The organism is Oceanobacillus sp. AG, from assembly GCF_009746545.1.
GTDB classification, from domain to species: Bacteria; Bacillota; Bacilli; order Bacillales; family Amphibacillaceae; genus Oceanobacillus; species Oceanobacillus indicireducens.
The window spans coordinates 1-57,671 of record NZ_WOWT01000020.1 but is presented as its reverse complement, the minus strand read 5'-3'; the positions used below and the strand labels follow the sequence as shown (position 1 = coordinate 57,671).

General features: G+C 40.2%; 50 protein-coding genes and 2 riboswitches (1 of these 52 running past the window's edge). Of the genes, 44 read left to right on the top strand and 6 right to left on the bottom strand.

The genetic code is table 11. The features are described 5' to 3' along the window. A protein-coding gene (locus GN217_RS11830; protein WP_156856890.1) for a fumarylacetoacetate hydrolase family protein crosses the window boundary here: on the bottom strand, positions 1–588 show its 5' portion. It extends 297 nt beyond the left edge of the window; only the first 588 of its 885 coding nucleotides appear in the window; the start codon lies at positions 586–588; its stop codon lies off the left edge, out of view. 196 nt (positions 589–784) lie between these two features. Next, positions 785–1,507 (bottom strand): dihydrofolate reductase family protein, encoded by a 723-nt coding sequence (locus GN217_RS11825; protein ID WP_198042643.1) that lies wholly within the window; start codon positions 1,505–1,507, stop codon positions 785–787. 117 nt (positions 1,508–1,624) lie between these two features. Between GN217_RS11825 and GN217_RS11820 the strand changes: the two genes are divergently transcribed. From GN217_RS11820 to GN217_RS11800, 5 genes are all read left to right on the top strand, one after another. Next, entirely contained in the window at positions 1,625–2,515 is an 891-nt protein-coding gene (locus GN217_RS11820) for a LysR family transcriptional regulator (RefSeq protein WP_156856888.1), read from the top strand. Between the two features lie 229 nt (positions 2,516–2,744). Further along, positions 2,745–3,539, top strand: coding sequence for an ABC transporter ATP-binding protein (locus GN217_RS11815; protein WP_156856887.1), 795 nt, complete (start codon positions 2,745–2,747; stop codon positions 3,537–3,539). A gap of 203 nt (positions 3,540–3,742) precedes the next feature. Further along, entirely contained in the window at positions 3,743–4,681 is a 939-nt protein-coding gene (locus GN217_RS11810; protein WP_156856886.1) for a glycine betaine ABC transporter substrate-binding protein, read from the top strand. A gap of 150 nt (positions 4,682–4,831) precedes the next feature. After that, positions 4,832–4,932, top strand: a riboswitch (purine riboswitch). A gap of 175 nt (positions 4,933–5,107) precedes the next feature. Further along, positions 5,108–6,412 carry an NCS2 family permease gene (locus GN217_RS11805; RefSeq protein WP_156856885.1) on the top strand — a complete coding sequence of 435 codons (1,305 nt, stop codon included), beginning with the start codon at positions 5,108–5,110 and terminating at the stop codon, positions 6,410–6,412. A 150-nt stretch (positions 6,413–6,562) separates the two neighbouring features. Next, positions 6,563–7,300 carry a gamma-glutamyl-gamma-aminobutyrate hydrolase family protein gene (locus GN217_RS11800; protein ID WP_232334417.1) on the top strand — a complete coding sequence of 246 codons (738 nt, stop codon included), beginning with the start codon at positions 6,563–6,565 and terminating at the stop codon, positions 7,298–7,300. Between the two features lie 18 nt (positions 7,301–7,318). On the opposite strand, the gene msrA is transcribed toward GN217_RS11800, so the two are convergent. Continuing rightward, positions 7,319–7,855 (bottom strand): peptide-methionine (S)-S-oxide reductase MsrA, encoded by a 537-nt coding sequence (msrA, locus tag GN217_RS11795; protein WP_156856884.1) that lies wholly within the window; start codon positions 7,853–7,855, stop codon positions 7,319–7,321. 87 nt (positions 7,856–7,942) lie between these two features. Here msrA and GN217_RS11790 point away from each other — a divergent pair, with 87 nt between their 5' ends. The 11 genes from GN217_RS11790 (at position 7,943) to purD (ending at position 20,217) form a co-directional block, all read left to right on the top strand. Beyond that, positions 7,943–8,653 carry an MOSC domain-containing protein gene (locus tag GN217_RS11790; RefSeq protein ID WP_156856883.1) on the top strand — a complete coding sequence of 237 codons (711 nt, stop codon included), beginning with the start codon at positions 7,943–7,945 and terminating at the stop codon, positions 8,651–8,653. A gap of 18 nt (positions 8,654–8,671) precedes the next feature. Then, positions 8,672–8,956, top strand: a complete 285-nt coding sequence (locus tag GN217_RS11785; protein ID WP_156856882.1) for a DUF3219 family protein — start codon at positions 8,672–8,674, stop codon at positions 8,954–8,956. Between the two features lie 37 nt (positions 8,957–8,993). Then, positions 8,994–9,587 carry a DUF2179 domain-containing protein gene (locus GN217_RS11780; protein ID WP_156856881.1) on the top strand — a complete coding sequence of 198 codons (594 nt, stop codon included), beginning with the start codon at positions 8,994–8,996 and terminating at the stop codon, positions 9,585–9,587. Between the two features lie 761 nt (positions 9,588–10,348). Continuing rightward, positions 10,349–10,451: riboswitch (purine riboswitch) on the top strand. A 104-nt stretch (positions 10,452–10,555) separates the two neighbouring features. After that, complete coding sequence (gene purE / locus GN217_RS11775; RefSeq protein WP_156856880.1) at positions 10,556–11,047, top strand: 5-(carboxyamino)imidazole ribonucleotide mutase; 492 nt, start codon at positions 10,556–10,558, stop codon at positions 11,045–11,047. After that, positions 11,034–12,161, top strand: coding sequence for a 5-(carboxyamino)imidazole ribonucleotide synthase (gene purK, locus GN217_RS11770; protein WP_156856879.1), 1,128 nt, complete (start codon positions 11,034–11,036; stop codon positions 12,159–12,161). Before purE ends, purK begins: the two co-directional genes overlap by 14 nt. Positions 12,162–12,190: 29 nt before the next feature. After that, a complete protein-coding gene (purL, locus tag GN217_RS11765) occupies positions 12,191–14,407 on the top strand; it encodes a phosphoribosylformylglycinamidine synthase subunit PurL (protein ID WP_156856878.1) in 2,217 nt (738 codons plus the stop codon). A gap of 20 nt (positions 14,408–14,427) precedes the next feature. Further along, the gene (gene purF / locus GN217_RS11760; RefSeq protein ID WP_232334416.1) at positions 14,428–15,780 is read left to right on the top strand and encodes an amidophosphoribosyltransferase; all 1,353 of its coding nucleotides are present in this window, start codon (positions 14,428–14,430) and stop codon (positions 15,778–15,780) included. 37 nt (positions 15,781–15,817) lie between these two features. Continuing rightward, the gene (gene purM / locus GN217_RS11755) at positions 15,818–16,837 is read left to right on the top strand and encodes a phosphoribosylformylglycinamidine cyclo-ligase (RefSeq protein WP_156856876.1); all 1,020 of its coding nucleotides are present in this window, start codon (positions 15,818–15,820) and stop codon (positions 16,835–16,837) included. Further along, the gene (purN, locus tag GN217_RS11750; protein WP_156856875.1) at positions 16,834–17,397 is read left to right on the top strand and encodes a phosphoribosylglycinamide formyltransferase; all 564 of its coding nucleotides are present in this window, start codon (positions 16,834–16,836) and stop codon (positions 17,395–17,397) included. Before purM ends, purN begins: the two co-directional genes overlap by 4 nt. Before the next feature lie 10 nt (positions 17,398–17,407). Further along, positions 17,408–18,940 (top strand): bifunctional phosphoribosylaminoimidazolecarboxamide formyltransferase/IMP cyclohydrolase, encoded by a 1,533-nt coding sequence (gene purH / locus GN217_RS11745; protein ID WP_156856874.1) that lies wholly within the window; start codon positions 17,408–17,410, stop codon positions 18,938–18,940. A 29-nt stretch (positions 18,941–18,969) separates the two neighbouring features. Then, positions 18,970–20,217 (top strand): phosphoribosylamine--glycine ligase, encoded by a 1,248-nt coding sequence (gene purD, locus GN217_RS11740; RefSeq protein WP_156856873.1) that lies wholly within the window; start codon positions 18,970–18,972, stop codon positions 20,215–20,217. Positions 20,218–20,340: 123 nt separating this feature from the next. On the opposite strand, the gene GN217_RS11735 is transcribed toward purD, so the two are convergent. Further along, complete coding sequence (locus GN217_RS11735) at positions 20,341–20,526, bottom strand: hypothetical protein (protein WP_156856872.1); 186 nt, start codon at positions 20,524–20,526, stop codon at positions 20,341–20,343. A gap of 129 nt (positions 20,527–20,655) precedes the next feature. Beyond that, positions 20,656–21,723 carry an Rpn family recombination-promoting nuclease/putative transposase gene (locus GN217_RS11730; RefSeq protein ID WP_198042642.1) on the bottom strand — a complete coding sequence of 356 codons (1,068 nt, stop codon included), beginning with the start codon at positions 21,721–21,723 and terminating at the stop codon, positions 20,656–20,658. Positions 21,724–22,195: 472 nt separating this feature from the next. Here GN217_RS11730 and GN217_RS11725 point away from each other — a divergent pair, with 472 nt between their 5' ends. From GN217_RS11725 to GN217_RS11595, 27 genes are all read left to right on the top strand, one after another. After that, entirely contained in the window at positions 22,196–23,245 is a 1,050-nt protein-coding gene (locus GN217_RS11725) for a DUF3048 domain-containing protein (protein ID WP_156856912.1), read from the top strand. Positions 23,246–23,291: 46 nt separating this feature from the next. Then, complete coding sequence (locus tag GN217_RS11720) at positions 23,292–23,594, top strand: YerC/YecD family TrpR-related protein (RefSeq protein WP_156856870.1); 303 nt, start codon at positions 23,292–23,294, stop codon at positions 23,592–23,594. Between the two features lie 352 nt (positions 23,595–23,946). After that, positions 23,947–24,648: a heptaprenylglyceryl phosphate synthase gene (gene pcrB, locus GN217_RS11715; RefSeq protein ID WP_370459772.1), complete on the top strand. Its 702-nt coding sequence runs from the start codon at positions 23,947–23,949 to the stop codon at positions 24,646–24,648. Between the two features lie 14 nt (positions 24,649–24,662). Continuing rightward, positions 24,663–26,876 (top strand): DNA helicase PcrA, encoded by a 2,214-nt coding sequence (gene pcrA, locus GN217_RS11710; protein ID WP_156856868.1) that lies wholly within the window; start codon positions 24,663–24,665, stop codon positions 26,874–26,876. Between the two features lie 14 nt (positions 26,877–26,890). Next, positions 26,891–28,894 carry an NAD-dependent DNA ligase LigA gene (gene ligA / locus GN217_RS11705; protein WP_156856867.1) on the top strand — a complete coding sequence of 668 codons (2,004 nt, stop codon included), beginning with the start codon at positions 26,891–26,893 and terminating at the stop codon, positions 28,892–28,894. Between the two features lie 17 nt (positions 28,895–28,911). Continuing rightward, positions 28,912–30,042, top strand: a complete 1,131-nt coding sequence (locus GN217_RS11700) for a CamS family sex pheromone protein (protein ID WP_156856866.1) — start codon at positions 28,912–28,914, stop codon at positions 30,040–30,042. Positions 30,043–30,212: 170 nt separating this feature from the next. Continuing rightward, positions 30,213–31,760 carry an L-glutamate gamma-semialdehyde dehydrogenase gene (gene pruA, locus GN217_RS11695; protein ID WP_156856865.1) on the top strand — a complete coding sequence of 516 codons (1,548 nt, stop codon included), beginning with the start codon at positions 30,213–30,215 and terminating at the stop codon, positions 31,758–31,760. A gap of 210 nt (positions 31,761–31,970) precedes the next feature. Next, positions 31,971–33,239: a helix-turn-helix domain-containing protein gene (locus GN217_RS11690; RefSeq protein ID WP_156856864.1), complete on the top strand. Its 1,269-nt coding sequence runs from the start codon at positions 31,971–31,973 to the stop codon at positions 33,237–33,239. Between the two features lie 15 nt (positions 33,240–33,254). Next, positions 33,255–33,392 carry a hypothetical protein gene (locus GN217_RS11685; RefSeq protein ID WP_156856863.1) on the top strand — a complete coding sequence of 46 codons (138 nt, stop codon included), beginning with the start codon at positions 33,255–33,257 and terminating at the stop codon, positions 33,390–33,392. A gap of 221 nt (positions 33,393–33,613) precedes the next feature. Further along, a complete protein-coding gene (gatC, locus tag GN217_RS11680) occupies positions 33,614–33,913 on the top strand; it encodes an Asp-tRNA(Asn)/Glu-tRNA(Gln) amidotransferase subunit GatC (protein ID WP_156856862.1) in 300 nt (99 codons plus the stop codon). Between the two features lie 274 nt (positions 33,914–34,187). After that, the gene (gene gatA / locus GN217_RS11675; RefSeq protein ID WP_156856861.1) at positions 34,188–35,654 is read left to right on the top strand and encodes an Asp-tRNA(Asn)/Glu-tRNA(Gln) amidotransferase subunit GatA; all 1,467 of its coding nucleotides are present in this window, start codon (positions 34,188–34,190) and stop codon (positions 35,652–35,654) included. After that, on the top strand, positions 35,651–37,081 hold the full coding sequence (gene gatB, locus GN217_RS11670; protein ID WP_156856860.1) for an Asp-tRNA(Asn)/Glu-tRNA(Gln) amidotransferase subunit GatB: 1,431 nt from the start codon (positions 35,651–35,653) through the stop codon (positions 37,079–37,081). The genes gatA and gatB overlap by 4 nt, the downstream gene beginning before the upstream one ends. A gap of 653 nt (positions 37,082–37,734) precedes the next feature. Then, entirely contained in the window at positions 37,735–38,658 is a 924-nt protein-coding gene (locus GN217_RS11665; RefSeq protein WP_156856859.1) for a diacylglycerol kinase, read from the top strand. A gap of 1 nt (position 38,659) precedes the next feature. Then, entirely contained in the window at positions 38,660–40,036 is a 1,377-nt protein-coding gene (gene rlmD, locus GN217_RS11660) for a 23S rRNA (uracil(1939)-C(5))-methyltransferase RlmD (protein ID WP_156856858.1), read from the top strand. Between the two features lie 230 nt (positions 40,037–40,266). After that, entirely contained in the window at positions 40,267–41,328 is a 1,062-nt protein-coding gene (locus GN217_RS11655) for a DNA cytosine methyltransferase (protein ID WP_156856857.1), read from the top strand. An 86-nt stretch (positions 41,329–41,414) separates the two neighbouring features. Then, the gene (locus tag GN217_RS11650; RefSeq protein WP_156856856.1) at positions 41,415–41,615 is read left to right on the top strand and encodes a hypothetical protein; all 201 of its coding nucleotides are present in this window, start codon (positions 41,415–41,417) and stop codon (positions 41,613–41,615) included. Positions 41,616–41,713: 98 nt separating this feature from the next. After that, positions 41,714–42,028, top strand: coding sequence for a YdcP family protein (locus tag GN217_RS11645; protein WP_156856855.1), 315 nt, complete (start codon positions 41,714–41,716; stop codon positions 42,026–42,028). A 13-nt stretch (positions 42,029–42,041) separates the two neighbouring features. After that, the gene (locus GN217_RS11640) at positions 42,042–42,422 is read left to right on the top strand and encodes a YdcP family protein (RefSeq protein ID WP_156856854.1); all 381 of its coding nucleotides are present in this window, start codon (positions 42,042–42,044) and stop codon (positions 42,420–42,422) included. Continuing rightward, positions 42,422–43,762 carry an FtsK/SpoIIIE domain-containing protein gene (locus GN217_RS11635; protein ID WP_156856853.1) on the top strand — a complete coding sequence of 447 codons (1,341 nt, stop codon included), beginning with the start codon at positions 42,422–42,424 and terminating at the stop codon, positions 43,760–43,762. Before GN217_RS11640 ends, GN217_RS11635 begins: the two co-directional genes overlap by 1 nt. 212 nt (positions 43,763–43,974) lie before the next feature. Beyond that, positions 43,975–45,192, top strand: coding sequence for a MobT family relaxase (mobT, locus tag GN217_RS11630; protein ID WP_198042645.1), 1,218 nt, complete (start codon positions 43,975–43,977; stop codon positions 45,190–45,192). Positions 45,193–45,217: 25 nt separating this feature from the next. Continuing rightward, the gene (locus GN217_RS11625; protein WP_156856852.1) at positions 45,218–45,439 is read left to right on the top strand and encodes a hypothetical protein; all 222 of its coding nucleotides are present in this window, start codon (positions 45,218–45,220) and stop codon (positions 45,437–45,439) included. A gap of 165 nt (positions 45,440–45,604) precedes the next feature. Then, on the top strand, positions 45,605–46,105 hold the full coding sequence (locus tag GN217_RS11620; protein ID WP_156856851.1) for an antirestriction protein ArdA: 501 nt from the start codon (positions 45,605–45,607) through the stop codon (positions 46,103–46,105). A gap of 61 nt (positions 46,106–46,166) precedes the next feature. Continuing rightward, entirely contained in the window at positions 46,167–46,559 is a 393-nt protein-coding gene (locus GN217_RS11615) for a conjugal transfer protein (RefSeq protein ID WP_156856850.1), read from the top strand. Continuing rightward, entirely contained in the window at positions 46,543–48,996 is a 2,454-nt protein-coding gene (gene tcpF, locus GN217_RS11610; RefSeq protein WP_156856849.1) for a conjugal transfer ATPase TcpF, read from the top strand. The genes GN217_RS11615 and tcpF overlap by 17 nt, the downstream gene beginning before the upstream one ends. Positions 48,997–49,000: 4 nt before the next feature. Then, positions 49,001–51,184, top strand: coding sequence for a CD3337/EF1877 family mobilome membrane protein (locus GN217_RS11605; protein WP_156856848.1), 2,184 nt, complete (start codon positions 49,001–49,003; stop codon positions 51,182–51,184). 5 nt (positions 51,185–51,189) lie between these two features. Beyond that, positions 51,190–52,200, top strand: coding sequence for a bifunctional lytic transglycosylase/C40 family peptidase (locus GN217_RS11600; protein ID WP_198042644.1), 1,011 nt, complete (start codon positions 51,190–51,192; stop codon positions 52,198–52,200). 15 nt (positions 52,201–52,215) lie between these two features. Further along, positions 52,216–53,127, top strand: coding sequence for a conjugal transfer protein (locus tag GN217_RS11595; RefSeq protein ID WP_156856846.1), 912 nt, complete (start codon positions 52,216–52,218; stop codon positions 53,125–53,127). A 1,150-nt stretch (positions 53,128–54,277) separates the two neighbouring features. Here GN217_RS11595 and GN217_RS11590 read toward each other — a convergent pair. Then, entirely contained in the window at positions 54,278–54,946 is a 669-nt protein-coding gene (locus tag GN217_RS11590) for a 4'-phosphopantetheinyl transferase family protein (RefSeq protein WP_156856845.1), read from the bottom strand. A 400-nt stretch (positions 54,947–55,346) separates the two neighbouring features. Between GN217_RS11590 and GN217_RS11585 the strand changes: the two genes are divergently transcribed. After that, positions 55,347–57,671 (top strand): AMP-binding protein (locus tag GN217_RS11585; RefSeq protein WP_232334418.1); only part of this gene is annotated, 2,325 nt, incomplete at its 3' end.

The window sequence follows — 57,671 nt, the reverse complement described above, 5'->3', positions numbered from 1 at the left end:
CGGTCCGATTGGAGCAAATCCATCAAGTGTTTTCCCGAGCAGCCACTGACCAGTCTTCATTTGCAGGTCTCGTGCAGATACATCATTTCCAACACTATATCCATATACATAAGATAGGGCTTCATCTTCAGCAACGTTACTGGCTTCTCTCCCAATCACAATAACAAGTTCAGCTTCATAGTCATATTTTTTAGCGGACCCAGGTAAGGGAATCGTTTGCTTGTGCCCGGTTAATGCATTATTAAATTTACTGAAGAGCACAGGAGATTCTGGTATCGCCATATCTGCTTCTTCAGCGTGAGGGATGTAGTTTAATCCGACACATAAGATTTTTTCGGGGTGGAGAACAACAGAGGCGAAGGAAACATCATTTTCATGTAAAGAATAGGATTGTTTACTTGCTTCAAGAGCGGCAATGACATGGGATAGTTGCTCTTCTCCTTCTTTGCCGGAACGAATTAATTCATCGATCGTTTGTGGGAGTGGCAAGTTATGTTGCGTGGCCGCTTCACTTAAATTAAAAAGCCCATCTTCGGTTTTAAGACTGAGCAATCGTTTGTTGTTTTTAATTACATGACCTAGTTTCATTGTTATATTTCCCCCTTGTTTTTATTTTGGTATTTGTAAAACAATCTTAATTATATGGTATCATTTTTAGTAAGGATTTAAGAGGCTATAATGAATGGTACAGATAAAAAATGAGTTGTGAGCCATTTAATGATAGGCTCTCAACTCATTTATCATGATCATTTACAAATTTTATACGATTGATTCCTACTGACTATCAATCATTTTTCACCGAATACCTAATCCATAACGTACCATGCTCCAGCTCTTTAACGGATTTGAGTTCAAAAGCTGTTGGTTTAATACTGGAATATGGCTCCTTTGCAACAAAGAAACGATTGCCCTCCGGATCAGCATTTGCGATTGGCGCTAGAATCATGCTCACTTCATCAACGAGACCATTTTGGATGAAGGACCAATTAATCGTTCCGCCTCCGCCAACCATCATCCGTTTGATTTGGAAGAGATTATAGAACTTATCGAGCATGACAGCATAATCTATTTCATTTTCACCAGCGATAATGTAAGAAATTTCATTTTTTCTAAGAAAATCTTTATAGGCATTTGAAGCTTCCTCGGTTAAGACTTCGACAACGTGGGCAGGAACACCGCCATAACCGTAATTGTTTTTTTCAAAGGCTAATTCTCCGCGTGGGTCGATCGATAAGTAATACATAGGAGCTTCAGCGTCAGCTACAAAGTCACCATCAGGTACAGGTTCCGCGTTCTTGTCCAGCTTGGGCCTTTTATAAAGGGTAATATTGTCTTCTGTGGACGTTTTACCGTTCAGGTAGCCTTGGATATTGAATTGCTGTTTCTCTGGGTCTAAGGAAAGTTCTTGATATTGTCGACTTGCTTCTTCAAATTCTTTTAAATCCATGACATCAATATTTCCGTCAATTGCCGTGTGCGTGTGGATAATAATATATGGTTTGTTCAATTCTCTTCCTCCTCTTGTACGATCTTTTCTCATTCCATTTTAAAATGTTATGATGTTAATATCTAATGCCTATATCAAATAATCTATTATACGTTTAAAGCATGGGGGAGAAGAATTATGGAAATTCGCGTGTTGCGTTATTTTATTGCAGTCGCTAATGAACAAAATATTTCAGCGGCTGCGAAATCATTGCACTTATCACAACCGACATTGTCTAGACAATTAAATGACCTGGAGGAACAATTAGATACCGTATTATTTACAAGAGGAAACCGCAAAATCACGCTGACTGAGGAAGGGGTGTTTTTATTAAGAAAAGCAAAAGAAATTGTTGAGCTCGTTGATAAGACAGAAGCCAATTTCAAGCAATCCACAGAAGTAATCAGTGGAGATATTTACATTGGTGCGGGAGAGACCGAGGGAATGCAATTTATCGCAAAGACTTGGAGAGAACTACTGGAACGTTATCCAATGATTCATTTCCATCTCTATAGCGGGAATGCGGATGATATTACGAGTAAATTGGATAGTGGAATATTAGATTTCGGTATCGTGATTGAACCAGTCGACAAACAAAAATATGATTATATTAAATTACCAGCTACCGATGTGTGGGGTGTCTTAATGCGGAAAGATAGTCCATTAGCTTTGAAGTCGTTTATTGAACCGGATGATTTGATTGGTAAGCCATTAATCATATCCCGGCAAACGGCTGTCAGTAATGAAATGACTGGCTGGTTGGGGAGAAATATTGAAGATTTTAATATTGCCGGGACGTATAATCTTCTTTACAATGCTGCCCGGATGGTGGAAGAAAATATTGGTTACGCACTATGTTTAGATAAACTTATTAATACATCGGGGGATAGCAATCTCTGTTTTAGACCGCTTCAGCCGAAATTAGAAGTTAACTTAAATATTATTTGGAAAAAACATCAAGTGTTTTCAAATGTGGCGAAGAAATTTTTGGATCAGCTGCGATATAATATTGAAACTTATAGAAAGTGAGGAAGTGTATGCGGTGTTCGTTTAACAAAAGAGAAATTGGGTCTCATTAACGAGATTTTAAATAAGTAAGGAAGAGAAAAGGGGATGTCTAATCAAATATGGTAGACAACCCCTTATTTATACTTTTAGACACTTGCTTAGGCTCATCATATTTATTGAGTTGTTTTCAGAAATATCCTACAATGTGGAGTATTATATTAAATTTATCGGAATAGAGGAGGGATCAGGAATGGAAAGCATTATCCATTTGCAAGACGTAATCTGGAGGAGGAACAGGCGAGAGATTTTGAAAAATATCAATTGGGAAGTGAAATCGGGGGAACATTGGTGCATTTTAGGATTGAATGGATCGGGGAAGACCTCGATATTAAATATAGTGACAGGATATAATTATCCGACAGCGGGAGGGGTTTCCGTTCTTGGAAATGAATTTGGTAAAACGAATATCCCGGATTTAAGGAAGCGAATCGGTTATGTCAGTAATTCACTTGGACAATTTTCCCAGAGCTTGAACCGGGAAAAAGTCGAAAATATTATCGTAAGCGGAAAGTTTGCTTCCATCGGTTTATATGAAGAAGTGCAGCAGGAGGACTGGGAAAAAGCGGATGAGTTGCTATCGACTTTACGTTTACGCTACGTTAGCGGAAAACATTATCAAGATTTATCGCAAGGGGAACAGAGACGGGTGTTAATCGCTCGAGCCCTCATGGCTGATCCTGAGATTTTGATTTTAGACGAGCCATGTTCCGGGCTTGATGTATTGTCGCGGGAAGAAGTGCTTGGATTGATGAATGATATTAATAAGCGGGATTGTCATTTACTTTATGTCACCCATCATATTGAAGAAATAGTAGAAGCAATTTCTCATGTCTTGCTCGTCCGTGATGGTGAAATTGTTGCGGCTGGACGAAAACAAGAAGTGCTTACGGATGATTTATTATCAGAGACATTTAAAATTCCTGTCACTGTTCGCTGGGACGATGAGCGTCCATGGTTAACCATTCCAAAAATCAAAGTACATTGAGTAATTTAGTAAAAGGGCAGTATTTAATGAATAAACCGTCTGAGACAGTCTTTAAGAAAAACCATCCCGTGAAACATCCGTATATGCGAGAATATGCGGTTTGAGTATGTTGGCTAGAAAGGGTAAACTTTTAACCTATACGTTGTTTCTCGAAGTAAACAAATTTAAATAGGAGAAACGGAACTAACATAAGGGGTGTAAATTTGGATTTCAAGAAGTTTAAGTATGCAAGTTTGATTTTAGGACTTTTAATTACATTGCTGCTTGCAGCATGTGGTGACAAAGAAGAAGGTACGGATTCAGATAGTGGTAGTACAGACAGTAATGGGGAAGTAGATTATAGTGAGGCGGTCGATTACACGATTATAGGTATCGAACCAGGAGCAGGAATATCTGTTACGACAGAGGCTGCGATAGAAGAGTATGATAGTTTACAAGGATGGAATGTTGAACTATCTTCCACTGGTGCTATGATGACGGAGCTCGATAATGCAATCCGGAATGAAGAGCCAATTGTTATTACTGGCTGGAACCCGCATTGGATGTTTGCGGCACATCCAGATATGAAGTATTTGGATGATCCGCTTGAGATTTATGGCGGAGAAGAAAGTATTCATTCAATGAGCAGACGCGGGTTTGAAGAAGAACAACCGGAAGCTTACAAGATGATTGAACAGTTTGAATGGAACGTGGAAGATATGGAAGAGATTATGTATGAAGCGGAAGAAACCGGTGATGATATCAATCAAATCGCTGCCCAATGGGTAGAAGATAATGAAGATAGAGTTTCTGCTTGGTCAGAAGGTGTCGAGGATGTGGACGGTGTTGAAGTTGAGCTTGTGTCCACACCATGGGACTCGGAACGCGCATCCTCAGGAGTGTTAAAAGCAGCTATGGAGCAGAAAGGATTTGACGTAAGTGTAACAGAAGTGGATGTTGCTATTGTGTTTGAATCCCTTGCGACAGGCGATGCAGATGCTACATTAGCAGCATGGTTACCAATTACGCACAGAGAATTCTATGAAACTTATCAAGATGATATCGTAGACATGGGGCCAAACTTAGTCGGCGCCAAAATCGGTTTAGTCGTACCAGAATATATGGACATTGATTCTATCGAGGACTTGAATCCTAATAATTAAATGGAAGTGGAAGAACCAAGACAGGCAATTTAATGTCTTGGTTCTTTTTTTTGATTTCACTCCAAATTGCAACAAATACGAATGTTAATTGCGAAATATTAAATAACATTCGGGTTTTATTGACAAATATTGTCGAGAAGAGTAGAATGAGTTTATAATTAAATGCAATTGCGTATAATTTCGGGAATATGGCCCAAAGTCTCTACCAAACCACCGTAAACGGTTTGACTACGCAGGATGATTAATGAAGCTTTTTTCCGCTATCATTATTCAACTCTTGTGCTTTGGTAGACGCTCCTTATCCGAGCGTTTTTTTATTTTTATAGTATTCAATTTTAATAGGGTAAGCTCAAAAGGGTAAGGGGACAATTCAAAGCAAAATTTTCCGTTCGCAACGCATTTTCCAATTTTAGGAGGAAAAGTGGAATGAAAAAGTATTTTCAGTTTGAAGAGCTCGGCACAAATTACAAAACAGAATCCATTGCAGGGCTGACTACCTTTCTAGCAATGGCATACATTCTTTTTGTTAACCCGGCAACACTTTCAGCTGCGGGGATGCCTGAGGGTGCGGTATTTACAGCAACAGCAGTAGCCGCTGCAGTAGGTACACTAACAATGGGTGTACTCGGGAAATATCCTGTCGCACTTGCACCGGGAATGGGCTTGAACGCATTCTTCGCATATACCGTTGTTTTACAATACGGAATACCTTGGGAAACTGCTCTATCAGGAGTTCTTGTATCCGGAGTTATTTTTATCTTCTTATCTTTATCAGGTTTAAGAGAAATTATCATTAATGCAATCCCTGGAAATTTGAAGCTTGCAGTAGGTGCAGGGATTGGCTTATATATTGCTTTTATCGGTTTATCGAGTGCAGAAATTGTCGTTGCAAATGAAGCGACACTTGTAGGGCTTGGAAATTTACGGGATCCGAATGTGCTGCTGACAGTATTTGGTCTGATTGTGGCCGTTGTTTTACTTTTAAGAGGCGTTAAAGCGGGAATTTTTTACGGGATGATTCTGACGGCGATTATCGGGATGATCTTTGGATTAATTCCTGTTCCACAAGGGATTGGCGATATTGTTGGTACTGTACCGAGCTTAGCCCCTACGTTTGGTCAAGCATTCATTAATTTTGGTGATATATTCACCGTTGAGATGCTTATTGTTATTTTAACGTTCTTATTCGTTGATTTCTTTGATACAGCTGGTACATTAGTTGCAGTTGCAACTCAAGCTGGTCTTGTGAAAGACAATAAACTTCCACGGGCTGGTCGTGCATTACTTGCAGACTCAACAGCAACAGTTGTCGGTGCGGTTGTCGGTACGTCAACAACGACATCTTATGTGGAGTCAACTGCTGGTGTTGGTGCAGGTGGACGAACTGGTTTTACATCGGTTGTAACAGCAGGACTTTTCCTGTTGGCCTTATTCTTTTCCCCACTCCTTGCAATTGTCACAAGTGCAGTTACGGCTCCAGCGTTGGTGATTGTGGGGGTCATGATGGCGTCACAGCTTAAGAATATTGAATGGGATCGTTTCGAAGTTGCCGTTCCTTCCTTCTTTATCGTGCTGATGATGTCTCTTACTTATAGTATCGCAACAGGAATTGCGATTGGCTTTATATTTTATCCGATTACGATGATTGTAAAGGGGAAAGCGAAAGAAATCCACCCGATCATGTACGGATTATTCGTTACCTTTATATTGTATTTTATTTTCTTAAGCTAAAAAACAAAGGCGGAAGTGCTGGCAATTTTAGGTTTCCGCAGATCGTTTTTCAGGCAATGAAAAAAGTCGAGCCTCTATTAGGTTCGGCTTTTTTTGTATAAGTAATAATTAAAAGTACTAGATGATACAATATAGGGTAGGGAGGGATCGATGGTGAGACCTTTAATTGGGGTAGTACCGGGAATGGAATTAAATGAGAAGCATTATAAAATAACGAAAAATAATATGCTCGCAATCGAACAAGCAGGGGGAATTCCTCTTGTGGTGCCTTATTTAACGAATTCAGATATGATAGGTGAACTAATTGATCGGATTGACGGACTGTTTCTAACGGGTGGAGATGATATTGATCCGATCTACTTTAATGAAGAACCCCATTTGAATCTTGGACCGTTTATCCCAGATCGGGATGCGTTTGAAATGAAAATAACAAGGGAAATTTTAGCGAAAGATAAGCCGGTATTTGGAGTGTGTAAGGGGGCGCAAATGTTGAATCTTGCAGCTGATGGTGATATGTATCAGGATATTCACGGGCAACTAAAGGGTGAGCTGATTCAACATCGTCAAAAGGCTGCCAATTATGTACCAATCCATGCAGTCGAATTAATGAAGGGTTCTTTGATCTATCGGTTGGCCGAGGAGAAAACGATTCGAGTGAATAGTTATCATCATCAGGCAAATCGTAAGCCTGGTAAGCATTTTATCATTAGCGGAAAAGCGCGTGATGGCGTTGTTGAAGTTGTGGAAAGCACAGTTCACCGTTTTGCATTAGGAGTCCAGTGGCATCCGGAACATATGAAAGATCCTGTGTCGAAAAAGATATTTCGTGGATTTGTTGCTGCGTGTGAAGAAGGAAAAAGAGAAAAGAAAAAGGCTTGGGAAGATTGAATTTCCCAAGCCTCCATTTTAATTTTCAGTCATAACATTCCAATGGGTTTCGATAAATTCATCTCGCCCAGATTTCGCCCGGTCTTTCTCATATACTTCTTTTTCTTTTTTATAGAAGTCTTGATGGTATTCTTCCGCCGGGTAAAAACGAGTTGCCGGAAGGATTTCTGTTACAATCGGTTTCTTAAAAGTTCCACTTTCTGCTAACTTTTCCTTTGATTGTTGTGCCTTCTCCTTTTGCTCTGGAGTCGTATGAAAAATTGCTGTCCGGTATTGGCTGCCGCGATCATGAAATTGACCACCAGCATCAGTTGGGTCGATTTGCTTCCAATATAAATCAAGAATGGTATCATAGCTTATTATCTCAGGGTCGAACGTGATTTCAACTGCTTCGTAATGGCCGGTTTCCCCTGTTTTCACTTGTTCGTAGGTTGGATTTTCCACCTGGCCACCCGTATAACCGGAGATTACGCTATGAACGCCTTCCCATGTATCAAACGGCTTTACCATGCACCAGAAGCAGCCACCTGCAAATATTGCTTTTTCTACAGCCATATCTATACCTCCAAGTCTTTCGGTTTCTTTCTAACATTCTTTCATATAGAATAAAATTAATAATATCATGGAAAAGCAGGTGAAACAATGGAGGAGCCACATCTACATAAATTGTTTATTGGGAAAGTGCAGCGGGTAGGTAAAGAAAATGCGGAAAATCCATTGGAAAGACAATGGGAAACAGGGATTTTTAAAGGTGAAACGAAAGGGCCGGTCTGGCTTAGTAAAACTGGTTTTATAGGCGATGAAGTTGGCGATAAGAAGAATCACGGTGGAATGGAGAAGGCTGTTTTTTGCTATCCGATCAAGCATTATACATACTGGCAGGAGAAATATGACCATGAAGATCTGGTAATGGGAGGTATGGGAGAGAACTTTGCTGTGCTTGAAATGGATGAATTCAGTGTATGTATTGGTGATACGTACAAGGTCGGTGATGCAGTGATTCAGGTTTCACAGCCCCGACAGCCATGCTGGAGACCGGCACGCCGTTTTCAGATTCTTGATCTCGCTCTCCAGATTCAGAATACAGGAAGGACAGGCTGGTATTTCCGTGTACTTGAAGAAGGTAATGTCGAAGCGGATAGTCCAATTGACTTGTTGGAGCGCCCTTATCCACAGTGGACTGTTCAAGCAGCGAATGAAGTGATGCATTTTTATAAAGATGATTTACGGCTCGCAGACGAACTAGCATCCTGTGAATTGTTGGCTGAGAATTGGGTCAAGCGTTTGAGGAAGCGATTGCGCGGTCAAGAGTCGGGAATTGATCGGCGTGTATTTGGTCCGAATAAAGAATAAGTTAGGAGCGGATAAGTCATGGAAGTTGTTCTGAATGAATTGAAACTAGATGCGCAGAATGTTAAAGAGGAAATTAGGGAAGATAAAGGAAAGGTACGAAAATTTATCGCTTTTGACTTTAAAGTTCATAGTGACGACTATCATGACGTGACGACGGAACTATATAAAAATGATTTTTTAGTCCGTGTGCCGGAAAGAAATCTTGAGTTCCAAGCAGTGATTCATAACTATTCGACTTCCGTTACAGATTTATATGTGCAAGATGCGGTTGGGGATTTTAAGTTGGAACTAATTGAAAAGTAAGAAGAAAGAATAGATGTTTTCCGAGGGGGGAATGGCGATGCTTGAAAATGCGTTAATTATGGTGGCAATTATTTTTATAATCAATGTCGTCTATGTATCAATGTTTACAGTGCGGATGATTTTTACATTAAAAGGCAAGCGTTATATCGCAGCTTTAGTAGGTATGTTTGAAGTTGTCATCTATGTCATCGGGTTAGGGTTAGTGCTTGACAATTTGAATGAGATCCAGAACTTGGTTGCTTATGCGCTCGGTTTTGGACTTGGCGTAATTGTCGGTTCCATGATTGAAGAAAAGCTCGCGCTCGGATATATCGTTGTGAATGTAACCTCCTCCAATCCGGACATTAAGTTCACCCAACAGATTAGGGAAAAGGGGTTCGGTGTTACGAGTTGGTATGCTTATGGGATGGAAGGGGACCGCTTAGCGATGCAAATCTTGACACCGAGAAAGTATGAACTTTCCTTATATGAACTCATTCAAGAAATTGATCCGAAAGCATTTATCATCTCTTATGAGCCAAAGCAAATCCATGGTGGGTTCTGGGTGAAACAAGTGAAGAAAAGTAAGATTCAAAAGCATCATGAAGAGCTCGTGGAAGAACATGAGAAGGAGAAAGAGGAAGAAGGCTGAGGCATTTAGTTTATATACACTTTGATATGTGTGGAGTCGCAGATATCAAAGTGTTTTTTTATTTTATTATGGTTGCTTTCCCATTAAGGCAAGAAGAATGAGCTAAAGGGCAAATAAAGTCCGGTTATTTTCCTAATAAAGCAAGAAGAGTGAGCTAAAGGGAAAATAAAGTCCAGTTATTTTCCCGATAAAGCAAGAAGAATGAGCTAGAGGGCAAATAAAGTCCGGTTATATTCCCAATAAAGCAGGAAGAATGAGCTAAAGGGCAAATAAAGCCCGGTTATTTTCCTAATAAAGCAAGAAGAATGAGCTAAAGGGCAAATAAAGTCCGGTTATATTCCCAATAAAGCAGGAAGAATGAGCTAAAGGGCAAATAAAGCCCGGTTATTTTCCCAATAAAGTAAGAAGAGTGAGCTAAAGGGAAAGTAAAGCCCGGTTATATTCCCAATAAGGCAAGAAGAATGAGCTAAAGGGCAAATAAAGCCCGGTTATTTTCCCAATAAGGCAAGAAGAATGAGCGAATGGGCAAATAAAGCCCAGTTGTCTAACCATATGCCCCGCTCACTTTAAATATTTGCTGAATAAGAGTTACACAACACTATCATTTTCAGGCCAGAAAATTTGAGCAAACCACTAAAGTGGGACAAATGCTCTGACCCCCTGTCCCAGAAAAAGAGTGAAATCCGAACATTAATAGATAAAGTTATTTTATCGTTCGATTTTTGTTGATTTTCCTTCTTTGTTTTGATATGATTAACGCAGAAAAAGTGAATAAAACACCTCATATATTTCATGGAGAATATGGCTCCGAAGTTTCTACCCTTGACCGTAAATCTAAGGACTATGAGGGAAGATGGGGCATTATGCAAAATAATGATGAATGTTTGTCTACTCGTAGTCTATCATCTTCTCTTATATGAGGAGAACTGGATAGACTTTTTTAATCTTGATGGAAAGTAGGGATTTTCATGGCTTTAGTAGGTGTAATCATGGGAAGTATCTCCGATTGGGAGACGATGGAACTTACGTGCAAGGTACTTGAAGAATTAGAAATTCCGTATGAAAAAGAAGTAATTTCTGCGCACCGTACACCGGATGACATGTTTGAATATGCGAAAAATGCCCGGAAGCGCGGACTGAAAGTAATTATCGCTGGTGCGGGGGGAGCGGCACACTTACCAGGAATGGTAGCCTCGCAAACCAATCTTCCGGTTATCGGCGTACCAGTCCTGACGAGAGCGCTGAACGGACTAGATTCCTTACTATCGATTGTGCAAATGCCTGGTGGCGTACCGACTGCGACTGTAGCTATTGGAAAAGCCGGAGCGACGAATGCAGGAATTTTAGCTGCTCAGATTATAGGTGCTTATGATGAAGGAACAGCGAATAGATTAGTAGATTATCGAAATGGAATGAAAGAAAAAGTAGCAGAAATGAGGGAAGACCTTGCAGACAAATAAAGTGATTCTACCACCGAAAACGATTGGAATTATTGGCGGCGGACAACTTGGTCGGATGATGGCAATCGCGGCGAGATACATGGGATATAAAATCGCTGTCTTGGACCCGACACCAGATTGTCCCACGGCTCAAGTGGCGGATACACAAATTACTGCAGCGTACGATGACATGAATGCCATCCAAGAACTGACAAAAATCAGTGATGTCATTACGTATGAATTTGAAAATGTTGATTTGGAAGCAGCGACGTATATTGAATCCCTTGGTAAATTACCTCAAGGTGCCCTCGCGCTTGAAGTCACGCAAAACAGAGAGAAAGAAAAAACAACAATCAAAGATCTTGGTCTCCCAGTACCGGACTTTTCCATTGTAAGAAATGGAGAAGAAGCAAAAGCTGCATTAGAAACAGTGAAACTACCTGCTGTTATAAAAACATGCCGTGGCGGTTATGACGGAAAAGGCCAGCTGAAAATCGAGACGGAAGCGGATAAAGAAGAAGCAATCCGATTTGCGGAAGAACGGAAACATTGCATCATTGAAGAGTGGGTTTCTTTTGATAAAGAAATTTCCGTCGTGTTTTCAAGGACTGCAACAGGTGAGATTGAGTATTTCCCGATTTCTGAGAATGAGCATCGCGACCATATTTTATATAAAACAATCGTCCCGGCTGCTGTTAGTAAACTGGTTCAAGAGAAAGCGTACCATGCGGCGAAATTACTCGGGGAGAAGATGGGAATTGTCGGAACCTTTGCGATTGAGATATTTGTAAGTGGAGATGACATTTACTTAAATGAAATGGCACCTCGACCGCATAATTCTGGTCATTACAGTATTGAAGCATGTAACGTATCACAGTTCGATCAACATGTCCTCGCTATTTGCGGGCTTCCATTAAAGGATATTGAATTATTACAGCCAGCAGTGATGGTGAACGTGCTCGGTGAACATGTCGAAGGATTACTTGAACATATGCAAAAGAGTTCGTTGGGGCACAGCCATTTATATGGTAAAGCTAGTGTGAAAGAAAAGCGGAAGATGGGTCATATTACTTTTGTCGCTAAGGACGAGCAAGCAGTATTGCGCCAAGTTGCGGCTTATGAAAACGGCAAGTAGCAAAATTCCAAACACGGAGGGGAAAAGGAATGAGCAATAATTCAATGACAAATGAGCAAATTGAAACGGAAAAAATCTATCGAGAAATGGGATTAACGGATGAGGAGTTCCAACTCGTAAAAGAAAAAATGCAGCGACTCCCGAATTATACGGAAACTGGAATTTTCTCCGTTATGTGGTCAGAGCATTGTAGCTATAAAACATCGACACCATTATTAAAAAAATTCCCGACAAAAGGCGAACATGTCCTCCAAGGGCCTGGTGAAGGTGCTGGTGTTGTTGATATTGGTGACGAGCAGGCGGTTGTCTTTAAGATTGAAAGCCATAACAGCCCGTCTTACGTTGAACCGTTCGAGGGTTCGGCTACAGGAGTCGGCGGGATCTTACGTGACGTATTTTCGATGGGAGCTAAGCCGATCGCTGCACTCAATTCCCTTCGTTTTGGAAAGTTGGATCAAGACCGGACGAAATGGTTATTCACTGAAGCAGTTCGCGGTATTGCGAATTACGGAAATACGATTGGAGTTCCAACAGTTGGCGGGGAAGTTCAATTTGATGAAAGCTATGAAGAGAATCCGCTTGTCAACGCGATGGTCGTTGGGCTCGTTAATCATCAAGACGTACAAAAAGGGGTAGCAGCTGGTGTTGGTAATACAGTCATTTATGCCGGTGGGAAGACTGGAAGAGACGGAATCCATGGTGCTACATTCTCCTCTGATATTGTGGAAGCGGAAGAAGATCATAAGTCAGCTGTTGCGATTGGTGACCCGCATATGGGTAAGAAACTGATTGAAGCTTGTCTAGAAGTCATTCATTCGGATGCACTTGTTGGAATCCAAGATATGGGAGCGGCAGGCCTTACATCTTCAGCAAGTGAAATGGCGAGTAAGGCGGGAACTGGGATGGAACTCGTTCTTGACCATGTTCCGCAGCGGGAAGAAAATATGAACGCATACGAAATGATGTTATCGGAATCCCAAGAGCGCATGTTGCTAGTTGTAGAAAAGGAGCGGGAGCATGAAATCATAGCCATTTTCGAGAAGCATGGTGTTGAAGCAGTAGCAATAGGTGAGGTACTTGAAGAAGAAGTTTTCCGAATTAAACATCAAGGTGAAATCTATGCGGAAATCCCAGTTGCAGCTCTGACAGATGATGCACCTGTGTATGAGATGCCGTCTAAAGAACCGGATAATTATCGCGCATTACAAGCACAGGAAGTTGCAATCCCTGCTGACTTGAACCATAGTGAAATGCTCCGGACTTTATTACAGCAGCCGACAATCGCTAGTAAGGAATGGGCGTATAAACAATATGATTCAGAAGCGCAAGGGAACACGATTGCTGGACCTGGTCATGATGCAGCAGTCGTAAAGATTGATGGAACGGATAAAGCAATCGCGATTACAACGGATTGTAATTCTCGTTATCTATATTTAGATCCGAAAGTGGGTGGACAAATTGCGGTCGCTGAAGCAATCAGGAACATTGTTTGTACTGGTGCGAAGCCACTTGCCATCACCGACGGGTTAAACTACGGAGACCCGACAAAGCCTGAGAACTTCTGGCAAATGGAACAGAGTATCGACGGGATCCGTGAAGCTTGTCTAGCACTTGAGACACCGGTAATCAGCGGGAATGTATCGCTTTACAATGAGTCGAAAGGTGAAGCGATCATGCCGACACCAATTATCGGAATGGTCGGTTTACTGGAAGATACGAAATATTTAACTCCGAACACGTTCCAAGCAGCAGGTGATGCGATTTATCTCATTGGAGAAACAAAGGCAGAATTTGGTGGAAGTGAGTTGCAAAGTGTTTTGGAAGGAAAGTATGCAGGAAAAGCACCAGCAATTAACCTTGATATAGAAATTGCAAGACAGAAGCAAATCTTAGAAGCAATTAGGAGCGGGGTTGTTGCATCGGCTCATGATATTTCAGAAGGTGGTTTTGCCGTTGCCCTTGCTGAATCCGCATTTAATGAGAAAGGTTTAGGAGTGGCAGTTACGCTGGAAGGGGACGCGACTACTGCATTATTCAGTGAAACCCAGTCGCGTTATATTCTTTCTGTTAAAAAAGAAAACAAAGCGAAATTTGAGGAAATTGTTCGTGACGCAACCGAAATCGGCACGGTGACAACAGATGGAATATACGAAATCCAAGTAAGTGGCCAAGCAATCATTAAGGAAAATGTAGACCAACTCAATACGCTCTGGAAAGAAGCAATCCCGGCGTTATTGAAATCTTAAAGCTAAAAGAGGAATGCCTTATGTTTGGAATTTGGGGACATACCCATGCTGCTGCGCTCTCCTATTATGGGCTGCATGCTCAGCAGCATCGTGGACAAGAAGGGGCAGGCGTCGTTGTCAATGATGGAGAAGAATTGAAGCTCCATAAAGGATTAGGACTTGTCAATGACGTATTTAAACATGCCGATTTTCAGGAGTTTACAGGTAAAGCAGCAATCGCCCATATCCGCTATTCGAAGCATGGGGATAAAAATCGGGCGGTGGATAGTGTCGAGCCACTCCTCTTTCATTCAAGATCAACGAGTATAGCCATTGCCGACAGCGGTAATATCGTCAATGGTGAAAAACTGCGTGAAGAATTGGAGGATAACGGCAGTATTTTACAGAGTGCGACAGATTCAGAGCTCCTCGCCCACTTGATTAAACGCAGCAGGAAAAAGTCGAACGAAACAGCGATAATCGAAGCTCTTCAGCAACTTAAAGGTGCTTATACATTTTTAATTATGGATCAAGCGCATATGTATGTCGCGAACGATCCCCACGGTATCCGTCCCCTTTCACTCGGGAGGCTCGGGGAAGCGTATGTTGTTGCCTCGGAAACGAGTGCCTTTGATATTGTTGGTGCAACCTTTGAACGAGAAGTTTTGCCTGGTGAGTTGCTTGTTATTAGTGATGAAGGATTGAAGTCTATAAGGTTTGCCATGCGGGAACAGCGTCGTCTCTGTGCGATGGAATATGTTTATTTTTCCAGGCCGGACAGTGATTTAAATCAGGTAAATGTTCATGCCTCAAGGAAACGGATGGGGATGGAGCTGGCAAAAGAAGCACCAGTAGAAGCAGATGTCGTGACTGGGGTTCCGGATTCAAGTATTTCGGCAGCGATTGGGTACGCAGAGCAAATCGGTTTACCATATGAAATGGGTATTATAAAAAATCGTTACATCGGTCGGACATTTATTCAACCATCCCAGGAACTAAGAGAGCAAGGGGTAAAGTTGAAGCTTTCACCGGTGCGTGGGATTGTCGATGGGAAAAGGGTTGTCATGATTGATGATTCAATTGTACGGGGGACGACCTCCAAACATATCGTAAGGCTGTTAAAAGAAGCGGGAGCAAAAGAAGTGCATGTGCGTATCGCTTCACCCGCGATTCAGAATCCTTGTTATTATGGAATTGATATGTCGACGAGGGAAGAATTGATTGCGCCGAACAACTCGCTTAAGGAAATAGCCGAGCTGATTGAAGCAGACAGTATCGAGTATCTTTCCGTAGAAGGAATGAAACAAGCAATCGTTCGAGAAAAGTCGATTCATCAAGGGATTTGCCATGCTTGTATGACCGGGGAATATCCGGTGCCAATCTCAGAAAAATGAGAGATCCTTCTTAAATAATGAATAAGGAAGTGTAATCATGTCAGATGTATATAAGAAAGCAGGCGTTGATGTCGAAGCCGGCTATGAAGCGGTAGAACGGATGAAGAAGCATATTAAGAAAACAACACGCCCGGAAGTGCTCGGCGGAATCGGTGCATTCGCAGGATTATTTGATCTATCGAAGTTTTCATTTAAAGAACCGGTCATGGTTTCTGGGACAGATGGTGTCGGAACGAAACTAAAGCTCGCCTTCGAAATGGATAAGCATGACACGGTAGGGATTGACCTTGTTGCGATGTGTGCGAACGATATCATTGCTCAAGGTGCAGAGCCATTATTTTTCCTTGATTATATTGCGTGTGGAAAGAATAATCCGGAAAAAATCGAGCAGATTGTAGCAGGTGTCGCGGCCGGTTGTGTAGATGCTGGTGCTGCACTGATTGGCGGGGAAACAGCGGAAATGCCGGGGATGTATAACGACGAGGAATACGACCTTGCAGGCTTTGTTGTCGGAATTGCGGAAAAGTCGAAGCTTGTTACCGGTGAACAGATTGCTGAAGGAGATGTTCTCATTGGGCTCACGTCCAGCGGAATTCACTCCAACGGTTATTCGTTAGTGCGGAAAATCGTCGCCGATCTAGATTTTAATCAAACCTATGAAGGTCTTTCGAAACCATTGGGAGAAATACTTTTAACACCAACGAAGATTTACGCAAAGCCAGTTGCAAATGTACTGGAAAAGCTCACGGTTAAAGGGATTTCTCATATTACCGGTGGAGGATTTTATGAAAACTTGCCACGAATGTTACCAGCTGGTTTAGGGGTCAATGTGAAACAAGGTAGCTGGAACATCCCGGAAATCTTCCCATTTTTAGAGCAAAGAGGTGCCATTCCAGAGAAAGAAATGTACGGTGTATTTAATATGGGGGTCGGAATGGTGCTTGTCGTGGAAGAGAAAGATGCAGAAGCAGCGGTTGCAATCTTACAAGAAGCTGGGGAAGAGGCTTCCGTTATCGGTAAAGTGACTGGTGAAGAAGGAGTGCAGTTTTCCTCATGAGTAAGGTGAAAGTAGCTGTATTCGCATCTGGTACGGGGAGCAATTTTCAGGCTATGCTGGATGCAGACAATCTCCCGTGTGAAATTGTTCTCCTCGTCTGTGATCAGCAGCAAGCTGGAGTTTTAGATAAAGCGAAGCAGCATGGTATTGAAACATTTGTCTTCTCTGCGAAGAATTATGAAAGCAAGGAAGCATATGAATCGGAAATAGCGGAACAGCTGAGACGGAAGGGAATTGAATGGATTTTCCTTGCGGGTTATATGCGTTTGATTGGTCCGACATTGCTTGGAGCCTATGAAGGAAAAATTGTAAACATTCATCCATCCTACTTACCCGCCTTCCCGGGGAAAGATGCGATCGATCAAGCTTTGGAAGCGGGAGTCGAGGAGACGGGTGTTACTGTCCATTTCATCGATGAAGGGATGGATACTGGACCAATTATTCGTCAGGAAACTGTTTCCGTTTCAGTAAATGATACGAAAGAAATGTTACAAAAACGGATTCAAGAAGTGGAACACCGTTTGTATCCGCAAGTAATTAGAGAGCTAATACAAAAGTGAGGGATTTTTCATGGGGAAAAGAGCGTTAATTAGCGTTTCCGATAAAACAAATATTACAGAGTTTGCCAAGAATCTAGAGGAACTTGGCGTTGAAATCATTACAACCGGAGGCACGTTACAAGCATTAGAACGTGCAGGAGTTAAAGCGATTGCTATTGATGAAGTGACAGGATTTCCTGAAATTATGGATGGCCGGGTGAAGACATTACATCCGAAAGTTCATGGCGGACTACTTGGGAAACGCTCCAACGCCGGTCATATGAAAGAAATGGAAGAAAATGAGATTGAGCCGATTGATATCGTTGTTGTCAATCTTTATCCATTCAAAGAAACATTACAAAAGCAAGATGTATCGAAGGAAGAAATTGTAGAGAATATTGATATCGGTGGCCCGACAATGCTTCGTTCTGCTGCAAAGAACTTTGAGGACGTGCTTGTCGTTGTGGACCCGGAAGACTATCCGCGGGTGCTTGATGCTTTGCAGGAAGATAATGCACCAATTGAACTGCGCCAGCAATTAGCGGCAAAAGTTTTCCGGCATACGGCAAATTATGATGCAATGATTGCAGGCTATTTTGCAGGTGAAACTAAAGAAGAATTCCCTGAAACTTATACGGTTACATATGAAAAAGTCCAGGACTTGCGTTACGGGGAGAACCCGCATCAGAAAGCAGCCTTTTACCGTGCACCACTAGCAACTGGAATTAGTCTAGCTGGAGAGAAACAGTTACATGGAAAAGAGCTATCTTATAACAATATTCAGGATGCGAATGCAGCGCTTGAGATTGTCGGTGAGTATGAAGATGCAGCAGCTGTGGCGGTAAAGCATATGAACCCGTGCGGAATAGGAGTTGCTGCGAACCTGCACGATGCATATAAACTAGCATATGATGCAGATCCAATATCAATTTTTGGTGGAATTGTTGCACTTAACCGCGAAGTCAATCAAGCAACAGCGGAAAGTTTAAGTGAAATATTCCTTGAAATCATTGTAGCACCAAGTTTTTCAAAAGAAGCACTGGATATTCTGACAGAAAAGAAAAACATTCGCTTACTTGAAGTAGATATGACAGAGAACAAAGGAGTGAACCACAAACTGACAAGTGTTGGTGGCGGTGTGCTTATTCAGCACCAAGATGCTGGCCAAATTACAGCAGACGATCTCCAAGTTGTAACGAAAAAGCAACCGACAGAGCAAGAGATTACTGATTTGCTATTTGCTTGGAAAGCAGTGAAACATGTAAAGTCGAATGCGATTGTGCTCGCGAAAGATAACCAGACAATTGGAATTGGAGCAGGCCAGATGAACCGGGTAGGCTCTGCGAAAATTGCTATTGAACAAGCGGGAGAGAAGGCGAACGGATCGGTGCTTGCGTCTGACGCATTTTTCCCAATGCCGGACACTGTGGAAAATGCGATTAAAGCCGGGATAACAGCAATCATTCAACCGGGCGGCTCGAAACGTGACCAGGATTCGATTGATGTCTGTGATGAGCACGGGATTGCCATGGTTTATACAAATATGCGTCATTTCAAGCATTAATTGAAATCGCGGAATAGAGGAGAGTAGCGATGAACGTATTAGTTGTTGGCCGTGGTGGCCGTGAACATAGCATTGTTACAAAGCTAAAGGAAAGCGAGCAGGTTACAAACATTTATGCAGCACCAGGAAATGCAGGTATGGCGGGAATGGCTGAATGTGTGGCTGTTGATGAGATGGATATTGCCGGACTTGTAGCTTTTGCGAAAGAAAAGAAATGTGATCTTACTGTCGTCGGTCCGGAAAATCCGTTGAACGCAGGGATTGCTGATGCCTTTCAGGAAGCAGGCTTAAAGATCTTTGCTCCGACAAAGGCGGCAGCTCTATTAGAAGGTAGTAAAAGTTTTGCAAAAGAATTTATGAAGAAATATGATGTGCCGACTGCGGATTATGCTGTTTTCAACGATGCGGACCAGGCGAAAGCATATATTAAGGAAAAAGGCGCTCCAATTGTTGTGAAAGCAGATGGTCTCGCTGCTGGAAAAGGCGTTATTGTTGCATTGAGGGAAGAGGAGGCGCTTCAGGCGGTTGATGAAATGCTTGTATCGAAAGCCTTCGCTGAAGCTGGTGCGACCGTTGTTATTGAAGAGTTCCTTGATGGGAAAGAATTTTCTCTCATGGCTTTCGTACAAGAAGATAAGGTATTCCCGATGGTAACAGCACGTGACCATAAGCGGGCGTTTGACGGAGATGCGGGACCAAATACAGGCGGTATGGGGGCGTTTGCTCCGGCTGACGATGTGACAGAGAGAGATTTAGACTTCGCGATGGAGCATATTTTACTGCGGACGGCAAAAGGGATGATTGCAGAAGGCCACGCCTTTACGGGGATACTATACGCGGGTCTCATTATGACACAGGAAGGTCCGAAAGTCATTGAATTCAATACGAGATTCGGTGACCCGGAGACACAGGTTGTCTTGCCGTTATTGAAAAATGATTTATACCAAGTATTTATTGATGTGATTGATGGCGTGGATCCGGAGCTTGTCTGGGAAGACAAGGCTTGTCTCGGCGTTGTCGTTGCGTCAGTTGGCTATCCGGGGGCTTACAGAAAAGGGATCGTGCTGCCAGCCTTGCCGGAAGGGTCTAATCCATTTACGGTACATGCCGGGACGGTGCTTAAAAATAACAGACTCGTTTCGGATGGTGGGCGTGTGCTTCTCGTTGGAGCTGTTGCCGATACGAGAGAGAATGCAGCGAAACTCGTTTATGAATCAATGGGGGAACTAAAAAGTTCAAATGACTTTTTCTATCGTACGGATATTGGTAAACTATAAAAGAACTGAGACAAGGGCTCTGACCCGGGTCAGAGCAAGTGTCCCAGTTATGATTAAGATGGTATGGAACGCTTGGTTCCGTTCGATCGGGTCGGTTTCATACCATTTGGTAGGCAGTAAAGATTATTCATTAAGATTGCTGGCGATTTTTTGGATTTCTTCTTGCGATAGACCCGTTATTTCTTCGATGATACGGAGATTTAAGCCCTTTTCTATCGCGTTTTTAACAAATATTTCTTTCATTTCCTTTTTACCTTCCTCTTTACCCAGTTTTTTACCTTCCTCACAAAACATATCAGCCAAGCTCATATTAACTCTGCTCCCTTCTGGATGGGACATCGGGGTTAGAGGAAGTGTCCCAGTTATGATTAAGATGGTCTAGAACGCTTGTTTCCGTTCAACAGGGTCGGTTTCATACCATTTGGTCGGCAGTAAAGATTATTTTTTAAGTTTGCTGGCGATTTTTTGAATTTCTTCCTGCGACAGACCAGTTATTTCTTCGATGATACGGAGATCTAAGCCTTTTTTTATCGCGTTTTTAACAAGCATTTCTTCCATTTCCTTTTTACCTCGTTTTTTTCCTTCCTCTATACCCTGTTTTTTACCTATTTTTTTACCTTCCTCTTTACCTAGTTTTTTTCCCAGTTCTTTACCTTCCTCACGAAACATATCAGCCAAGCTCATAATAACTCTGCTCCCTTCTGGATAATGGTTCTTTATTTTTTCCGTAATTTCATCCGTATTTCCTCGTGTGACATTCGTTGCCGTGCTGAAAATATAGTACAGCATCGTCTCAAAGTATTCCATACCCGTTTGTTTATCATCCAACTCCTGCAAATAAGAAATACTTCTTTCAAGGATGCTGAGCAATTCTTGAACCGTTTCCGCTTTACGAATATCGCGGAACATCGTAATTAAGATCCGGATGCGAGCTTCACCCTTGATTTCTTCATCTGGATAATTGGTGAAATCAAAAAGCAAAAATTTGTAGTTGGGAATAAATTGACGTATTTCCCTTGGCAAGTCATCGTAATTTGCAATCGCCTTACTAAGCCTATCGGGAGTATTCCAACTTGTGTTTCCGTGATACATAACTAAAGGAATAACGGGTGGCACAGTTTTTAAATTCTCTTTTCTCATCTTTGCATCCCAAAATTCCGCCATGTACTTCAATATTTGAAAGGTAACAGTTCTGTCAGCATAACTTTTGTGTTCGAACAGGAAATATACATAACCTTCTTTCCCGTCAATATCTGCGCTGAAAAGTAAATCAGAGTAACTTTCTTCCAGTTCTTTACTGATGAAGCTGTCCTTCTCGAGTTTCAATGTGTCCGTATTAAGAAACTTCATAATGCCGGGTGGTAAATAATGGTGTAAGAAACTTCTCGTCACTTTAATATGACTAAATGTTTCTTTAAAAAGCTTATCATGGGGACTTTCTACCTTGCGAAACTTCTGTTGGGGGTAACGGGAAGTTTCCTCATTGACCAATAATAAGTTCGCCAAATTCTTCACTTCCTCTGAGGGTATAATGATGTGATAAAATAATGTAGATTCTGATTACATTATATCAATATCGCCCACGATAAACAATCGCAGGACAGAGGGTCAGGCAACTGCGCCAGTTGGTGAGCGGGACATTGGCTCTGACCTAGGCCACTGAAAAACCATGATTCCAAATTATCAGATACCACTTAGATATCCACAACTAAAGAATTTAGGTTGTTATCCCCCACTTTTATATCTAAAAAAAGCTAAAAATTGGGAACTGATTTTTTTATTTTTCTTAATCGGCACTTTTTCAGTGGCCTAACTCTGACCCCGTGTCCCAGTTTTTGAAAATACGTTAAGCTTTACAGTGTTAAAGTGATAAAGTATGATAGAGATAAATGATTACAAGAAGAGGTGGCGGGCAGATTCTGTAACGCGTATAATAAGGGTGAATTTACCAAATACGCGAATAGAAAGTTGTGGGAAGATGAGAAAATTAATATTTATTACTGTAATCATTGGAGTTCTATTAGTTGCCTGCTCAAAAGATGATGGAAATGCTTCGAAACAAGAGGGCAAGGGGACAGGCGGTGACGAAAAGGACGGCATCGAGCAAGCGGGAGGTGAGAATCAATATCCTCTAACTGGGCTTTATACAGATGAACCAGTCGATAACCGCATCATTGGTGTAATGGTGAACAACCATAGACAAGCCCGGCCGCAATCGGGACTAGCTGAGGCAGATATTGTATTTGAGATTTTAGCAGAAGCAAAAATTACAAGATTGCTTGCGCTCTTCCAAAGTGAAATCCCGGATACAATCGGGCCAGTACGCAGTGCCCGGGAATATTATTTTGACTTGGCAAACCGCTACGGAGCTCTTTACGTATATCACGGAGCGGCAGATTTTATCGATCAAATGATTATCGATCGGGGAATCCCATTCTTAAATGGTTCGACTTATGATAATGATGGTCAGTTATTTACACGGGATAGTTCCCGAGAAGCGCCCCATAACTCTTACTTACTAACCGATGCCATCAACGAGACGGCTGAAGGTAAGGGCTATGAAATGACAGCTGAATATGAGCCATTACCATTTTTAAACGAAGAAGAAACTGCGGCAATTGAAGGGGAAACAGCCGAACGGGTAGAAATAGTTTATAGTGAAAATCCCCTGGAAACCGTGCAATATGTTTTTGATGAAAGCAAGGGAACATATAAAAGGTATAGTAATGAGGAAGAAACGGTGGACTTGAATACAGGAGCAACTGTAGAAGTCGCCAATGTATTCATTATTGAAACGTTTCATGAAGTGATTGATGATGCAGGTAGACGGAATATTGATTTTGACTCTGGAGGAAATGCCTATCTCATTCAGAATGGTAAAGTTCAAGAAGTAGAGTGGCAGAACGATAATGGTAGACTTGTTCCAATGAAGGACGGGCAGCCGGTTGGTTTTGTGCCAGGTAAGACATGGATTAATGTTGTACCGAATGATCCGGGCATGGAACAGGCCGTAACGATATCCAATTAATAAGATTGGAGCAAGTTTACCCTAAAGTGAATCAGGAGGGTTTTCATTGCAAATTGATAAATTAAGAGGAGAACAATTGGATCTTTTATTTGATGCCATTTTATCATTAAAGAATCGTGAAGAATGCTATCAATTCTTTGATGATTTAGCTACAATGTCGGAAGTTCAATCTTTCGCTCAACGATTGCAAGTGGCAAAAATGCTTTTGGAAGGTGCCACATACAGTTCGATTGAAACCGACACTAACGCATCGACTGCAACCATATCAAGGGTGCGCCGCTGCATAAACTACGGCAGTGATGGCTATAAACTAGTCGTCGATCGCCTCAGAGAACAAGAAAGCAAATAACAAAGGCGGAAGCTCCCGTTTAGCAACGTACAAACTGGAGCACTCCGGAATGAGATAAAGGAAACACGGCGAACGTAGAGAGCCGATGTTGACTTATCGATTGGAGGAGTGTGAAGTTTGCTAGTTGCTGGGCGCTGGAGCCGGACGTGGCTAGCCCCGGTTATCTAAGTTATTATAGCATTTTATTTTATAGTTTCTTATATAAATAATAAAGACAGCAGGGGAGTAGCATCTTCTGCTGTTTTTTTACCTCTATCAATATTCCTTATAAATTCCACAATAAAATCCTAATTTCCCAGCGTGTTTTTTGTTATAATAAATCAATGGAAGAACATAATGGAGGATGGAGCGGTTGACGAATCAATCTAATGTGTTAAACGAGTGGAAACATATCTTTAAATTAGACCCTGCGAAGGAAATATCTGATGAAGATTTAGACGCAGTTTGTGAATCGGGAACAGATGCCATCATTATTGGCGGAACCGATAATATTACGCTGGACGGGGTGCTTGACTTACTGAATCGAATAAGAAGAAACCATCAGATCCCTTGTATTCTTGAGGTTTCAGAGGAGGAAGCACTTACTCCCGGATTTGATTATTATTTCATTCCGATGGTCCTGAATTCCAAGGAGAAGAAATATATGATGGACGTGCAGCACCAAGCGATAAAGGAATATAGTGATCTGATGGAATTCAGTGAAATATTCTTTGAAGGTTACTGTATTTTAAACGAAGAGGCCAAAGCATTTACATACACGAATTGTTTTATGCCTGATGCAGCAGACGTGCAAGCATATGCCTATATGGCGGAACATGTATTCCATCTCCCGATATTTTATGTCGAATATAGCGGGAAATACGGTGATCCGGAGCTTGTTGAAACGGTAAGTGGTATACTGGATGATACGCAGCTCTTTTACGGCGGAGGAATTGAAACGAAAGAGCAAGCAGTAGAGATGAAACAATATGCAGATGTCGTCATTGTCGGCAACAGCATTTATACGAATATAGAAGAAGCATTACAGACTGTGGAAGCAGTGAAGAATGAATAAGGCGGTGGTAAAAAATGAGCCGAACAACGAATGAGTTATTAGCTGGACTTAATAAGGAACAACAGGAAGCGGTGAAGCATACAGAGGGTCCCTTGCTTATCATGGCTGGAGCGGGCAGTGGAAAGACGAGGGTGCTGACACACCGTATTGCTTATCTATTAGAAGAAAAAGGAGTCGCACCGAGAAATATTTTAGCGATTACCTTTACAAATAAAGCAGCACGGGAAATGCGTGAACGTGTCATGCGTCTCGTCGGACCAGAGGCAGAGTATATGTGGGTATCGACTTTTCACTCGATGTGTGTGCGGATTTTGAGAAGAGATATCGACCGGATTGGCTACAATCGGAATTTCACAATTTTAGATAGTGCAGATCAGCTCTCGGTTGTGAAACAAGTTTTAAAAAATATTGATCTTGACCCCAAGCAATATGATCCGCGGGCAATGCTTGGCCAAATCAGTTCGGCGAAAAACGAACTGATAACAGATAAAGAATTTGAAGAGAAGGCTGGGAACTTTTTTGAACGACAGGTAGCGAGAGTTTATTCCGGCTATCAGACCATGCTTCGGAAAAACCAGTCACTTGATTTCGATGATTTAATTATGCAGACGATTATTCTGTTCAAACGGGTGCCGGAAGTACTCGAATATTATCAGCGCAGATTTCAATATATTCATGTCGATGAGTATCAGGATACGAACCATGCGCAATATTTCCTTGTGAAGCAACTTGCGAACCGTTTCAAGAATCTCTGTGTCGTCGGAGATTCGGACCAATCCATCTATCGTTGGCGTGGTGCGGATATCGGGAATATCTTAACCTTTGAAGAAGACTATCCGAGTGCACGAACCATTCTTCTTGAGCAGAATTACCGTTCAACAAAACTGATTCTGCAAGCTGCCAACCATGTGATTGAGAATAACGCTGGAAGAAAACCGAAAAATCTCTGGACGGAAAATGATGATGGCAGTAAGATCACGTATTACGAAGGAACAACGGAACAAGATGAAGCCCTATTTATAGCCGACGAAATTCGTAAATTGATAAAAGATGGTTATCAGCCAGATGATATAGCTATCCTCTACCGGACGAACGCTCAATCGCGGGCAGTAGAGGATACACTTATGAAATCGAACATATCCTACCAAATGGTCGGTGGAACAAGGTTCTATGATCGGAAAGAAATTAAAGATATGCTTGCATACTTGCGCTTAATCACGAATCCGGATGACGATATTAGCTTTGAGCGGATTGTAAATGAACCGAAGCGTGGAATCGGTGCAACGACTGTGGAAAGACTAAGAACTTATACAGCGGAGCATGATATTTCCTTTTATGAAGCGGTAAAAGAAGTGGATTTCACAGGCGTATCAAAACGGGCTGCGAGTTCACTAGCGGAGTTCGGCGAGTTGATCCAAAGCTTGGCACAGCAGCAGGAATTCCTTACCGCAACTGATATGGTCGAGCAAGTGCTCGAACGAACGGGATATGAAGAAATGTTGAAAAGGGAACAAACCCTTGAATCCCAGAGCCGCCTAGAGAACTTAGAGGAATTCAAAACGGTAACGAAGGAATTTGAAAAGAGTGCTGAAGAAGATAAATCCCTTGTCGCCTTTCTAACGGATCTCGCATTAATTGCTGATATCGACAAGATAGATGAAGAAGAGACGGAGCGGAAAATAACGTTGATGACGCTCCATGCAGCGAAAGGACTGGAGTTTCCTGTTGTATTTTTAATTGGAATGGAAGAGAATGTATTCCCGCACAGTCGATCCATGTTTGATGAAGACGAGATGGAAGAAGAACGTAGGCTTGCTTATGTCGGGATCACCCGTGCGGAAAAAATACTTTATTTAACGAGTGCCAAGATGCGTACGTTATATGGTCGTACGAATATGAACCCGATCAGCCGCTTCATCCAAGAAATTCCGGAAGATTTACTGGAAGGAATGGAACAAGCGAAACAAAGCATGTTCGGAAGTTCCTTTGCAAGCCGAACGGAAGAGGCATTCACTCCGAAACGAAAAGCGCGGCGAACAGTCCAAGCTTCCACCGCTGCCGATGAGGAGTGGAAAGCAGGCGATAAGGCGAATCATAAGAAGTGGGGAACAGGCACGATTGTCCGTGTCCAGGGCGAAGGAGATAAGATGGAACTTGATATTGCCTTCCCGGCGCCAACAGGAGTTAAACGCCTGCTCGCCCAATTTGCTCCGATAACGAAAGAATAGAGGTGCTTTCTCTAGTGGATAAACAACTAGCTAAAGAAAAAATTGATGCATTAAAGGAAGTGCTTAATCAATACGGTTATGAATACTACGTGCTCGACAAGCCAACGGTACCGGATGCAGAGTACGATGCAAAATTAAGAGAACTGGAAGAACTGGAAGAGAAATTTCCGGAATTCATCACACCAGACTCGCCTACACAGCGGATCGGCGGTGCACCGATTGAAGGCTTTGAGAAAGTACGCCATCAAGTACCGATGCTTAGTCTGTCCAATGCTTTCAATGAAGAGGAGCTTCGGGATTTTGCGAGACGGGTCACGAATGCACTTGGGGAAAATTTCTCCTATATTTGCGAACTGAAAATTGACGGACTCGCCGTTTCCTTGACATACGAGGACGGCAAATTTGTCCGAGGTGCGACACGAGGCGACGGAATGGTGGGAGAGGACATTACCGTGAATCTGCGTACGGTAAGAAGTATCCCACTCACGATTAAAGATAAGGAAACCCTTGAAGTACGCGGCGAAGTGTTCATGCCGAAAGCTTCATTTGAAAGCTTGAATAAAATAAGGGAAGAGAAGGATCAGGAGCTATTTGCGAACCCGCGTAATGCTGCCGCAGGTTCCTTACGCCAATTGGATCCGAAAGTCGCTGCAAGCAGGAACTTGGATGTCTTTCTGTATGCTGTCGGTGTCTGGGAAGGTAATACACTCCCTACCCACAGTGCCAGATTGGAACGTTTGCAAGAACTCGGCTTCAAAACAAATCCGGAATGGAAGAAATACGATACTATTGAAGAAGTAATAGAATTTGTCAATTACTGGACGGAGAAACGCCAAGATTTACCATATGAGATCGATGGGATCGTCATAAAAATTGATGATTTGAATCAACAAGAGGAGCTCGGGGTTACAGCAAAGAGCCCGAGATGGTCGATTGCCTATAAATTCCCGGCAGAAGAAGTGGTGACGAAACTGCTCGATATCGAGTTGAGTGTGGGACGTACCGGTGTTGTTACTCCGACAGGTATTTTAGAGCCGGTTCGAATTGCCGGTTCGACAGTGGGACGCGCATCCTTGCATAATGAAGACCTTATCCGCGAACAGGATATCCGGATTGGGGATACAGTCGTTGTTAAAAAAGCAGGGGACATCATTCCGAAAGTTGTCCGTGCAGTGAAAGAACAACGGACTGGTGAGGAAGCTGAATTTGCAATGCCATCCCATTGTCCAGCATGTAATACAGAACTTGTCCGTTTGGAAGAAGAGGTGGCGCTCCGTTGTATTAATCCAAACTGTCCGGCGCAACTGATCGAAGGGATGATCCATTTCGTCTCGCGGAATGCGATGAATATCGACGGACTTGGGGAAAAGCTTGTCATGCAGTTATTTAATGAAGGATTAGTTCATACGATACCAGATCTCTATCGTCTAGAGCGGGAGAAACTGTTGGAACTTGAACGGATGGGAGAGAAATCGGTATCCAATCTTCTGAACGCAATCGAAGCTTCAAAAGGCAATTCGTTGGAGAAATTAGTATTTGGGCTTGGCATCCGATTTATCGGGGAGAAAGCAGCCCAGATTCTTTCCCAGGAATTTGAAACGATGGAACGTCTGCAGCGAGCAACGTACGATGAATTTGTTGCTATTGATGAAATCGGGGAAAAGATGGCAGATTCCTTGGAACAGTATTTCTCCGAGGATAAAGTGAATGCAATGCTCCAAGAACTAAAAGATCTTGGGGTGAACATGGAGTACACGGGACCGAAAAAAGCAACCGGTGCTGAGGATAGTCCATTTATGGATATTACGGTCGTCCTTACTGGCAAATTAGAAAAGTTAAGCAGAAATGAAGCGAAAGCAAAAATCGAAGCCCTCGGCGGAAAAGTAACCGGCAGTGTAAGCAAGAAGACGGGACTTGTCGTTGCCGGGGAAGCAGCAGGGTCGAAATATGATCGAGCTAGAGAGCTTGGTATTACAATTTGGAACGAAGAACAGCTGTTGGAAGCGTTAGATGGTTAGGCAAGGAGTGAAGAAAAATGAAAAAGCTGACGGTTCTATTATTATGTGCCCTCCTTGTGCTTACAAGCTGTGCACCATCATTGGATAGTGATGATGAGGTCTTACAGAATGAGGAAGATACGGAGGTTGAAACGTCCATCGTTCCAAGCAGTCGCTTGGGGGAAAAGGCATATCGCATGATCCTTCCATACCGGACGAGTGAAGCGCGTGGTATAATCGGCAATCAAGTGGCAAACCGCGTTGATATTGATGAGATGGAAGAAGGGTTGAGACGTCACTCCGTCGATTACTTTGACCCAGAGGATTATTATTTTCAGGAAGGACGCTACTTGGATGAGGAGACAGTTATTAATTGGATAGATGAACTTAACCCGGAGCGACCGGATGATTTACAGGATTGGGATAAGGAAGCGAATGAAAACAATCCACGTATCTTCTCGCATATTTTAGAGCAAAACTATTTGTTGCAACAGGAGAATGATGAGGAGAATGCCGTACAAGTTGCAGGAATTTCAATCGGTATCGCTCTGAAGTCGGTCTATCGTTACCAATTGGAACAAGGTGGAGATTATTTCTACTATGATATATCAATGAACGAGATGCTTGCAAAGGGCTATGAAGTTGCAGAAAGTGTTGTGGAGCGTCTGCGGGAATCAGAAGACGTTCCCGATGTACCAATTTTAATCGCGCTCTACCGGGAGGAGGCGCAGAACTCGCCTGTACCGGGAAACTATGTCACGAAAACTCTTGTTCCAAGTGGAGAGAAGAAAATTGGTAATTGGGAAGATATTGATGAAGAATATGTTCTATTCCCATCCAATGAAGCGCGTGATAAATATTTAACAGACTATGAGAATTTTAATAACTTCGGAAATAAAATTGCCGACTTCTTTCCAAACTATGTCGGGGCGATCGGCAGCGGCTTCTATGTCGATGGCGAACTGCAACAACTAACGATTGAAGTCCCAATCGAGTTTTACGGGAAAGCGGAAGTAATTGGTTTTACCCAATACGCCTATGACCAAGTGCAAAAAATTTTCCCGAATTATTATGATTTAGAGGTTAATGTTACCTCGAGCAACAATGTGGAAAGTCTTATTTACCGGAACGCTAAGGAAGAACAACCGACCATTCATATCTATCATTAATAGAACTAGACTCGGAGGATAATCAGAAACTGCTATCCTTCGAGTCTATTTTATTTTTCGTGTAAGCGTTTTTTATTGAACGGTTACACTACTTTCGTTACAATAATAGATGGGAATAAAGTAGAATTGCAATCTAGTATTGCAACAAAATCACGGAGGAGGTTTTTTACATGGTAGTTCCATACACACACGAACCCTTCACAGATTTTACTGTAGAGGAAAACCGTAGGAAGATGGAAGATGCTCTAAAGAAGATTGAAGCGGAATTTGGTAAAGAATACCCGCTCATTATTGGTGGCGAACGCATTACAACTGAAGATAAAATTAAAGTCGTAAACCCTGCAAATAAAGAAGAGGTACTGGGGTTTGTTTCGAAATCAAATAAAGAACTCGCGGATAAAGCGATGGAAGTCGCCGATGAAACGTTTAAAACATGGAGGAAATCAGATCCGAATTTCCGCGCAGACATTTTATTCCGTGCAGCAGCCATTGTACGTCGTCGCAAGTTCGAATTCAGTGCCCATCTTGTAAAAGAGGGTGGCAAGCCTTGGAAAGAAGCAGATGCAGATACAGCTGAAGCAATTGATTTCCTTGAATACTATGGCCGTCAGATGCTTAAAATAAAAGACGGGGTGGAGGTAAATAGCCGTCCGATTGAACATAACCAGTTTCATTATATTCCATTAGGAGTAGGGCTTGTCATTTCTCCTTGGAACTTCTTGTTCGCAATTATGGCTGGAACGACAACCGCTGCAATGGTAACAGGTAATACTGTTTTATTAAAACCTGCCAGTGCAACACCAATCATCGCTTATAAACTGATGGAAGTTCTGGAAGAAGCCGGAATGCCTAAAGGTGTCGTCAACTATATTCCAGGACCAGGAAGCGAAGTGGGGGATTACCTTGTAGAACATCCACGCACACGCTTTGTCAGCTTTACAGGTTCCCGTGAAGTTGGTACACGTATCTTTGAACGTGCTGCAGTTGTCCAAGAAGGACAAATCTGGCTAAAACGCACAATCATTGAAATGGGTGGAAAAGATACGATAGTGGTAGACAATGAAGCAGATTTAGAGCTTGCTGCAGAATCTATCGTTCAATCTGCCTTTGGATTCTCTGGACAGAAATGTTCTGCTTGCTCACGTGCAGTCATTCATGAAGATGTATATGATCAAGTAAAGAATCGCGTGATTGAGCTAACGAATGAATTGACTCATGGAGACCCAACAGACAATCATAATTTCATGGGACCGGTTATCGACCAAGCAGCCTATGATAAGATTATGGGTTATATTGAAATTGGGAAAGAGGAAGGAAAACTTGTTGCTGGTGGAGAAGGGGACGACAGTAAAGGCTGGTTCATTAAACCGACTGTATTTGCTGATGTCGATCCGAAAGCCCGCATCATGCAGGAAGAAATCTTCGGTCCTGTTGTTGCATTAACGAAAGCTAAAGACTTTGACGAGGCAATTGAGATTGCAAACAACACTGAATATGGTCTAACAGGGGCCGTTATCACGAATAACCGTGAACATCTGGAACAAGCACGAGCTGACTTTCATGTTGGAAACCTCTACTTTAACCGCGGCTGTACCGCAGCAATCGTAGGTTACCAACCATTCGGTGGTTTCAACATGTCTGGAACCGACTCAAAAGCAGGCGGTCCAGACTACCTTATTCAGCATATGCAAGGTAAGACAACGTCAGAAATGCTGTAATTTAATAGATATAAAGAAATGCCATGTTAATTGCTCTTTTGGACAATTAACATGGCATTTTTTCTTTTTTGAGGAAAATAGGAAAATTTTAACCCAGATAATCGCTACTTATAGTCAATAATTTTCCCAATATGAATTTTTAGAAATTATGCTATAATATAAATATAACGAGCGGAAATAGTATTTTAGTAGAGGTGGCAGGGGGAACATATGATAGAAATTGGCTCATTCATCAAAATGCAACGTACAAAACAAAAAATGACCTTGGGTGAGCTTGCAGAAGGAATCGTTTCCGTATCATACCTGTCAAAGATTGAGAACTTGAAGACAGAAGCAAGTACACATATAATCCAGCTGCTATGTAACCGACTTGGCATTGAACTAGGCCAAACAATGGACGATGTGATTGAGGAAAAATGTGAAGAATGGTTCAGCATGCTATTCTACAACCGACAACAGGATGAAATTACGGAAGCTTACAAAGAGCTGCAAGAACTGATGGATACGAATTTGTCTGGCAGCATGCTTTTATTCGAAATTCATAAGATTCGCTATTACCTTCTCTTGGATAAAAACAATAAGGCTCTTGACCAGATTAACAAATTAAATAAGATGTCCACTTCATTTGAAACAAGGGAGCTTTACTTCTGGTTTAAATACAGAGGGAATTATTATTCGCAGACAGGTGAAACAGCGATTGCCCTTGATAAATACCTAAAAGCGGAAGAATTAACACGTAAGCTCGAAGTGACAGAAGATGAAGTTGCTGATCTGCATTATACGATTTCCATTACATACAGCAAGTTAAGACACACGTTAGAAGCGATTGAATATGCGAACAAGGCATTAGATACCTTTATGAAAAAGTATCATTTCATGCGTTGCGCGCAAAGTCATATCGTTTTAGGAATATCTTATCGCCGCATCAAAATGTATGATAAAGCGATTGAAAATTACAACTTGGCTAAACATCTTGCCGGCCTAAACAGTAATCGGGAGCTCATCCAACTCACCAATCAGAATCTTGGTTACTTGTACGCAACCAAAGGTGAAAATAAGGAAGCAATTAAATATTATCTGGAAATAGTAGATGATAAGGAAATCATTGTTCAAGATAAAGTACCAGCTCTGACAGAACTGATTAAAGTTTATTACGACATGGAAGAGTTTGATAAAGCGAATGAAATGATTGGGGATGCACTGGAATTATTGAAAAAGCATCCTAAAAATAGAGTCTATGAATTTTACCATTATGTGATATGGACGTATCATTACTCGATTAATGGTGAAGCGAAGAAATTTGTGAATCTAGTTAAGGATAAGTTCATTCCATTCCTGAAAAAACGGAAGGATCATGCAAATACACTTATTTTTGCGACGATGCTTGCTAAGCATTACGAAAGCATCCATAAATATAAGGATGCGACGAAATATTACAAACTCGCTAATGATTCATATAAAGAGTTATCTAACATTTAAAGGAGGGATGTACAAATGAAGAAGCTATTATCTGGTTTTGCACTCGCAGCAATCTTAGTTTCAGGAGTCTTCTTTGCGGTAAACACAGATGCAGACGATTTGACTTGGGGAGAGCGACACCCGCCTATCTTCAATAATGTAGGAGAGTATTAAAAAAATCAGTAGATTCATTCGTTTTTATTATCCCCAATAATGAAAACAGCTTACCTGAAATGGAAATAATCATTTCAGGAATTTTTTTGTTTAAAATGGGATAAATGATCGCTGTTTGTGGTTAGCTTGCTAATGTCCAGACTTCTCTGCTATCATCATTAGTGATATAATATTAAAATGTAATAAATGAGTTTATTTGATAAAGCTAGGAGGTTCGAGCGATGGCAGATGATATTTCAAAAGAACGAGTAATGCATGTTGCTGATTTGGCGAGACTTCATATTACAGATGAGGAAGCAGAAAAGCTTGCAGAAGAATTACGGTCGATCATTAAACATGCAGAACAGCTCAAGGAACTAGATACGACAAATGTTGAGCCAACAACCCATGTAATTCAGTTAGAAAACGTTATGAGGAAAGATGAACCAAGAACGGATTGGATTACCCAAGAGGAAGCGCTGAAGAATGCTCCTGATCATAAAGACGGTCAATTCCGCGTACCATCTATTCTTTCTGAGTAATTGAAAGTTCATATAAGAGAATGTTCAAAAGAGGATGAAAAGGACCGAGGTCGGCTAAGTACACAACGTCCTGTGCGTCGAAGTTCGGAGCGGCAAGAGCTCCCAGTACCAGAATTGTACTGGGAGACGGGAAAACAAGCTAACGAGCTTCTTGCGTGTAGGATGACGTTTCTACATTGTCCACAGGACGTGGAGGGCTTAGAAGAATCACTTCTTTTAAGGAGTGTCCTTTTCACCAGACTTTTTGAACCACCTTTATAAAGGAGGAAATCCCATGTCATTATTTGACCACTCGATTAAGGAGCTTGAAGAGAAGCTACATAATAAAGAGATTTCGGTCCAAGATTTAGTGAAAGCTTCCCTTGATCGGATCAAGGAAGTTGATGATGAAATCCAGGCCTTTATTACGCTGGATGAAGAGAATGCCATGAAACAGGCAAAAGAGTTGGATGAGAGTTCGGAAGAGAAGAGCCTCTTCGGTCTTCCAATCGGACTTAAAGATAATATTGTTACGAAAGACTTACGTACAACGAGCGGAAGCAAGATATTAGAAAACTTTAATGATCCGCTCTATGACGCAGAAGTAGTTGAGAAATTAAAAGAACAAAAAACAGTTACAATCGGTAAATTAAACATGGATGAGTTCGCAATGGGATCTGGTACAGAGTACTCAGCATACAAAAAGACGAAAAATCCATGGGATACAGACCGTGTGCCAGGAGGATCCAGTGGTGGCTCAGCAGCTGCAGTAGCGGCAGGTGAACTTAAGTTTGCTTTAGGATCTGACACGGGTGGATCAATTCGCCAACCTGCAGCATTTTGCGGTGTTGTTGGAATGAAACCGACGTATGGTCGTGTTTCCCGTTTTGGTTTAGTTGCTTTTGCATCTTCCTTGGATCAAATTGGTCCGATTACTCGTACGGTTGAGGACAATGCCAGGGTTCTAGAAGTGATTGCCGGACATGATGAGAAAGACTCAACAAGTGCAAATCTCGAGGTACCCGTCTTTACCGATGCTTTAACAAAAGATGTTGCAGGTCTTAAAATCGCTGTACCAAAAGAATACTTTGGTGAAGGTGTTGCACAGGAAGTTAAAGATGCTGTTAGAGCAGCTATTGAAAAGTACGAATCCCTCGGGGCAACTTGTGAAGAGGTGTCCTTACCACATTCGAAGTACGCGTTATCCACATACTATATACTTGCATCAGCAGAAGCGTCAGCAAGTCTTGCGCGCTTTGACGGTGTTCGTTACGGAGTGCGCGCAGAAAATGTAGAAGACATGATTGATATGTACAAGCGTTCCAGAAGTGAAAACTTCGGTGAAGAAGTAAAGCGCCGGATTATGCTCGGTACGTTTGCACTTAGCTCGGGATATTATGATGCTTACTATAAGAAAGCGCAAAAGGTTCGCACGCTAATCAAAAATGATTTCGAGCAAATTTTTGAAGAATATGATATTATCCTTGGGCCGACTGCGCCAACAACTGCGTTTAAATTAGGCGAAGAAATGGATGACCCGGTGATAGCTTATGCAAATGATGTTTTAACAATCCCTGTAAACCTTGCAGGTGTCCCGGCAATTTCGATTCCGTGTGGATTCTCAAGTGAAGGATTGCCGATCGGACTGCAAATCATCGGTAAACATTTTGATGAAGCAATGGTTTATCGTGCTGCCCATGCATTCGAACAAGCGACAGACTTTCATAAACAACGCCCCGATATTGGAGGTGCGGCTAAATGAATTTTGAAACGATTATTGGTTTAGAAGTACACGTTGAATTAAAAACAAAATCTAAAATCTTCAGTCCTAGTGTCAATGCTTTCGGCGACCATCCAAACGCGAACGTGAACCCGATTGACTTGGCCTACCCAGGAACACTTCCTGTACTAAATGAAGAAGCGGTGAATTTTGCAATGAAGGCGGCAATGGCATTGAATTGTGAAATTACAACAAATATGACATTCGACCGCAAGAACTACTTTTATCCCGATAACCCGAAAGCTTATCAGATCACCCAGGATGAAAATCCAATTGGTCGAAATGGCTGGATTGAAATCGAAGTAGCCGGGAAAAAGAAACGAATTGGAATTACCCGTATCCATATGGAAGAAGATGCTGGTAAATTAACCCACGGAGATGACGGCTATTCTTATGTCGACTTCAACCGTGCAGGTACTCCGTTAATTGAAATTGTCTCCGAGCCTGATATGCGTACGCCGGAAGAAGCATATGCTTATCTAGAGAAATTAAAGAATATTATCCAGTACACAGGTGTTTCGGATGTAAAGATGGAGGAAGGTTCCTTACGTTGTGATGCGAACATTTCCTTACGTCCAATTGGCCAAGAAGAATTCGGAACAAAGGCTGAACTGAAAAACTTGAACTCCTTCTCTTTTGTTCAAAAAGGACTTGAATTTGAAGAGAAACGCCAAGAGAAGGTATTGCTTTCCGGCGGTGTGATTGAACAAGAAACCCGCCGCTATGACGAAAAGACAAAAGAAACGATTCTTATGCGGGTGAAAGAAGCTGCAGACGATTATCGTTACTTTCCAGAGCCGGACCTCGTAAGTTTATATGTCGATGACGCATGGAAAGAACGAATCAAGAGTGAAATCCCCGAGCTTCCAGATGCACGAAGAGAACGTTATGTAAAAGAACTTGAACTCTCAGCGTATGATGCTGGAGTACTTACAAGCTCAAAGGAAATGGCTGATTTCTTCGAAGCAGCAATTGCGGAAGGCGCAGACATCAAACAAGCGTCAAACTGGCTCATGGGTGAAGTCTCTGCTTATATGAACAAGCATTTGAAGGAGCTCTATGATCTTGCCATCACACCGAAATCTCTTGCAACATTAATCAAACTAATTGAAGATGGAACGATTTCCTCTAAAATCGCGAAGAAAGTATTTGCAGAGATTGTGGAAAAAGGCGGCGATCCGGAGAAGATCGTTCATGAAAAAGGGCTCGTCCAGCTCTCTGACCCTGTGAAACTGCAAGAAATCATCAACGGGGTTCTTGATGAGAACGAACAGTCCATTATCGACTTCAAGAACGGGAAAGACCGCGCACTCGGCTTCCTCGTCGGTCAGACGATGAAAGCAACAAAAGGTCAAGCGAACCCGTCGATGGTGAATAAGATATTGAAAGAAGAATTAGAGAAACGTTAAGTTCAAAGAAAAGCGGGAATGCTGTCAAATGATAGGGTTCCCGCTTTTCTTTCACTGTATAAAATAAAATGAACCAATAACTTTAGATGTTGCCTAGCTATTATAATTTAAGTGGGTGTGTTGTTTTATATATAAGATGGACTAAAGTCGTCAAATTGTCTAATAGATGCATTCTACCGACCAAAAAGTGAACGTGCGTCCTCTATATCCCTCGAAGGATTAATCTTTATGCTTGTTCGTATAAATAAAGGCACTCTAATGCCTTGAAGATTTGATCCTTTCGCTCCTTCGTATGGATAGAGGCGCTCTAATGCCTTGAAGATTTGATCCTTCCGTTCCTTCGTATGGATAGAGGTGCTCTAATTCCTTGAAGGATTGATCCCTTATGTCATTCGTATGGATAGAGGTACTCTTATGTTCTGAAGGAGTAATCTTTCCGATCGTTTGTATGATAAGCGCAGCAAACCTTGTCAAATAGCAGCATCCAATAAGGTGAAAAAGGAATAACCGAGCTAGTACTCGATTTTTATGAAAGGCAAGGCTTAAATTTAACGGATATAAGCTCCTGCTTTTAAATTTTAGTAAAAAGGCTTATGATGGAGAATAGAGTTTACATTGACAGTTGCCCTTATGAAAATCAGGGAGGAATACGAATGAAAAGAGCGCGTGTGATATATAATCCAACTTCAGGGAAGGAGGCAGTTAAAAAAGAATTGCCACTTATCCTTGAGACATTGGAAATTGCGGGTTATGAAACATCTGCCCATGCGACGACAGGCGAGAACGATGCGATGGAAGAAGCGAGACGTGCAGTTGAGCGGCAATATGATCTCCTTATTGCAGCAGGAGGTGACGGCACGATTAATGAAGTCATCAATGGGATTGCAGAACAATTTTACCGTCCGAAGCTGGGCATCATTCCAGCAGGTACAACAAACGATTTTGCAAGAGCGTTGAATATCCCGCGGGATATTAAGAAAGCACTTGAAATTATTGTTGCCAACGAGACAATGGATCTTGATATCGGTAAAGTGAACGACCAATATTTCATTAATATCGCAGGTGGTGGCCGGTTAACCGAGCTTACCTATGACGTACCAATCAAGTTGAAAACCGTCCTCGGCCAGCTTGCCTATTATATTAAAGGAATTGAAATGCTCCCATCCTTAAAACCGGCAAGAGCAAGAATCGAGTATGACGGCAATGTCCTCGATGAAGATATTATGTTATTTCTAATATCCAACTCAAATTCGGTCGGAGGTTTTGAAAAGCTTGCACCTGACGCCAAGCTTGATGATGGTTATTTCGATATGCTTATTTTAAAGAAAGTGAATTTAGCAGAATTCATTCATATCGCAAGCCTTGCACTCCGAGGCGCGCATTTGAATAATGATAATATCATTTATACGAAATCAAAACGGATCAAAGTCACCCCGACGGAGAAAATGCAGTTAAATGTAGACGGAGAATATGGCGGACTGCTGCCTGGTGAATTTGTCAACTTGAACAAGCATATTGAAATGATCGTCCCGGAAATATTTATCCATCAACAAATTGAAGGTTTAAAGGAAGATTAACATGGCAAAATCAATTGCTCCTGTAAAGAAAAATGAATACGTAACATTGACTTTTGAAGACCTGACACATGAAGGAAATGGTGTCGGGAAAGTAGGGGGCTATCCATTATTTGTCCCGAATGGTCTACCGGGGGAAGAAGCGGTTGTTAAAGTAATCAAAGTGAATAAAAATTTCGGGTTCGGTAAATTGATTGAACTAAAAAATATAAGCGAAGAACGGGTTGACCCTACATGTCATGTACATTGCGGCGGATGTCAGTTGCAACATATGAGCTACAACCTACAACTGCAAATGAAACAAAATCAAGTACGGAATGTAATGAAAAAGATTGGACACCTGGAACATGTGCCGATTCATCCAATCATCGGGATGGATAATCCATTCCATTATCGAAACAAAGTACAAATTCCAGTAGGTGAAAAAGACGGAAAACTCATTACTGGTTATTATCAAAAGCGCAGCCATCGAATTGTTGAAGATTTGGATACGTGCAGCAGCCAGGCTGATGAAATTAATGAGATTCTTCCAGAAGTGAAAAAAATCGCAAACCGGATTGGAATTGAGGCATATGACGAGGAGAATCACCGCGGAGTATTGCGTCATATTATGATCCGGACCGGTTATGCAACGAAAGAAACGATGCTTGTTTTGGTCACTAAAACAAATAAACTTCCAGGTAAAGAAATTTTGATTCAAGAACTAACAGATAAATTCCCCAATATCAAATCCATTGTGCAAAACATTAATGACCAACGCACGAACCTTATTCTCGGTGAGAAAACGAAAGTGTTATGGGGAGAAGAATATATCCATGATAAAATTGGCGAACTGACTTTTGCCATTTCAGCAAAATCATTTTATCAAGTAAATCCTGTGCAAACAAAAGTGCTCTATGATAAAGCACTGGAATATGCCAAAATTGATGAGAATGATGTCGTAATAGATGCATATTGCGGTATCGGTACGATTTCATTATTTTTAGCGCAAAAAGCAAAGAAAGTTTACGGAGTGGAAGTTGTTCCGGAAGCTATTCATGATGCAAAGGCAAATGCAAAACTAAACGGAATGAACAACGTGGAATTTGTTGTTGGGCAAGCCGAGAAAATCATGCCGGAATGGAAACGCGAAGGATTAGATCCAGATGTGATTGTTGTGGATCCACCAAGAAAAGGCTGTGCGCCAGAATTCCTTGAAGCAATGATCGAAATGGAACCGAAACGGATTGTATACGTGTCATGCAATCCATCAACGTTAGCACGAGATCTTCGAATATTAGAAGATGGCGGGTATCGTACAATTGAAGTGCAGCCGGTTGATATGTTTCCGAATACGACACATGTGGAGGCTATAGCGTTGATACAACGGAAAATTATGTAGAAATCCTTAGTTTCACAACGTTTTACAAGCATGCACACTTTGTACCAAATGGTGAAAATGGACGTAAAAAAGTGATGAAAAACCATATTGAGGTTTCAGTAGGGATTGAACTGGTGTGTGGGAACACAACAGAATTATAAATTTTAACTTAATAGATTCTATTATATTTAGACGTTCAATTAAAATGAGCGTCTTTTTTTTATGCCTAAAATGAAGAGTAGAGGTGAAATATGACCGGACTAACATTAGGAAGTTTATTTGACGGAATCGGAGTATTTCCTCTAGCTGGTTCTCGTTACGGAATTAAGCCCACATGGGCAAGTGAAGTAGAGAATGCACCTATTTCTATTACAAAAAGGCATTTCCCTAATCTGTTACATCTAGGAGATATTACAAAAGTTGATGGTGGAAAAATACCACCTGTTCATATTATTACCTTTGGTTCTCCATGTCAGAACTTATCCAATATCGGAAAACGGGAAGGTCTTGCAGGAAGTCAATCCAGTTTATTTTATCATGCGATACGTATTATAGAAGAAATGAGGTGTGCAACGAATGGAACATATCCAGTTATCGCTGTTTGGGAAAACGTCATGGGAGCTTTTTCATCAAATAACAGGTTGGATTTTAAAGCCGTGTTGGAGTCGTTCACAAATACCGAAATTCCAATGCCTGCTTCTGGGGTCTGGGCAAAAGCTGGAATGGTCCGAGGGAGAGATGTTGATGTCTGCTGGCGATTGTTGGATGCCCGATATTGGGGAAAGCCCACACTTCCTCAAAGAAGAAGACGTATCTTCCTCGTGGCAGATTTTGGAGGAACACGTGCCAAAGAAATATTATTTAAAACCCGCGAACTGCAATCATTTCCTGCGTCTTGCAGAGAAAGCAGGCCAACCTCCACCGCAGCCAGTCGAAGATCTTCTGAAAAAACAAGGAGGAAAATACCCGTCGTCCGTCCCTTTCAAGAAAGACGTATGCGAAGTACCGCAAAAGATAAAAACAAATCAGGATTCATTGGAAGTTTTGGACGGACAAATGACCCTTTCCCCACTTTGTTAGCTGGTTCGGTCAATATCTTTTCTTTTTGGTATGAAGGGAAAGAAAAAGAAGGTTATATCCGACAGGTTACACCATTTGAATGTGAGCGATTAATGGGATTACCAGAGGGCTGGACAGCTTTAGGAAATGGGAATGAAATCATTAGTGATTATGCGAGATATAAAGCGATTGGAAATGCAATTGCTGTACCATGTGCGGAATACATTATGGCTGGTATTGCGGAAACTTTATAGATAAATCAATTTTTTACCTTGTTGGATTATTCTCATCTGACGTGCTTTTTTTATGGGCGAAAACGTTGAAAGGAGAAAGGTGCATAATGTCCTTGAATGAACAAGAAGCTTATGAAGAAAAAGTCATGGAATGGATTGATGATCATTTTATTATGAATGAAATTGAAATTGAAGACTTTCCTTTTTTTCCTCATGGGAAATTGATACGGGATGAAAATGGAGAAACAATGGTTGTATTTTGGTGTGTCATTTATGGACGTGTGGATTATCGACTACAAGAAGCATAGGAGTGAATTACAAATGTATAGTTCTCGTTCTCCTCCCCTTTCTTGGCTTTATATACTGACGATAAGTAAAAATAAAATTAGAAAAGAGGTAATGAATCATGGAGTTGAAACATGTCATTCCAAATATGGAAAAGACTTTTGGAAATTTAGAATATGCAGGAGAAGGCAAAGTCGAACAGCGACGGATTAATGGACGCATGACCACTCTTTCTAGGAGCTATAATCTGTACTCCGATATTCAACGCGCAGATGATGTTGAAGTGATTCTCCCACAAGATGCAGGAGAAAAGTTCTTTGAACATGAGGAAAAAGTAAAATTAGTCAATGCAAGAATTACCGCAGAGGGTTATAAAATTGGAGAACGAGGTTTTACAAATTATATTTTACATGCGGATGACATGGTAAAAGCATAAGGAGGAAAAAGAAATGAGATTAGCACAAGGTATTGTCATTGATAAAGAAAAGACGTTTGGTTTATTGAAGTTTTCTGCATTACGACGTGAAGTTTTTCTGCAAAACGAAGATGGTACAGTATCAACCGAGGTAAAAGAACGCACCTATGACTTAAAGTCTCGTGAACAAGGTCGCATGATTCAAGTGAGTATTCCTGCTTCCGTTCCCCTAAAAGAATTTGATTATAATGCAGAAGTAGAAATTATTAACCCTGTCGCAGATACCGTCGCAAATGCCACATTTCGCGGCGCAGATGTTGACTGGTACATTAAAGCAGATGATCTGGTCTTAAAGGGAAAAGCGACAGCATCGACAAGTAATATTCCAAAATCTAGTCTAAATAAAGACAAATAATGAAAACTTTTAAAAGACGAGGGAAACGAATTCGAGCGAGTGATGTATCCCTCGTTTTTCAATTTGTATTCTTTGGAATCGTTGGTGTATGGTTCGCTTCTTTTATCCCTTTTCATCTGTCATTTTTACTTTCTACAACGTGGCAACTTGATCTATTTCAAACACATTTTATGAGTACGTATGGATTGATTTCATTGGTGATTAGTTTAGTGATAGTAGCTAGCTGTGCTTTTCTTTATTATCGCTATCGGTATGACTGTATCAGACAGGTTATTCACCGTCAAAAACTCGCCAAAATGATTATGGAAAATGGTTGGTATGAAACGAAACAAGTACAATCAAGTAGCTTCTTTAAAGACATACCAAATGGAAAAGCAAAAGATAAAATTAGTCACTTTCCTAAAATGTACTATCGGCTAGAAAAAGGATTGCTCCATATTCAAACAGAAATCACATTGGGAAAATATCAAGAACAGTTACTAAACCTCGAAAATAAACTGGAAAGTGGTTTGTACTGTGAATTGGTATCGAAAGAGTTACATGATTCTTTTGTGGAATATACCTTGCTCTATGACACAATTAATAGTCGTATTTCCATTGATGAAGTGGTTGCACAAAATGGTAGCTTAAAGCTCATGGATTCGATGTATTGGGAATATGATAGCCTCCCACATATGTTGATTGCTGGCGGAACAGGCGGCGGAAAGACGTACTTTATTCTCACACTAATTGAAGCCCTATTAAAAACAGATGCAAAATTGTATATCCTAGATCCCAAAAATGCTGACTTGGCAGATTTAGCCACGGTTATGCCTGATGTGTATTATAAGAAGGAAGACATGATGACATGTATTGACCAATTTTATGAAGATATGATGAGTCGCAGTGAAGAAATGAAACAGATGCCTAACTATAAGACGGGAGAAAACTATGCTTATTTAGGTTTATCTCCCCATTTTTTAGTCTTTGATGAATATGTTGCTTTTATGGAGATGCTTGTTTCTAAGGAAAATACCGCTGTGTTAACCAAACTAAAACAAATTGTTATGTTAGGTAGACAAGCAGGTTTTTTCCTTATTCTCGCCTGTCAACGACCAGATGCAAAATATCTTGGGGATGGCATTCGTGATCAGTTTAATTTTAGAGTCGCTTTAGGGCGTATGAGTGAGCTCGGATATGGCATGATGTTTGGAAGCGATGTGCAAAAGCAATTTTTTCTAAAACAGATCAAAGGAAGGGGCTATGTCGATAAAGGGGATAATGTCATATCTGAATTTTATACACCACTTGTCCCCAAAGAACATGATTTTTTAAACGAAATTGCTAAACTAGCCCAATAAAGGCTGCACAGTGCGGCGGCGTGCGAAGCGAAAGCCGCCGTGCTGGGCTAAGCCTGCGTGGCGACAGCCACGCCTTAACCCCCCATTTCTAACAGGGGGGTAGAAAAACAATAAGAAACTGTTCCAAAGACCAATAACACCTAATGGCACAACGGTTTGGAGCATATAAAGAAGATGTCAGCTTTTACGATTTAGTTGACATCTTTTTTGTGTTGGGAGGAAAGTATATGAATCAAATACCTTGGTATCAACGATTAAAAGAAAAACGATTGGAATACGGTGTGTCGCAAAATAAACTGGCTGTTCATATTGGAATTTCAAGACAATATATTAGTGAAATTGAAACGGGTAAAGTGACTCCGACTCAAACATTACAAAATACTATGTTCAATGTTTTAGAACAATTTAATCCAGATGCTCCACTCGCAATCTTATTTGATTATGTACGTATTCGATTTTTAACGACAAACCCGAAGCCTGTCATTGAAGATATTTTGAAACTCAAAATGGAGTACATGTTACATGAGGATTTTGCGTTTTACTCTTATATGGAACAATACGTTTTTGGTGATATTGTCGTCATGGTTTCTCCTGATGAAGACAAAGGTTGTTTACTTGAACTTAAAGGAAAAGGCTGTCGTCAATTTGAAAACTTTTTATTAGCCCAGCAACGAACATGGTTCGACTTTTTTATGGAAGTGTTTCGGACTGGTGGTGTTTTTAAACGAATTGACCTTGCGATAAACGATAAGACAGGCATATTGGATATTCCGTTTCTAACAGAAAAATGCCGTCAAGAAGAATGTATCTCTGTTTTTCGTAGTTTTAAAAGCTACCGTTCTGGTGAACTCGTACAGAGTGAAGAAAAACCTGATATGGGAAATACGCTATATATTGGTTCTTTAAAAAGTGACGTGTACTTCTGTGCGTATGAAAAGGATTACGAACAATACGTAAAATACGGAACATCACTCGAAGATACAGATGTGAAAAACCGTTTTGAAATTCGTTTAAAGAATGATCGTGCTTATCACGCGATTGTAGATTTAATGACGTATGAAGATGCTGGACGAACCGCCTTTTCGATTATTAATCGATATATTCGTTTTGTCGATAAAGACGAAGAAAAACGTCGCAGCAACTGGAAAATGAATAAGGAATGGCAACGATTTTTGGATTTAGGTGTGAATAGAAAAATTTCTTTAACGACAAAGCCTGAACCTTACACTTTTGATAAGACACTCAGATGGCTAGCTCATCAAGTCGCCCCCACTTGGAAACTAGCGACAAAAATAGATGAACTCAATCAAACGAGTGTCATCAAAGACATGTTGGAACAGACAGAGTTATCCAAGCGCCATCAGAAAATACTCATGCAACAAACCATTCCTATCGAGAAAGTGATTCAACCGTTGTCAGATAACGATTGATTAACTTATGAAGGGAGAAATTCAAATGAACTTTGGCCAGAATCTATACAATTGGTTTTTAAGTAATGCACAATCTTTAGTATTAATGGCGATCGTTGTAATTGGAATTTATTTAGGCTTTAAACGAGAGTTTTCCAAACTGATCGGCTTTCTAATCATTGCGTTGGTTGCGGTTGGATTAGTCTTTAATGCAAGTGGAGTGAAAGATGTGTTGTTAAACCTATTTAACCGAATCATAGGGTCTTAAATTGTACCGTTTTTTGTGGAAGATAAGTGGTCTTCTTATGTTCTGCAAAAAAATGGTGATCCAAACGGTAGTGCGGAAGGGATTAACAAGCCTCATATGTGTATCAGCAGATAAAATACTGCTGCTTTTTTATGGCTATTTTTAATAAAAAGGATGTGAGTTTCTGTGGAAATGCAAGTTTTTATAACGAATCTTGGTAAATACAATGAAGGCGAAGTTAATGGCGCATGGTTTTCACCACCTATTGATTTTGAGGAAGTAAAAGAACGTATCGGTTTGAATGGAGAGTATGAAGAATATGCCATCTTTGATTATGAACTCCCTTTTGAAATCGGTGAATATACACCTATTTCCGAAGTGAACCGTTTATGTGCAAGGGTGGAAGAAATTGCAGGTACACCACTTTATGATTCTCTTTCCGAAGTTCAAAACTATTGGTTTAACAGTATCGAAGAATTACTGGAACACCAAGATGATATTATGTATTATCCCGATTGTAACAATATGGCAGATGTCGCAAGAGTGCTGGTAGAAGAAACAGGAATGTTAGGAGAAGTCCCTTCCAATCTACAAAACTATATTGATTATGAAGCCTTTGGGCGTGACCTAGAAATTGAGGGTAGTTTTCTAATTACGTCAAATGGTGTATTTGAATATACGCAGTAAGTCGCAGGGCAGCTTGTTATCATACAGGCTGCTTTTTTTCTGTACGAAAGGATGATTTCATGTGAAAAAACTAAAAAGCTATACCCGAATTTGGTCAGTCGAAAAAGTGATTTATGCCATTAATGATTTTCGTTTACCTTTTCCAGTCACATTCAATCAAATGTCTTGGTTTGTCCTCTCGCTTCTAGTGGTGATGTTACTTGGGAATCTTCCCCCACTCTCTTTAATTAATGGAGCGTTACTAAAGTATGTTGGAATTCCAGTTGGTTTGACATGGTTTATGAGTCAGAAAACATTTGATGGCAAAAAGCCGTATAGCTTCCTCAAGTCTGCATTGACCTATTGGTTTCGATCTAAAGCTACGTATGCAGGAAAACCTATCAAACTACAACGTGTGAAAGTAAATGAAAATATCACAGCTGTAAGGAGTGAAGTCCATGCGTTATCCGATTAAATATCTTGAAAACAATCTTATTTTCAATTATGACGGCGAGTGTTTTGCGTATTATGAGCTGTTGCCATATAATTATTCGTTTTTATCGGAGGATGAAAAAATACAGGTGCATGACCATTTCCGTCAATTAATTGCACAGAATCAAGACGGCAAAATTCATGCCTTACAGATTAGTACCGCAAGCAGTATTCGTTCGGTACAGGAACGAAGTAAAGAGTTAGTGTCGGGGCGTTTACAAAACGTCGCCTATGAACGTATCGACGACCAGACGGAAGCCCTTGTTTCCATGATTGGTGAACATCAAGTGGATTATCGTTTCTTTATCGGTTTTAAACTTTTGCTGAATGAAGAAGAAGTTAGTATGAAGTCAATGGGGAAGAACATCAAAAATTCACTTTCTTCATTTGTCCGTGATGTAAACCATCACCTGATGGGAGATTTTGTTTCCATGCCTCATGATGAAATCAGACGTTACTCTAAAATGGAATCTTTATTACAAAACAAAATTTCTAGACGTTTTAAGGTACGCCCGTTAGATAAAAATGACTTTGGCTATCTGATTGAACATCTTCACGGCCAAAGTGGAATTGCTTATGACAAGTATGATTATGCTATTCCCCTAAAGAAATTAAAAAGGGAAACTCTAGTGAAGCATTATGATCTGATTAAACCGACTCGTTGTTTAATTGAGGAAAACCAACGTTATTTAAAAATCGAGCAGGAAGAACAAACAACGTATGTGGCATACTTTACGATTAATTCTATTGTCGGTGATCTAGAGTTTCCATCCGACGAAATTTTTTATTATCAACAACAACAATTCGAATTTCCAATTGATACGTCCATGAATGTAGAAATAGTCACCAACAAAAAGGCCTTGTCTACGGTGCGGAATAAGAAAAAGGAATTGAAAGACTTGGATAATCATGCATGGGAATCCGATAATGAAACAGGCAGCAATGTCATCGACGCATTGGAACAGGTCAATGAATTAGAAGATGTGCTCGACCAAAGTAAAGAATCAATGTATAAGTTAAGCTATGTCATTCGCGTATCTGCTTCTAATGCAGACGAACTCAAACAGCGTTGTAATGAGGTCAAAGATTTTTATGATGATTTAAACGTAAAACTGGTTCGTCCATTTGGAGATATGATCGGTTTACACAGTGAGTTTATCCCAGCCAGTAAGCGGTATATGAATGACTATATCCAATACGTTACATCCAACTTTTTAGCAGGACTTGGGTTTGGCGCAACGCAAATGCTTGGAGAAACGGAAGGAATATATTTTGGCTACAACCTGGACACAGGAAGAAATGTATATCTCAATCCAAGCCTAGCTAGTCAAGGCGTAAAAGGTTCTGTTACCAATGCATTAGCTTCTGCATTCTTAGGTTCACTTGGTGGTGGGAAATCCTTTAGTAATAACCTTCTTGTCTATTATTCGGTACTATTTGGAGGTCAAGCCCTGATTGTTGATCCAAAGGCGGAACGGGGAAACTGGAAAGAAACGTTGCCTGAAATTGCTCATGAAATAAATATTGTCAATTTAACGAGTGAGGAAAGCAACAAAGGATTACTTGATCCTTTTGTCATTATGAAAAAGAAAAAGGATTCGGAAAGTCTTGCGATTGATATTCTTACTTTCCTCACTGGTATATCGAGTCGAGATGGAGATAAATTCCCTGTATTAAGACGAGCGATTCGAGCTGTCGGTCAACAGGAGGAACGTGGTTTGCTTCTTGTGATTCATGAATTAAGAAGTGATCCTAATCCATTAGCTGGTCCTATTGCTGACCATATTGAAAGTTTTACCGACTATGACTTCGCTCACCTTTTGTTTTCGGATGGTACGGTGGAAAATTCGATCAGCTTACAAAAACAGTTGAATATGATTCAAGTCGCGGATTTGGTGTTACCAGATGCAGAAACAAGTTTTGAAGAATATACGACGATGGAACTGCTTAGTGTCGCCATGTTGATTGTTATTTCTACTTTTGCATTAGACTTTATCCATTCCGACAGAAGTGTATTCAAAATTGTAGACTTGGATGAAGCTTGGAGTTTCCTGCAAGTAGCACAAGGAAAGACTTTATCTAACAAGCTAGTACGTGCAGGTCGTGCCATGAATGCTGGTGTGTATTTTGTTACACAGAACGCCGATGATCTAACCGATGAAAAGCTCAAAAATAATATCGGTGTCAAGTTTGCCTTTCGTTCCAGAGATATGACGGAAATTAAGAAAACACTTCAATTCTTTGGTGTGGATTCGGAAGATGAATCGAATCAAAGGCGATTACGGGAACTGGAAAACGGGCAATGTTTAATTCAAGACTTATATGGACGTGTGGGGATTATTCAAGTTCATCCTGTCTTTGAAGATTTATTTCATGCTTTTGACACTCGACCTCCTGTAAGTGAAAAGGAAACGAGGTGACAATATGAACAAACAAAAATTGAAAAAGATTGTCCTGACGGTGGCACTCATAGGTGCTGCCGTTTTTCTATGTCTTCTTTTACTTGGTACGTTTGCTCAAGCAGCTGGATTAGTTGATGATACAGTATCAGAGGATAATTTGTATTCTAAATATGCCCTTGATCACTACCAACTCGACTTTTATGTCGATACAGGTTGGGATTGGCTGCCGTGGAATTGGAATGATGGCATCGGAAAACAAGTTATGTATGGGCTCTATACCATTACAAATTTCATCTGGATTATTAGCTTGTATTTGTCTAATGCGACAGGCTACTTAATTCAACAAGCCTATTCTCTCGATTTTATTTCACAAACGGCAGATGCCATCGGAAAAAACATGCAAACATTAGCTGGGATTACTGCAAGTGGTTTCAGCAGTTCTGGATTTTATGTAGGCTTCTTGCTTCTTTTCATTTTAGTGATAGGCATTTATGTGGCATATACAGGATTAATGAAACGAGAAACGACAAAAGCCATTCGAGCGATTCTAAACTTTTTAGTCGTGTTTATCTTGTCAGCTTCTTTTATTGCCTATGCACCAACCTATATTACTAAAATTAATGATTTTTCTGCTGATATTAGTCAAGCAAGTTTAGATTTGGGAACAAAAATCTTAATGCCTAGCTCTACTAGTCAGGGAAAAGATAGTGTCGATTTAATACGGAATAACCTCTTTTCGATTCAAGTGGAGCAACCATGGTTACTGTTGCAGTTTGATGATTCGGATAAAGACACGATTGGCGAAGAACGTGTTGAAAGCTTGGTTTCTATCAATCCTGATACGAATAACGGAAAAGATCGGGAAGATGCTGTAAAAGCAGACATTGAAGATCACGACAATAAAAACTTAACCATTACGAAGACCACCACTCGCTTAGGGATGGTCTTCTTTTTAATTCTATTCAATATCGGGATTTCAATTTTTGTATTTCTTCTATCGGGAACGATGATTTTCTCGCAAATTCTGTTTATTATCTATGCGATGTTTCTGCCCATTAGTTTTTTACTTTCCATGATACCAACTTTTGAAAACATGGGAAAACAAGCGATTATGAAATTGTTTAATGTGATTATGCTTCGGGCTGGCATTACATTGATTATTACAATTGCCTTTAGTATTTCATCCATGCTTTACAGCTTAACAACAAGTTATCCGTTTTTCTTGATTGCCTTTTTGCAGATCGTGACGTTTGCAGGCATTTACATGAAACTCGGTGACATTATGAGCATGTTCAAACTTCAAAGTAGTGACTCGCAACAAGTCGGACGTCAAGTCATGCGCCGTCCGTATCGAATGTTCAATCGGGGCAGCCGTCGATTGCAACGTACGATCGGGCGCACCCTTGCAGGGGCAACAGCTGGAGCAACGGTCGGGGCAATGGTTGGAAAATCTAAGCAAACAAAAGGTTCCTTCTCCCCTATTCGACCGTTACAGCGGCTAACATCAACTTCAAAGAGCAATAAAGAACGTTCAAATGACAATACAAAACCAACAACTTTGAGCCAGAAAGTAGGTCAAGTAACAGGTAAAATGGTTGGTGCGAAAAATCAAATCCGTGCGAATATAGACCACCGCAAGGAGCAATTGCATGATTTACCTACTACTGCTCAATATGCAGTGATGCAAGGAAAAGAACAGCTTACAAAACCTGCCCGTGATTTTAAAGATGGCATGAAACAAGCAAAGGAAAAAAGACAGCAAGTAAATAAAGCACGTGAAGCAAAACATCGTCAAACGATTGCAGATAGGCGGCAAGCATTGGATAAAAAGCGTACCCCTTCTCGGAAGACTGCCAGTCATGAACGGCCAGTCGCGCAAAATGTCAATGAATCTGTAAATCGGGATGGATTAAAGAATCCAACTGTTGAACAAAAACAAACGACAAGACCTGTCACAAAAAACGGGCATATGAAGCAATTCAAATTACAACGAGAGTTATCGAGTCCAAACAGAAAAGAACATCTGGTTCATGCCGAAAATCTCAAAAAACCTATTAAAAAAGGAACTCGAACTCTCAATGAAGAACGTTCCCGACCAAAAACTAGTCGGACAATCATCAAGCGTCCTTCTAAACCGTTGAAACGTACAAATCAGAAACAATTCACTAAGCGTCCAATGCATGAAACTAGGAGGGAACGCCGATGAAAGTCATGAAATTAAAGATCATGTTAATTGCTTGCGGAATAGGCTTTCTTGCCTTTTTAGGGCTGTTGACATTTGTAGCTATTTTTATATCAAATGAAGAACATTCATCGGATAACGGTGATTTCATTCATGATAAAGGCGATGTATCGGTCTCTGAAGATGTGTTAAAACATCAGCCAATGGTAGAAAAGTATGCACAAGAATATGGAATAAGTGAGTATGTCTCTACACTACTTGCCATTATTCAAGTAGAGAGTGGTGGAAAACTTCCAGATGTGATGCAGAGTAGTGAGTCTTTGGGACTTCCACCCAATTCTTTAGATACCGAAGCTTCGATTCGACAGGGCACAAAATACTTTTCAGATTTATTACGTTCCGCTGAAGCGAGTGGTGTCGATGAGAATACAGTCATTCAAGCGTATAACTATGGCGGTGCTTTTATTGATTACGTCGCAAAAAGAGACACACAATATAGCTTTGGATTAGCTGAAGGTTTTGCAAAAGAACGTTCAGGCGGCAGCAAAGTCACTTACTCGAACCCAATAGCCGTAAAGAAAAACGGCGGCTGGCGTTACCGTTATGGGAATATGTTTTATATCGATTTAGTGAGTCAATATTTTATCTCGCGGCAATTTGATGATGAATTAGTTCAAAGTGTTATGGATGAAGCATTAAAATATGAAGGTTTCCCCTATGTTTTTGGGGGTGACAATCCGAATACCTCGTTTGATTGTAGTGGACTGACACAATGGAGTTATCGAAAGGCAGGAATTAACTTGCCCAGAACAGCACAGCAGCAATATGATGCAACCGAGTCGATCCCTTTATCGGAAGCAAAGCCAGGGGATTTAGTGTTCTTTCATTCCACATATAATGCAAGAACCTATGTCACTCACGTTGGAATCTATGTTGGAAACAATCAAATGTATAACGCGGGCGATCCAATTGGTTATGCTGATTTAACTTCTTCCTACTGGCAAAAACATCTTATTGGAGCCGGGCGTATAAAACAATAGAGAGGGTTGGAATAGATGAAAAACTTTTTTAAGAAAAAAGAAAAACAAACGCTGGAAACAAAATCTAAAAAAACGAAAGTACGGACTGTTGGTACACGCAAAAAAACAGTAACTATTCTATGGGTACTACTCATTAGTAGCCTAGCCTTTGGAATTTATAAAAATTTTACAGCAATTGATCAGCATACCATTCATGAAAGAGAAATCATTGAAACTAGCATCATGGATACGAATGCGCTTGAAAGTTTCACGAAAAACTTTGTGAGAGATTACTACACATGGCAAAACGAAAAAGATTCCATTGAACAACGAGCGGAAAAAATCAATGACTACTTGACAGACGATTTACAAGCTTTAAATACCGATACCATAAGAGATGATATTCCTACTAGCTCTAGTGTGAGTAATATTGATATCTGGTCTGTGACACCAGAAAAGGATGATACGTATGCGGTTGTTTATTCGGTAGATCAAAAGATTACAGAGGATAAAGATAGCCAACAGATTCGTTCCACCTATCGAATGGTTCTCCATCAAGATCATGCAAGGAACTTAGTGATTATACAAAACCCTACCTTATGGAGTATACCGAATAAATCAGATTATGAGCCACAACAACCTGAAAGTAATGGAACAGTTGATTCTGATACAGTGCAAGAAGTGACCGAGTTTTTGGAGACATTTTTTACGTTTTATCCGACTGCCACGGATAAAAAACTTGCTTATTATGTGAAAGATAATGCTCTACCACCGATTGGTCAGGATTATTTATTTTCAGAGCTAGTCCATCCAGTATTTCAGACAGTAGATCACCAAATAAAAGTATGGGTTACTGTGAAATATATTGATGAAGCAACAAGAGCAACACAGTTTTCACAATATATACTCACATTAGAAAAAGATACAAATTGGATGATTGTAGAATAAAATTTTTTATTTTAAAATCACCACTTGCTCTTAAGCCATGAACAAGTGGTGGTTTTAAAAAAATTTTGTATATCAATATATATGCTGCTATATTATGGTTAATTAATTCATGTTTCAATATATTTGATTAAATGGGGGAATTTCGTGTTTTGTATAGAATTATATTGTTAAGACCTAATTTAATTTAGAGTTTTTTTACTCAGGTAATCTTTTGTTTTTCCATAGATATTGTTTATTGATTCTTCATACAATTACCTTTCCCTGATGATAACTAAAAGCTTACAGCAATTGATTAACCTACTGTTCATGAAAAGAAATCAAAGACTACTCGGCAAGAGGACTTACAAGTTTTAACTATTAATATCTTTGGGGAGGATATTCGTATTATTCCAGCATGAGAGATATTGATATCTGGTCAATGTTGGATAATGAAAAAATTATGCGCTTGTTTTCTTGGTGAATTAAAAGATTATAAAAGGTAAAAATAACTGAGCAGTCCTACCTATGAAATTTTGCTTTATTAAGATATTGCAGCAGGCCCATGTAGTTGAAAAAACTTACCTTATGGAGAATCCCAAAACAAATCAGATTATGGGTCACAACAACCTGTTAGTAACTGAATGATTGATTTGTGTTACTGTACAAGAAGTTCAAGAGTTTTGGAGATATTCTTTACATTTTGTCCGACTACAACTGTTAAAGAACTGCCTTATTATTAGGTATGTGATAAACAACTCTCTATCTTTGATTGATAAAGACTATACGTTTTCAGAGTTGATTAATTCAATGTTCAAGTGGTCTGGGGATTTCATAGTATATATTATAATTAGAGAAGAATATAAATTGGATGATCAATAAAAAAAACAGTGTAATCGGAAATACTTGGGAGAAGGACTTTATTTCTCTCCCATCACCTTAGTCAATGCGAAAATTTTTCTCTTCTTCTTATACTTAGAATATACTATGATAAAATGCTAGAGGGTTGAGATAGCCCAAAGCACAAAGGGAATTGAAAAAATTACTAGGTAACAGAACATAAGCCCCATTAAGTAGTGGCTTATTAAAAAATCACTTAAAGATTACTGTAATTTATTTGATAAAGTGGTGTTATTAATATTTTAAACATCTGACTAATGGGACTATTAGTGGATTAAACTAAATTGTCATATTTAAAGTATCTAATTTTAAAATTACTTACATTGGTTTGAGTGCACAAAGCTATTATATAGTCCAAGTTAATTTTTTGTTGATAAAAATAATAGTTATGACCCTCTTTTCCTTTTATAAAATAGTGGCCGTTATTATTAAATAATGAAAAGGAATCCAATGGTATTGATAAGCCTTTTCCAATGGCTTTTACGTATGATTCCTTGAGAGTCCAATATTCATAAAATGTAGAGAGTTTGTCTCGGTCAGGCCTACTATTAATAAAATCATATTCCTCTTTGGCGAAAAATTGTTTCGCAATTTCTAAATCAATAGGTTTAACTTTTTCTATGTCTATTCCAAGTGGTAAATTATCTGTCGCACATACCACCCACTCTTCAGAATGGGAAATATTAAAATGAAATGCATTTGGTACATCTATTAAAGGTTTACCATAATCATTATAAAGGAATGAAAAATTATCCGGATTTATCCCTTTTTTTTCAAATAGAACTTTCTGGATTAATAAAGTTCCGAATAGGCTCCGAACAGCTTCAGTTCTGTCTAGAATATTGATTAACTTTTCTTTTCTATCGGCAGGTATCTTCCTTGTATAATGTATAAAATCAGAATCAGTAACTTTATCTGGAATTTTTACAGCATATACATTCATCCCTTGGTCTCCCCTTTTTGCAATCTAAAAAACACAGTTAACAATTTTATTAAGATATTTTTATTTTGTAAATTAAAAATGCTAAGGTATCCTATCTCACCACTAATTTTAGGTGCTACTTGCTACTTTATTATATCTACTAAAGACTATTGGTTATTGTCTATTCACAGTAAAAACAACGATTTGATTACATTTATCGTATGTAAATGGTTCATTGTGTTTTCTCAGATTAAATTAATTAAGATAATTTAATCATAATGGAATAAGCAATAATTTTCTATTCTTAAGACTTTGCACTGCACTTCAAATACAACAAAGGGCTTGAATAATTTGAAAATAGATGATATAAAAGAGTTAATGAATTTTCCTAATAAATATACGAAAGGGGATTGACTTGAAAATGAGCAAATATTTTCCACTAACTGAGGCTCAGAAACGAATTTGGTATACAGATGCACTTTTTCCTAGGACTGCCACTTCTAATGTAGTTGTAAAGACAGAGTTTAAGAATTTAGATGAGGAACTTTTGAAAAAATCGATTGATTTATTCGTCTCACATAATGATATAATACGCGTTAGGTTACTTAAACAGCATGACCAAGAACCGGTTCAATATATAAGTAATGAACCGTTGATTTCGACTAAAGTTTTGGACTTAAGTATCTACAGTGAAAATCAATTAAACTTATGGTTTCAGGAGCAAGCAAAACAACCAATTCCATTATATGAGTCAAACCTTTATGAATTTACCATAATTAATTGGCATGATAAATCTTTTTTATTAGTAAAATGCCACCACATTATTATAGATGGTGTGTCTATAGATGCATTACTTCTTAACATTAGGAGTATATATGAAAGTCTAAGATCACATTCTGAAATAAACCACCTAAGTAAATATACACTACATCAATATACAACCTCAGAAAAAGAATACAAACAATCCGCCAGGTTCCAAAAGGATAATCATTTTTGGCAATCAGAGTTTGAATCTATCCCCGAATATTTAATTGAAAAGACTAATGCATTATATTCAAGAAGTTTACAAGCTAAACGTAAGGAATATAAGATTCCAGACACAACAAAAAATTTAATAGAAAAATTTTGTCAAGAAAATCAGATTAGTATTTATACCTTCCTTATGTCCGTATTATTTATCTATTTTTCCCGTACTGAGAATGAAAACGATTTTGTGATAGGAACATACTTAGCTAACCGAAAACGTAAGGAAAATGATGTTCTAGGTATGTTTGTAAGTACATTGCCATTTCGTATGGAAGTTTTTAACGAGATACAAACATTAGAATTCATTAAAAGCTTAAGCAAAAAACAAATGAAGTTAATGCGACATCAAAAGTATCCTTATAATCAGTTGATTCAGGATTTAAGAAAAAAGGGAAACGACATTAATCAGCTTTTTACTGTGGGTGTTGAGTATCAGGAAATGGAGGCAGATTTCCATCAAGTATTTAGTGGCCATGATTTTAATGGTATGAATTTCCACATTAAGAATTATACATTGAAGGAACAACTTGTTATTAATATTGATTATAGAACTGAACTGTTTCCTGATTATGAAATTGAATATTTAATAGGACGTCTATTTGTACTTATAAGAGATATAATTCAATTTCCTGAAAAGAACATAGGAGAGTTAAGTGTATGTACAAAGGAAGAACGAGGCAAAATCTTAAATGAGTTTAATGATACAGAAATGCCATATCCGAAAGAGAAAACAATCCATTCTTTGTTCGAAGAACAAGTGGAAAAGGACCCCCATCAAGTAGCTGTGGTATTTCAAGAAAAACAGCTTACTTATAAGGAATTGAATGAACGGGCAAACCGCTTAGCGCGTATTCTGAGACAACGTGGAGTAACCTCAGAAGACCGAGTAGGCTTATTAATGGAACGGTCATTGGATATGATTGTGGGGATGCTGGCGATATTAAAGGCGGGTGGCGCTTATTTGCCAATCGACCCTGCATATCCAGCTGAACGTATTGATTATATGCTTGAAGACAGTGGCTCTAAAATTGTGCTAAGTCAGACAAAAGTGATTGAACAGCTGTGGGAAGAAAAACAGTGGGAAAGCGATTGTCTGGATGTAAGAAAGATAGATTTTGAAGGAATAGATGAATCCAATTTGATGCCTGTAAACCAATCACGGAATTTGGCTTATGTGATGTATACTTCTGGAACAACAGGTCGTCCCAAAGGAGTCGAGGTCATACACCAGAATGTTGTGCGCTTAGTAAAAGAGACCAATTATGCAACACTTAATGAAAAACAGGTTCTTTTACAGTTGGCTTCTATTGCTTTTGATGCGTCCACCTTTGAAATATGGGGAGGTTTATTGAATGGAGCTAAATTGGTTATGATTGGTTCAAACCGTCCTACACTCGAGGAAATTGCCTTTACTTTAGAGCATGAAAAAATAACGACAATGTTCCTAACTACGGCATTATTTAATACAATGGTTGATCATCAATTAATGGCGTTAAAAGGAGTTCAACAGTTATTAATGGGTGGAGAAACTGTTTCTGTTTCACATGTTAAAAAAGCTTTATCATTGAATAGTTTACAACTAGTCCATGTGTACGGGCCAACAGAGAATACTACCTTTTCTTCTTACTATGTTGTGCCAGAGACATGGGAAGAAGAGTCTACTATTCCAATTGGTAAGCCTATTAATAACACTAAAATTTTCATTTTGAATGAGATGTTT

What these genes read in the sequence shown, in the direction of transcription:
- GN217_RS11820 (WP_156856888.1), top strand. Translation starts at nt 1,625, where the DNA reads ATGGAAATTCGCGTGTTGCGTTATTTTATTGCAGTCGCTAATGAACAA.
- GN217_RS11815 (WP_156856887.1), top strand. Translation starts at nt 2,745, where the DNA reads ATGGAAAGCATTATCCATTTGCAAGACGTAATCTGGAGGAGGAACAGG.
- GN217_RS11805 (WP_156856885.1), top strand. Translation starts at nt 5,108, where the DNA reads ATGAAAAAGTATTTTCAGTTTGAAGAGCTCGGCACAAATTACAAAACA.
- GN217_RS11800 (WP_232334417.1), top strand. Translation starts at nt 6,563, where the DNA reads ATGGTGAGACCTTTAATTGGGGTAGTACCGGGAATGGAATTAAATGAG.
- msrA (WP_156856884.1), bottom strand. Translation starts at nt 7,855, where the DNA reads ATGGCTGTAGAAAAAGCAATATTTGCAGGTGGCTGCTTCTGGTGCATG.
- GN217_RS11790 (WP_156856883.1), top strand. Translation starts at nt 7,943, where the DNA reads ATGGAGGAGCCACATCTACATAAATTGTTTATTGGGAAAGTGCAGCGG.
- GN217_RS11785 (WP_156856882.1), top strand. Translation starts at nt 8,672, where the DNA reads ATGGAAGTTGTTCTGAATGAATTGAAACTAGATGCGCAGAATGTTAAA.
- GN217_RS11780 (WP_156856881.1), top strand. Translation starts at nt 8,994, where the DNA reads ATGCTTGAAAATGCGTTAATTATGGTGGCAATTATTTTTATAATCAAT.
- purE (WP_156856880.1), top strand. Translation starts at nt 10,556, where the DNA reads ATGGCTTTAGTAGGTGTAATCATGGGAAGTATCTCCGATTGGGAGACG.
- purL (WP_156856878.1), top strand. Translation starts at nt 12,191, where the DNA reads ATGAGCAATAATTCAATGACAAATGAGCAAATTGAAACGGAAAAAATC.
- purF (WP_232334416.1), top strand. Translation starts at nt 14,428, where the DNA reads ATGTTTGGAATTTGGGGACATACCCATGCTGCTGCGCTCTCCTATTAT.
- purM (WP_156856876.1), top strand. Translation starts at nt 15,818, where the DNA reads ATGTCAGATGTATATAAGAAAGCAGGCGTTGATGTCGAAGCCGGCTAT.
- purN (WP_156856875.1), top strand. Translation starts at nt 16,834, where the DNA reads ATGAGTAAGGTGAAAGTAGCTGTATTCGCATCTGGTACGGGGAGCAAT.
- purH (WP_156856874.1), top strand. Translation starts at nt 17,408, where the DNA reads ATGGGGAAAAGAGCGTTAATTAGCGTTTCCGATAAAACAAATATTACA.
- purD (WP_156856873.1), top strand. Translation starts at nt 18,970, where the DNA reads ATGAACGTATTAGTTGTTGGCCGTGGTGGCCGTGAACATAGCATTGTT.
- GN217_RS11735 (WP_156856872.1), bottom strand. Translation starts at nt 20,526, where the DNA reads ATGAGCTTGGCTGATATGTTTTGTGAGGAAGGTAAAAAACTGGGTAAA.
- GN217_RS11725 (WP_156856912.1), top strand. Translation starts at nt 22,196, where the DNA reads ATGAGAAAATTAATATTTATTACTGTAATCATTGGAGTTCTATTAGTT.
- pcrA (WP_156856868.1), top strand. Translation starts at nt 24,663, where the DNA reads ATGAGCCGAACAACGAATGAGTTATTAGCTGGACTTAATAAGGAACAA.
- GN217_RS11700 (WP_156856866.1), top strand. Translation starts at nt 28,912, where the DNA reads ATGAAAAAGCTGACGGTTCTATTATTATGTGCCCTCCTTGTGCTTACA.
- pruA (WP_156856865.1), top strand. Translation starts at nt 30,213, where the DNA reads ATGGTAGTTCCATACACACACGAACCCTTCACAGATTTTACTGTAGAG.
- GN217_RS11690 (WP_156856864.1), top strand. Translation starts at nt 31,971, where the DNA reads ATGATAGAAATTGGCTCATTCATCAAAATGCAACGTACAAAACAAAAA.
- GN217_RS11685 (WP_156856863.1), top strand. Translation starts at nt 33,255, where the DNA reads ATGAAGAAGCTATTATCTGGTTTTGCACTCGCAGCAATCTTAGTTTCA.
- gatC (WP_156856862.1), top strand. Translation starts at nt 33,614, where the DNA reads ATGGCAGATGATATTTCAAAAGAACGAGTAATGCATGTTGCTGATTTG.
- gatA (WP_156856861.1), top strand. Translation starts at nt 34,188, where the DNA reads ATGTCATTATTTGACCACTCGATTAAGGAGCTTGAAGAGAAGCTACAT.
- gatB (WP_156856860.1), top strand. Translation starts at nt 35,651, where the DNA reads ATGAATTTTGAAACGATTATTGGTTTAGAAGTACACGTTGAATTAAAA.
- GN217_RS11665 (WP_156856859.1), top strand. Translation starts at nt 37,735, where the DNA reads ATGAAAAGAGCGCGTGTGATATATAATCCAACTTCAGGGAAGGAGGCA.
- rlmD (WP_156856858.1), top strand. Translation starts at nt 38,660, where the DNA reads ATGGCAAAATCAATTGCTCCTGTAAAGAAAAATGAATACGTAACATTG.
- GN217_RS11655 (WP_156856857.1), top strand. Translation starts at nt 40,267, where the DNA reads ATGACCGGACTAACATTAGGAAGTTTATTTGACGGAATCGGAGTATTT.
- GN217_RS11650 (WP_156856856.1), top strand. Translation starts at nt 41,415, where the DNA reads ATGTCCTTGAATGAACAAGAAGCTTATGAAGAAAAAGTCATGGAATGG.
- GN217_RS11645 (WP_156856855.1), top strand. Translation starts at nt 41,714, where the DNA reads ATGGAGTTGAAACATGTCATTCCAAATATGGAAAAGACTTTTGGAAAT.
- GN217_RS11640 (WP_156856854.1), top strand. Translation starts at nt 42,042, where the DNA reads ATGAGATTAGCACAAGGTATTGTCATTGATAAAGAAAAGACGTTTGGT.
- GN217_RS11635 (WP_156856853.1), top strand. Translation starts at nt 42,422, where the DNA reads ATGAAAACTTTTAAAAGACGAGGGAAACGAATTCGAGCGAGTGATGTA.
- GN217_RS11625 (WP_156856852.1), top strand. Translation starts at nt 45,218, where the DNA reads ATGAACTTTGGCCAGAATCTATACAATTGGTTTTTAAGTAATGCACAA.
- tcpF (WP_156856849.1), top strand. Translation starts at nt 46,543, where the DNA reads ATGCGTTATCCGATTAAATATCTTGAAAACAATCTTATTTTCAATTAT.
- GN217_RS11605 (WP_156856848.1), top strand. Translation starts at nt 49,001, where the DNA reads ATGAACAAACAAAAATTGAAAAAGATTGTCCTGACGGTGGCACTCATA.
- GN217_RS11600 (WP_198042644.1), top strand. Translation starts at nt 51,190, where the DNA reads ATGAAATTAAAGATCATGTTAATTGCTTGCGGAATAGGCTTTCTTGCC.
- GN217_RS11595 (WP_156856846.1), top strand. Translation starts at nt 52,216, where the DNA reads ATGAAAAACTTTTTTAAGAAAAAAGAAAAACAAACGCTGGAAACAAAA.
- GN217_RS11590 (WP_156856845.1), bottom strand. Translation starts at nt 54,946, where the DNA reads ATGAATGTATATGCTGTAAAAATTCCAGATAAAGTTACTGATTCTGAT.